Origin of the sequence: Actinokineospora inagensis DSM 44258, assembly GCF_000482865.1 — a bacterium.
GTDB classification, from domain to species: domain Bacteria; phylum Actinomycetota; class Actinomycetes; order Mycobacteriales; family Pseudonocardiaceae; genus Actinokineospora; species Actinokineospora inagensis.
Genome location: NZ_AXWW01000014.1, coordinates 115,344 through 173,014, shown reverse-complemented (window position 1 = coordinate 173,014; position 57,671 = coordinate 115,344). Strand labels below are relative to the sequence as shown.

The 57,671-nt window shown below is 69.0% G+C and carries 45 protein-coding genes, 1 pseudogene and 1 CRISPR repeat array (2 of these 47 cut by a window edge); of the genes and pseudogenes, 28 read left to right on the top strand and 18 right to left on the bottom strand.

From position 1 onward, the window contains the following. Nucleotides 1-1,037 carry the 5' portion of a GMC family oxidoreductase gene (locus H504_RS0105475; RefSeq protein ID WP_026421953.1) on the bottom strand. 412 nt of this gene lie to the left of the window's left edge, so the window shows 1,037 of its 1,449 coding nt (coding positions 1-1,037); its start codon is at nt 1,035-1,037; its stop codon lies beyond the left edge, outside the window. 208 nt (nt 1,038-1,245) lie between these two features. On the opposite strand from H504_RS0105475, the gene H504_RS0105470 reads away from it, so the two are divergent. Further along, a complete protein-coding gene (locus tag H504_RS0105470) occupies nt 1,246-1,599 on the top strand; it encodes a VOC family protein (RefSeq protein WP_026421952.1) in 354 nt (117 codons plus the stop codon). Between the two features lie 43 nt (nt 1,600-1,642). Next, nucleotides 1,643-3,196 carry an ABC-F family ATP-binding cassette domain-containing protein gene (locus tag H504_RS0105465; RefSeq protein ID WP_035303325.1) on the top strand — a complete coding sequence of 518 codons (1,554 nt, stop codon included), beginning with the start codon at nt 1,643-1,645 and terminating at the stop codon, nt 3,194-3,196. A 45-nt stretch (nt 3,197-3,241) separates the two neighbouring features. On the opposite strand, the gene H504_RS0105460 is transcribed toward H504_RS0105465, so the two are convergent. After that, nucleotides 3,242-4,021 carry a molybdenum cofactor biosynthesis F family protein gene (locus H504_RS0105460; RefSeq protein WP_026421950.1) on the bottom strand — a complete coding sequence of 260 codons (780 nt, stop codon included), beginning with the start codon at nt 4,019-4,021 and terminating at the stop codon, nt 3,242-3,244. A gap of 143 nt (nt 4,022-4,164) precedes the next feature. On the opposite strand from H504_RS0105460, the gene H504_RS0105455 reads away from it, so the two are divergent. After that, nucleotides 4,165-4,863, top strand: a complete 699-nt coding sequence (locus H504_RS0105455) for an SDR family NAD(P)-dependent oxidoreductase (RefSeq protein ID WP_026421949.1) — start codon at nt 4,165-4,167, stop codon at nt 4,861-4,863. A 402-nt stretch (nt 4,864-5,265) separates the two neighbouring features. Further along, nucleotides 5,266-5,430, top strand: a complete 165-nt coding sequence (locus H504_RS40860; protein ID WP_157440229.1) for a hypothetical protein — start codon at nt 5,266-5,268, stop codon at nt 5,428-5,430. A gap of 294 nt (nt 5,431-5,724) precedes the next feature. On the opposite strand, the pseudogene H504_RS44165 reads toward H504_RS40860, so the two are convergent. Continuing rightward, nucleotides 5,725-5,898 (bottom strand): annotated as a pseudogene (locus H504_RS44165) (hypothetical protein); the annotation flags it as partial. Between H504_RS44165 and H504_RS40855 the strand changes: the two are divergent. Then, entirely contained in the window at nt 5,897-6,037 is a 141-nt protein-coding gene (locus H504_RS40855; protein WP_157440228.1) for a hypothetical protein, read from the top strand. The pseudogene H504_RS44165 and the gene H504_RS40855 sit on opposite strands and share 2 nt — an antisense overlap. Before the next feature lie 723 nt (nt 6,038-6,760). Here the strand turns inward: H504_RS40855 and H504_RS0105440 are convergent. Then, complete coding sequence (locus H504_RS0105440) at nt 6,761-7,075, bottom strand: hypothetical protein (RefSeq protein WP_026421948.1); 315 nt, start codon at nt 7,073-7,075, stop codon at nt 6,761-6,763. A gap of 944 nt (nt 7,076-8,019) precedes the next feature. On the opposite strand from H504_RS0105440, the gene H504_RS0105435 reads away from it, so the two are divergent. The 10 genes from H504_RS0105435 (at nt 8,020) to H504_RS0105390 (ending at nt 20,008) form a co-directional block, all read left to right on the top strand. Further along, nucleotides 8,020-10,116, top strand: a complete 2,097-nt coding sequence (locus H504_RS0105435; protein ID WP_026421947.1) for a M4 family metallopeptidase — start codon at nt 8,020-8,022, stop codon at nt 10,114-10,116. A 123-nt stretch (nt 10,117-10,239) separates the two neighbouring features. Further along, nucleotides 10,240-10,659, top strand: coding sequence for a DUF4760 domain-containing protein (locus tag H504_RS0105430; RefSeq protein ID WP_026421946.1), 420 nt, complete (start codon nt 10,240-10,242; stop codon nt 10,657-10,659). Beyond that, nucleotides 10,649-12,040 carry a hypothetical protein gene (locus H504_RS0105425; RefSeq protein WP_026421945.1) on the top strand — a complete coding sequence of 464 codons (1,392 nt, stop codon included), beginning with the start codon at nt 10,649-10,651 and terminating at the stop codon, nt 12,038-12,040. The genes H504_RS0105430 and H504_RS0105425 overlap by 11 nt, the downstream gene beginning before the upstream one ends. Continuing rightward, nucleotides 12,033-13,886: a tetratricopeptide repeat protein gene (locus tag H504_RS0105420; RefSeq protein WP_026421944.1), complete on the top strand. Its 1,854-nt coding sequence runs from the start codon at nt 12,033-12,035 to the stop codon at nt 13,884-13,886. The genes H504_RS0105425 and H504_RS0105420 overlap by 8 nt, the downstream gene beginning before the upstream one ends. 85 nt (nt 13,887-13,971) lie before the next feature. Next, nucleotides 13,972-14,739: a MoaF C-terminal domain-containing protein gene (locus H504_RS0105415; protein WP_026421943.1), complete on the top strand. Its 768-nt coding sequence runs from the start codon at nt 13,972-13,974 to the stop codon at nt 14,737-14,739. 25 nt (nt 14,740-14,764) lie between these two features. Next, entirely contained in the window at nt 14,765-15,151 is a 387-nt protein-coding gene (locus H504_RS0105410) for a nuclear transport factor 2 family protein (RefSeq protein WP_026421942.1), read from the top strand. 380 nt (nt 15,152-15,531) lie between these two features. Continuing rightward, nucleotides 15,532-16,722 (top strand): ABC transporter substrate-binding protein, encoded by a 1,191-nt coding sequence (locus H504_RS0105405; RefSeq protein WP_026421941.1) that lies wholly within the window; start codon nt 15,532-15,534, stop codon nt 16,720-16,722. A gap of 28 nt (nt 16,723-16,750) precedes the next feature. Then, nucleotides 16,751-17,611: a branched-chain amino acid ABC transporter permease gene (locus H504_RS0105400; protein ID WP_026421940.1), complete on the top strand. Its 861-nt coding sequence runs from the start codon at nt 16,751-16,753 to the stop codon at nt 17,609-17,611. Further along, nucleotides 17,598-19,319, top strand: coding sequence for a branched-chain amino acid ABC transporter ATP-binding protein/permease (locus H504_RS0105395; protein WP_051385512.1), 1,722 nt, complete (start codon nt 17,598-17,600; stop codon nt 19,317-19,319). Before H504_RS0105400 ends, H504_RS0105395 begins: the two co-directional genes overlap by 14 nt. Next, the gene (locus H504_RS0105390; RefSeq protein WP_026421938.1) at nt 19,316-20,008 is read left to right on the top strand and encodes an ABC transporter ATP-binding protein; all 693 of its coding nucleotides are present in this window, start codon (nt 19,316-19,318) and stop codon (nt 20,006-20,008) included. The genes H504_RS0105395 and H504_RS0105390 overlap by 4 nt, the downstream gene beginning before the upstream one ends. A gap of 47 nt (nt 20,009-20,055) precedes the next feature. Here the strand turns inward: H504_RS0105390 and H504_RS0105385 are convergent, their stop codons facing one another. Next, nucleotides 20,056-20,628: a hypothetical protein gene (locus tag H504_RS0105385; RefSeq protein WP_026421937.1), complete on the bottom strand. Its 573-nt coding sequence runs from the start codon at nt 20,626-20,628 to the stop codon at nt 20,056-20,058. A gap of 141 nt (nt 20,629-20,769) precedes the next feature. On the opposite strand from H504_RS0105385, the gene H504_RS33420 reads away from it, so the two are divergent. The 3 genes from H504_RS33420 to H504_RS0105370 all read left to right on the top strand — a co-directional run bounded on the left by H504_RS33420 (nt 20,770) and on the right by H504_RS0105370 (nt 22,140). After that, nucleotides 20,770-21,606 carry a helix-turn-helix domain-containing protein gene (locus H504_RS33420; protein WP_169735328.1) on the top strand — a complete coding sequence of 279 codons (837 nt, stop codon included), beginning with the start codon at nt 20,770-20,772 and terminating at the stop codon, nt 21,604-21,606. Beyond that, nucleotides 21,603-21,803: a DUF397 domain-containing protein gene (locus H504_RS0105375; RefSeq protein WP_026421936.1), complete on the top strand. Its 201-nt coding sequence runs from the start codon at nt 21,603-21,605 to the stop codon at nt 21,801-21,803. Before H504_RS33420 ends, H504_RS0105375 begins: the two co-directional genes overlap by 4 nt. A 64-nt stretch (nt 21,804-21,867) precedes the next feature. Continuing rightward, nucleotides 21,868-22,140, top strand: a complete 273-nt coding sequence (locus H504_RS0105370) for a DUF397 domain-containing protein (RefSeq protein ID WP_026421935.1) — start codon at nt 21,868-21,870, stop codon at nt 22,138-22,140. 283 nt (nt 22,141-22,423) lie between these two features. Here H504_RS0105370 and H504_RS33415 read toward each other — a convergent pair whose 3' ends face one another. The 4 genes from H504_RS33415 to H504_RS0105345 all read right to left on the bottom strand — a co-directional run bounded on the left by H504_RS33415 (nt 22,424) and on the right by H504_RS0105345 (nt 27,070). Then, on the bottom strand, nt 22,424-22,636 hold the full coding sequence (locus H504_RS33415) for a hypothetical protein (protein ID WP_035303324.1): 213 nt from the start codon (nt 22,634-22,636) through the stop codon (nt 22,424-22,426). 411 nt (nt 22,637-23,047) lie between these two features. Then, nucleotides 23,048-23,565: direct repeats of the CRISPR family, unit length 28 nt; unit sequence GGAACAGCCCCGCGTGTGCGGGGAGGAC. Between the two features lie 315 nt (nt 23,566-23,880). Next, complete coding sequence (locus H504_RS0105355) at nt 23,881-24,663, bottom strand: sulfite exporter TauE/SafE family protein (RefSeq protein WP_084467399.1); 783 nt, start codon at nt 24,661-24,663, stop codon at nt 23,881-23,883. Then, on the bottom strand, nt 24,630-25,937 hold the full coding sequence (locus H504_RS0105350) for an MBL fold metallo-hydrolase (protein WP_026421934.1): 1,308 nt from the start codon (nt 25,935-25,937) through the stop codon (nt 24,630-24,632). Before H504_RS0105350 ends, H504_RS0105355 begins: the two co-directional genes overlap by 34 nt. Further along, nucleotides 25,934-27,070 carry an NAD(P)/FAD-dependent oxidoreductase gene (locus H504_RS0105345; RefSeq protein ID WP_026421933.1) on the bottom strand — a complete coding sequence of 379 codons (1,137 nt, stop codon included), beginning with the start codon at nt 27,068-27,070 and terminating at the stop codon, nt 25,934-25,936. Before H504_RS0105345 ends, H504_RS0105350 begins: the two co-directional genes overlap by 4 nt. A gap of 94 nt (nt 27,071-27,164) precedes the next feature. On the opposite strand from H504_RS0105345, the gene H504_RS33410 reads away from it, so the two are divergent. Together H504_RS33410 and H504_RS0105335 are read left to right on the top strand one after the other, a co-directional pair. Next, on the top strand, nt 27,165-27,848 hold the full coding sequence (locus tag H504_RS33410) for a GntR family transcriptional regulator (protein WP_051385510.1): 684 nt from the start codon (nt 27,165-27,167) through the stop codon (nt 27,846-27,848). Between the two features lie 100 nt (nt 27,849-27,948). Beyond that, the gene (locus H504_RS0105335) at nt 27,949-35,733 is read left to right on the top strand and encodes a PKD domain-containing protein (RefSeq protein ID WP_026421932.1); all 7,785 of its coding nucleotides are present in this window, start codon (nt 27,949-27,951) and stop codon (nt 35,731-35,733) included. A gap of 1,502 nt (nt 35,734-37,235) precedes the next feature. Here the strand turns inward: H504_RS0105335 and H504_RS0105325 are convergent. Then, nucleotides 37,236-38,717, bottom strand: a complete 1,482-nt coding sequence (locus H504_RS0105325) for a benzaldehyde dehydrogenase (RefSeq protein WP_035303322.1) — start codon at nt 38,715-38,717, stop codon at nt 37,236-37,238. A 143-nt stretch (nt 38,718-38,860) separates the two neighbouring features. Between H504_RS0105325 and H504_RS0105320 the strand changes: the two genes are divergently transcribed. Beyond that, nucleotides 38,861-40,120 (top strand): alpha/beta hydrolase family protein, encoded by a 1,260-nt coding sequence (locus H504_RS0105320; protein WP_245614079.1) that lies wholly within the window; start codon nt 38,861-38,863, stop codon nt 40,118-40,120. A gap of 49 nt (nt 40,121-40,169) precedes the next feature. Here the strand turns inward: H504_RS0105320 and H504_RS0105315 are convergent, their stop codons facing one another. Continuing rightward, the gene (locus H504_RS0105315) at nt 40,170-41,372 is read right to left on the bottom strand and encodes a vanadium-dependent haloperoxidase (RefSeq protein WP_026421928.1); all 1,203 of its coding nucleotides are present in this window, start codon (nt 41,370-41,372) and stop codon (nt 40,170-40,172) included. A 194-nt stretch (nt 41,373-41,566) separates the two neighbouring features. Here H504_RS0105315 and H504_RS0105310 point away from each other — a divergent pair, with 194 nt between their 5' ends. Continuing rightward, nucleotides 41,567-42,538, top strand: a complete 972-nt coding sequence (locus H504_RS0105310) for a hypothetical protein (protein WP_026421927.1) — start codon at nt 41,567-41,569, stop codon at nt 42,536-42,538. After that, nucleotides 42,535-44,751 (top strand): hypothetical protein, encoded by a 2,217-nt coding sequence (locus H504_RS0105305; protein WP_026421926.1) that lies wholly within the window; start codon nt 42,535-42,537, stop codon nt 44,749-44,751. Before H504_RS0105310 ends, H504_RS0105305 begins: the two co-directional genes overlap by 4 nt. A 7-nt stretch (nt 44,752-44,758) precedes the next feature. Here the strand turns inward: H504_RS0105305 and H504_RS0105300 are convergent, their stop codons facing one another. From H504_RS0105300 to fxsA, 3 genes are all read right to left on the bottom strand, one after another. Next, nucleotides 44,759-45,703 (bottom strand): hypothetical protein, encoded by a 945-nt coding sequence (locus H504_RS0105300; RefSeq protein ID WP_026421925.1) that lies wholly within the window; start codon nt 45,701-45,703, stop codon nt 44,759-44,761. Further along, nucleotides 45,681-49,307 carry an FxSxx-COOH system tetratricopeptide repeat protein gene (gene fxsT / locus H504_RS0105295; RefSeq protein ID WP_157440227.1) on the bottom strand — a complete coding sequence of 1,209 codons (3,627 nt, stop codon included), beginning with the start codon at nt 49,305-49,307 and terminating at the stop codon, nt 45,681-45,683. The genes H504_RS0105300 and fxsT overlap by 23 nt, the downstream gene beginning before the upstream one ends. A 177-nt stretch (nt 49,308-49,484) precedes the next feature. Continuing rightward, nucleotides 49,485-49,727 (bottom strand): FxSxx-COOH cyclophane-containing RiPP peptide, encoded by a 243-nt coding sequence (gene fxsA / locus H504_RS0105290; RefSeq protein ID WP_026421923.1) that lies wholly within the window; start codon nt 49,725-49,727, stop codon nt 49,485-49,487. A gap of 203 nt (nt 49,728-49,930) precedes the next feature. Between fxsA and H504_RS0105285 the strand changes: the two genes are divergently transcribed. Next, nucleotides 49,931-51,037 (top strand): FxsB family cyclophane-forming radical SAM/SPASM peptide maturase, encoded by a 1,107-nt coding sequence (locus tag H504_RS0105285; protein WP_026421922.1) that lies wholly within the window; start codon nt 49,931-49,933, stop codon nt 51,035-51,037. Further along, nucleotides 51,034-52,209: an aKG-HExxH-type peptide beta-hydroxylase gene (locus H504_RS39455; protein ID WP_084467389.1), complete on the top strand. Its 1,176-nt coding sequence runs from the start codon at nt 51,034-51,036 to the stop codon at nt 52,207-52,209. Before H504_RS0105285 ends, H504_RS39455 begins: the two co-directional genes overlap by 4 nt. Here the strand turns inward: H504_RS39455 and H504_RS33395 are convergent. The 4 genes from H504_RS33395 to H504_RS33390 all read right to left on the bottom strand — a co-directional run bounded on the left by H504_RS33395 (nt 52,206) and on the right by H504_RS33390 (nt 55,865). Beyond that, complete coding sequence (locus H504_RS33395) at nt 52,206-53,345, bottom strand: cation:proton antiporter domain-containing protein (protein WP_051385509.1); 1,140 nt, start codon at nt 53,343-53,345, stop codon at nt 52,206-52,208. The genes H504_RS39455 and H504_RS33395 overlap by 4 nt on opposite strands. 77 nt (nt 53,346-53,422) lie before the next feature. After that, nucleotides 53,423-53,968: a hypothetical protein gene (locus H504_RS0105265; RefSeq protein WP_157440226.1), complete on the bottom strand. Its 546-nt coding sequence runs from the start codon at nt 53,966-53,968 to the stop codon at nt 53,423-53,425. A 713-nt stretch (nt 53,969-54,681) separates the two neighbouring features. Continuing rightward, nucleotides 54,682-55,389 (bottom strand): DsbA family oxidoreductase, encoded by a 708-nt coding sequence (locus H504_RS0105260; RefSeq protein ID WP_026421919.1) that lies wholly within the window; start codon nt 55,387-55,389, stop codon nt 54,682-54,684. Continuing rightward, a complete protein-coding gene (locus H504_RS33390; RefSeq protein WP_035303321.1) occupies nt 55,386-55,865 on the bottom strand; it encodes a MarR family winged helix-turn-helix transcriptional regulator in 480 nt (159 codons plus the stop codon). Before H504_RS33390 ends, H504_RS0105260 begins: the two co-directional genes overlap by 4 nt. Nucleotides 55,866-55,973: 108 nt before the next feature. Between H504_RS33390 and H504_RS0105250 the strand changes: the two genes are divergently transcribed. The 3 genes from H504_RS0105250 to H504_RS0105240 all read left to right on the top strand — a co-directional run. Further along, entirely contained in the window at nt 55,974-56,306 is a 333-nt protein-coding gene (locus H504_RS0105250; protein WP_026421918.1) for a rhodanese-like domain-containing protein, read from the top strand. A gap of 22 nt (nt 56,307-56,328) precedes the next feature. Further along, a complete protein-coding gene (locus H504_RS0105245; RefSeq protein WP_051385508.1) occupies nt 56,329-56,916 on the top strand; it encodes a YceI family protein in 588 nt (195 codons plus the stop codon). A 741-nt stretch (nt 56,917-57,657) separates the two neighbouring features. Continuing rightward, nucleotides 57,658-57,671: the beginning of an aminotransferase class I/II-fold pyridoxal phosphate-dependent enzyme gene (locus H504_RS0105240; RefSeq protein ID WP_245614078.1), read on the top strand. Its footprint extends 1,189 nt past the window's final position; 14 of the gene's 1,203 nt are visible here — the first part of the coding sequence; the start codon lies at nt 57,658-57,660; its stop codon lies beyond the right edge, outside the window.

Sequence of the window (57,671 nt, the reverse complement as noted above, 5' to 3'; positions counted from 1 at the left end):
CGGCTGCGGGGGGTGATCATGCCTGCCATCAGGGTGAATCCCGTTGCGGGGCCGGTCATCCACGGTTCGTACATGGGGATGCTGAAGTGGATGGGCTGGGTGTCCGGGACGGGCAGGTCCGGGCGGCTGCGCCAGAACAGGTGGGTTTGGGTGACCGAACGGCCTGGCCGGGGCGGCTCGACCTCGCGCTTGTCGGTGGCGTAGATGACCGGGGACAGCAGGTGGTCGTGCAGGTTGGCGCCGACTCCGGGGATGTCCGCGACGACGTCGATGCCGAGGGCGCGGAGGTCGTCGGCGGGGCCGATGCCGCTGCGGAGGAGGATCAGCGGGGAGGCGATGGCGCCCGCGCAGAGGATGACCTGGTCGGCGTGGAGGTCGGTGCGGGTGCCGTCGATCTCGACCTGGACGCCGGTGGCGGTGGTTCCGGTGAACAGCAGGCGGTGGACCAGTGCTCCCGTGTGGACGGTGAATGCCGGGTTGTCCAGGATTGGTTCGCCGTAAGCGATCCAGGTGTTGACGCGGCGGCCGTCGCGGGCGGTGATGTGTTCGATCGAGATACCGTCGAGGGTGTCGCCGTTGTAGTTGGGGTTGAAGTCGATGCCGATCTGCGCTGCGGCGTCCAACATGGACTGTTGGATGGGGTGCAGCGGCTCGTTGCTGGTGATCGGCAGCAGGTCCTTCTCGATCCGCTCGTACACCGGTCGCACGTCGGACCAGGACCAGCCGGGCTGGGACCAGCCGTCGTAGTCGGCGGCGTGGCCGCGGACCCAGATCATGGCGTTGAGGGAGTGCGAACCGCCGAGGACCTTGCCGCGCGGGAGGTGCAGGCGGCGGCCCGCGGCGTGCGGCTGGGGAACGGTGTAGTGGTCCCAGTCCTCCGGGCCGTGCCAGAGCTCGCCCGCGCGGGACGGGTCGTGGATGGCGGGGTTCGTGTCGCGCCCGCCCGCCTCCAGCAGCGTGACCCGCGCGCCCGCGTCCACCAAGCGCCGAGCCACGACCGAGCCCGCGGAGCCTGCTCCGACCACGATGACGTCCATCCGCCCGCCCTTCCTGTGTGCGTTGCCACAGCTTGGCAATGACTCCACCCGGACGGCTCGACCCGGCGCGCATTCCTTCGCTGGCCGACAACGACAGTGCCGCCCCGAACAAGGTCGCCGTCACTCAACGTAACCGGTGCCCGTCGACCGGACAAACCGGCGACGGCTACCCGCCCGGCGGCCGCGCCGGTGGTGGCAGGATCACCGCATGGAACGCGTCCTCGGCATCGGCGGCTACTTCGTCCGCGCCGCGAACCCGGCCGCCCTCGCCGCCTGGTACCGCGACACCCTCGGCCTCGACACCGACGAGCACGGCATGTGGCGGCAGGACCCCGGCCCCACCGTCTTCGCCCCCTTCGACGCCGGGACCGACTACTTCCCGCCCGCCCAGCAAACCATGCTCAACTTCCGCGTCCGCGACCTCGACGCCATGCTCGCCCAACTCCGCGACAAGGGCGCCGAGGTGGCGGCCGAGGTCCAGGACATGGCAGGCGTGGGCCGCTTCGGTTGGGTGGTCGACCCCGAGGGCAACCGGATCGAGCTCTGGCAGGAGGCCGAATAACCGGTTGGTGCCTGGCCGGTTCTCTGCTTACCGTGTGTGTCCGATGAATATCACTTGTTCCCACGTCGAGTTCTCCTGGCCGGACGACACGCCCGTGTTCGACGGCGTGTCCTTCACCGTCGGCGCCGGTCGAACGGGGCTGGTGGGGGCCAATGGCGCCGGTAAGAGCACGCTCCTGAAGCTGATCGCGGGGGAGCTCTTACCGCTGTCGGGCAGCATCGCGGTCGACGGTGTCGTCGGCTACCTGCCGCAGACCCTGCCGCTGGGCGACGACCTCAGCGTCGCCGAGGTCTTGGGCGTCGCCGACGTGCTGGCCGCGTTGACCGCCGTCGAGTCCGGCGATGTCCGCGACGAGCACTTCACCACCATCGGCGTCGACTGGGACGTCGAGGAGCGCACCCGCGCCGAACTGAGCCGCCTCGGCCTGGGCGAGCTGGCGCTGGACCGCCGCATCGACACCCTCAGCGGCGGCCAGGTGGTCACGCTGGGTCTGGTCGGCCAACTGCTGCGCCGCCCGGACGTGCTGCTGCTCGACGAGCCGACCAACAACCTGGACGCCCAGGCGCGTGACCGGTTGTACGCCGTCCTCGCCGATTTCTCCGGCTGCCTGCTGGTCGTCAGCCACGACCGCGCCCTGCTCGACCGGGTCGACCGGATCGCCGAGGTCGACCGTGGCGGTATCCGGGTGTTCGGCGGCAACTTCACCGAGTACGACGCCGCAGTCCGTGCCGAGCGGGAGGTCGCGGAGCGCAACGTCCGGGAGGCCGAGCAGGAGGTCAAGCGGGAGAAACGGGAGATGCAGCAGGCCAGGGAGCGCGCGTCCCGCCGAGCCGGGAACGCCGCCAGGAACCTGGACAACGCCGGTCTGGCCCGCATTGTTGCCGGTGGCCTGAAGCGTCGCGCCGAGGTGTCGGCCGGTCGGGCGGACGGTGTGCACGGGGCACGGGTGAGCGACGCCCAGGCCCGTCTCGACGCCGCGGGCCGGGCCCTGCGCGACGACGACACGATCGTCCTCGACCTACCGGACACCACGGTTCCCGCAGGTCGGACCCTGTTCGACCAGACGCTCACGGCGCCGGGGGTGTTCGCCGACCTCCGGCTGGCCATCCGCGGTCCCGAGCGCGTCGCGCTGACCGGCCCCAACGGCGCTGGCAAGTCCACCCTGCTCCGGATGATCACGTCGTCGGTCCCGGCCGCGCACCTCTCCCAGCGCCTGGACAACCTCGACCCGACGTCGACCGTGGCGTCCAGTCTGGAGGCTGCCGCCCCGACCATGCCCCGCCCGGATCGGATGAACCTGCTGGCCCGGTTCCTCTTCCGCGGCGACCGCGCGTTCCTGCCCGTCTCGGCGCTCTCGGGCGGCGAACTGCTCCGAGCGACCTTGGCCTGCGTGTTGTTCGCCGAGCCCGCCCCGCACTTGCTGCTGCTGGACGAGCCCACGAACAACCTGGACCTGGTGAGCGTTGCGCAGTTGGAGTCCGCGTTGACCGCCTACCGGGGCGCTTTCGTCGTGGTCAGCCACGACGAGCACTTCCTGTCGGCCATCGGCATCACCCGGCGGCTGGTGCTGGCCGATGGGCAGTTGCGCGAGGTCTGATGTGGACTGTCCCAGGCGGGAACGCTCCACCTGGGACAGTCGGGATCAGAGTGCCGGGTCGTACTCCTCCGGGTGCACGGTGTTGCTGAGCAGCCGACCGTGCGCGCCGAAAGTGAAGTGGGTCGGGTTCTCGCCGGTCTCGTCCAGTCCGAAGAGGACACCGTGTGAGCGGAGGCGGTGGGTGTCCCGGTGGTCGGCGACGGTCACCGACGCGCACGGGATGACCTTCTCCCGCCAGGTGAACACGTACACGCCGGGGCGGAGTTGGTACACCGAGTTCTCGTCGGTGTCGGCCAGGCCCTTCTCCGGGCCGGACAGGCACTGCCAGGTGTACCAGTGCGGGCTGAGGTACACGTGCTCGTACGCGTGCTGCTCGCTGTACACCCACATCGCGCGGCGGCCGATCAGCGCGGTTGTCGCCGCCGGTGCCTCGCCGCTGACGTCCGCGCCCTGGATGGTGGCGGGGGTGAACACCTGCGTCACCCGGGGCACGCCGTCGTCGTTGATCGTGGTGGTGACCACCAGCGCCCGCCCGGCCCGCAGGTCCAGGAACAGCGACACCGACTCCAGCGGCCGCGCCTTCGGGTGGAACTGGGTGTAGTACAGGTCCTCGTCCACCAGGAACGTCTCACACTGGTCGACGCCGTGGTCCCACTCGACCCGGTTGCCGGTGAAGCTCGCCACCAGCACCGGCCCGTCCGCGCCTTCCAGCACGACCGACCGCCCGTGCAGGTCCCCCACCGTCGGCGCCTTGTTCTCGTCGAACCCGGGGGCCAACCCGTCCAGCGGCAGCCACGTCGAGGTGTCGGACATGGTCTCGGTCATCGGCGTTTCCCTTCTGCGCGTCCCGGCAGTCTTCGGTCTCCCCCCGCTCAGCGGAACCACCCCACCCGCCCCCGTGCCGGGGTGGACAAGGACGGTGCGCCGCAGACCAATCGCCGCCGGTACGAGACCCCCAGGATGACCCCATGGACCTGGCCCTGCACGGCAAGAAAGCCCTGATCACCGGCGCCGCCTCCGGCATCGGCGCCGCCTGCGCCCGCGCCTTGGAAGCCGAGGGCGTCAAGGTCGCCGTGCTCGACCGGGCCCCCACCGCCCGCTTCCAGGTCGACGTCACCGACGCCGACGCCCTCACGACCGCCGTGGGTTCAGCCGTCGACTGGCTCGGCGGCCTCGACATCGTGATCGGCTGCGCGGGCATCTCCGGCCCCGTCGGCACCCTCCTCGTGGACACCGCTCCCGCCGACATCGCCGCCGTGTTGGCGGTCAACGCCCTCGGCCCCCTCCTCCTCGCCCGCGCCGTCCACCCCCACCTGAGCCCGGACGCCGCCATCGTCTTCCTCGCCAGCGACTCCGCTTTCGTCTCCGTCCCCGGCATGACCCCCTACAGCGCCTCCAAGGGCGCCGTGGTGTCGCTGACCCGCGCCCTCGCTGTCGAGTTCGCCCCCATCCGCGTCAACTGCGTCTGCCCCTCCATCGTGGACACCCCCATGTCCCGCACCGACCTCGGCGACACCGCCCTGGACGAGGCCGACTTCCCCGTCCAGTCCGCCGCCGACGTCGCCGACCAGGTCCTCTTCCTGGCCTCCCCCCGCTCCCGCGCCACCTCCGGCCACGCCCTCCTCACCGACTTCGGCTACTCCACCCGCTCCAACTTCCCCGCCTAGGTCAGCCCCCGTCTTCGTGTTCCAGTGCGCCCACCCTATGTAGGTCTGCAATGTCATGGGGTGGGCGTGACCGAGGAGTCGCGACACTTTGCCAATGAGTGTGGCGTAGGTGTGTGCCGCTGCGGTCCGGTTACCTGATTCTCCCTGCCAGTGGGCCAAGTTCAGGCGGGTCGCGAGGGTGAGGGGGTTCTCGGGGCCGAGGAGGTTGAGTTGGTCGTCGAGGAGCTCGGTCAAGGTCTGGATGGCTCCGACTAGGTCTCCTGCCGCGCCTTGCCAGCGGGCGAGGCAGTGGCGGCTGATGAGAGTCAGGGGGTCGTCATGACCGAAGGTGCGGAGCCGCTTGTCGACCAGTTCGGCGCAGACTAGTGCGGCTGCAGTTGACTCTGCTTTCCCTTCCCTCGAGTGGGACAGATCGTTGTGGTCGTAGGGGGCGACGAGGTTGAATACTTCGCAGAGCAATCCGGCCATCCCATGGTCGAGATGTCCGGTCATTTCTCGCCAATGAGCCAGATGGTTGCGGCAGACTTGGCTGTAAGCGTGCTCGGTGCCGATACACTGGCTGGCTGAGGCGAGTAGGGTCTCGAAGTAGCTGAGTGCGGCGTGGGGCTGGCCAGATTCGCCCAGGCTGGACCCCATTCGGATTAACAACAGATAGGAATCGGGACGCCATAGGTGTGATATTGCATGCTCGGTTAGGGCTGCCGTATTGGCGCGCAATGTCCGAACGAAATCGGTATCCTGCTCAATGCTCGGCCAACTGTTCAATAGCGCGACGGAGGCTACGTTCGCTATGACACTCAGCCGTTCCTCGGACAGTTGCTCTCGTGTCGCCTGCTGGACCAAGGCGTGCACTCGCACCGTCGAGTGGTCCGCGTCGATCAGGCTGAACCGCCGCAGGCACCCCAGTGCCTCGGCGATGGTGTCCGCGTCTACCTTCTGACCACTCCCAGCAGACAGGTAGCCCTGCACGGGTTCTGCCTGAAGCACCTCCAGCGGGACCCCATTGGGATCAAGCAACGACAACACTGCCAGCATGGGCCGGGCCAACCCCTCCGGCTCCAGGTCGTCAGCGGCTTCGATCGAGAACAACCAGGTCTTCGACACCGGGTCGGGCGTGGTCGTCCACTTCTCGACATACCGCCGGCAGGTCATCCCCGGCACCATGGCGATGTAAGCCGACGCGTGGTTCAACGCGAGCGGCAGGTGCCCCAGCAGCGCAGCCAGTTCCGCCGCGCTCTCATCTGGCCCCAGGTAGTTGACCGACTGCGTCTCGGTGAATGTCCCTACGGCCACCAGTTGCCGTGTCGCCGCCCGGAGCGCGGGTTCGTAACGCCGGGTAGTGACCACCAGTCGTCCACGACTGCCCGTGTGCGGCCACAGTTCAGACAGATCCGCCGGATCGGCAAGGTCGTCGAACACCACCAACCAGGCCCGGTCTGTGGTGGCGCACCAGTTGAGGAACTGTTCGGCGCCGCGTTCCGCATCCGTCACCGGAGTCCCGGTGATCACGCCGCCCAGTTCGGCCAATCCGGCGATCAGGTTCGACCGGCTGGACGCGGCCACCCACCCCAGCAGATCAACCTTACCGGCCCGCCACAGTCGATCGGCGTACTCGGCGGCTGTCTGGGTTTTGCCTACGCCGCCGAGCCCGGACAACACGACACCGCCTGCGGTCAGTGTTTCCAGCTCGGGCACCGCGCGTGGTTGGAAGCCGTCCACCACGATCGGCACTGTTCGAGAGTGATACCGCATGCCGTACAGGATACCGAGTCGCGCGGACGGGCAGTGCGTCCTTCCTGTCGAGATCGCCGGGATCGGCGCAGGGGCGCTCGCCACCGCCACGGCCAGCGGCGCCACTCCTGTGACTTTCAGCAGCAACGTCTCCCGAGCTGTTCGGCTAGTCCACCTTGGACAGATCAACGGCAGACGCCCGTGCCCGTGCTGGGTGGCGACTCCCGCAGAGCCGAAGCCCCGTCAAGTCCAGGTTCCTCCCTGTCACGACGTCTGTGCTCACCCAATCGGCCACCGACTCACCGGCGGTCGGCGACGGCAGACCGGTGGCGTGGTCGCCGCTCATGACGAAGCGGCCCTCGTTGTCCTCAGCGCGGGCGTACGCGCAACGATCGGCGCTGAGGTGCTCGCCGAGAGGCCGGGTGGTGACGGTTGACCAGCACCCCGCGCAGCCGTCGGAGGCCAGCTCGATGTGCACCATGCCGCGTAGCCAGCGGATCTGCCCGTCGGCGGTGACTACGCGGAGGTTCGGCTCGCTGTCAAGTGACCTCGACCCGGGTCGTCAACGCTTGTTGGTTGTCGGGGTGCGCCGGCCGATCCCTGAAGCCGGGCCGTCGAGTCGGGCGGCTGAGCACCGGCTCGGCCTGCTCGGACGAAGGCGAGCCGCCCGGTGCGCGGGTCGGTGGCACAGATGACCAGCGGGAGACCCGCCGGCAGCCCGGTCCCCCGTTCACTCTCAAACCGTACTGAACCGATTCCCCCCGCCCCCTCCCCAGCTTGGCGGGTCACGGTCAATTGCCCACCAGGGGGCCGGTTGCCGTTATCCAACGCCGCTGAATGGGTGCGGGCCGGCGCCCGTCCCGATGCGGGCGTATTCCTAAATTGGTTGAGACCATTGCGCCTGCATTCCCGAACCGGAATGCTCGTACCGACCGGCGGGTTGGCGCGTTCGGCGACCGGGACTCGACGCCGATCACCGTGGGTAGTTGGCGAAACCACGAACGGCCCAGTTCGCACCGCTTGCGCCGATTGTCCCAGTGGGCGGCAGGTTGAACTCCACGTGATCGTTCCAGGTCCGGTCCGCTGGACGCCACAAAGCGGCTGTGGCACTTTTTCGCCACCACCCTCGCCTGCCCCGATTCCCGGGCCAATGGGAGGAAACGGACTTCCTGCCCGTTCTTTCTGCGGCAAGTTGCCCGAATTGACGTGTTAACACTTGTCTTGTGTGAATATCTAGAAGTACCCCGTTAAGTGCGGCGGAGTTAACGTCTGTTCGCCGCCAACGACAACGGTCGAACTCGGGGAAGCCGCGAGGGACCACCGCAGAACCGAGTCCAACCGGTCGCGGGCGTTGTGGCACACCCTGCGCATTTCCCTGCATTTTCCGCTCGCGGCGACCGCGAGGCGGGAAAGGAGCCATACCCCATGAAGCCCAGTCATCGTCTGCTCGCCGTCGGCGGGGCGATGGTGTCCGGTCTGGTGGTGATCGGCAGCGCCGTCGCGGCGACGTCGACCCCGCAGGCCGCCGCCGCCCAGAACGAGGCGCTCGCCCAGCAGAACGCCGTGCACGCGGTCGCCGCCCTGGTCGACAGCCGCCCCGCGGCCCTGCACGCCTCCGCGGACGACACGTTCGTGCAGCGCCAGGTCTACTCGACCCCGAACACGCAGTACGTGTCCTACGACCGCACCTACAAGGGCCTGCCGGTCATCGGTGGTGACTTCGTCGTCGCCACGAACAACGCGGGCGCGGTGCAGTACACCTCGGTCGCCCAGGAGCAGACCATCTCGGGTGTCGCCACCACCGCCAAGGTGACCAAGGCGCAGGCCGAGGCGACCGCGGGCAAGCAGCTCAAGGCGGTGAAGTCGACCGAGGCCAGCCGCCTCGTCGTCGTCTCGCTGGGCACGCCGCGGCTGGCCTGGGAGTCCACCGTTGACGGGGTCAGCACCGACAACGAGATCAGCAGGCTCAGCGTGTACGTCGACGCGCTCGACGGCAAGGTGCTGCGCACCCAGGAGCACGTGGCGAAGGGCTCGGGCAACTCGGCCTACAGCGGCCCGGTGACCATCGACACCTCGCACTCGGGTTCCACCTACACGATGACCGACCCGAGCATCACCAACCTGTCCTGCCAGGACCTGAGCACCGGCCAGGTGTTCAGCAAGTCCTCGGACTCCTGGGGCAACGGGAACGCCACCAGCAAGGAAACCGGCTGCGTCGACGCCCTGTTCACCGCGCAGACCGAGAAGAAGATGCTGCAGCAGTGGCTGGGCCGCAACGGCATGGACGGCAACGGCGGCGCGTGGCCGATCAAGGTCGGCCTGAACGACGAGAACGCCTTCTACGACGGCACCCAGGTGCAGGTCGGCCACAACACCGCGAACGGCTGGATCGGCTCGCTCGACGTCGTCGGCCACGAGATGGGCCACGGCATCGACGACCACACCCCGGGCGGCATCTCGCAGTCCGGTACCCAGGAGTTCGTCGCGGACACCTTCGGTGCCTCCACCGAGGCCTTCGCGAACGAGTCCTCGCAGTACGACCCGCCGGACTACCTGGTCGGCGAAGAGGTCAACCTGGTCGGCTCCGGCCCGATCCGCAACATGTACAACCCGTCGGCGATCAGCAACAACCCGAACTGCTATTCCAGCAGCGTCCCCAGCGGTGAGGTGCACGCCTCCGCGGGCCCCGGCAACCACTGGTTCTACCTGCTCGCCGAGGGCACCAACCCGACCGACGGCCAGCCGACCAGCACCACCTGCAACAGCAGCAGCGTGACCGGCCTGGGCATCCAGACCGCAATCAAGATCATGTACAACGCGATGCTGCTGAAGACCTCGGCCAGCTCCTACCTCAAGTACCGGGTCTGGACGCTGCAGGCGGCCAAGAACCTGTACCCGAACAGCTGCACCGAGTTCAACACCGTCAAGGCCGCGTGGACCGCGGTGAGCGTCCCGGCGCAGTCGGGTGAGCCCACCTGCACCGGTGGTGGCACCACCACCACGACCACGCCGACCACCACCACCTCGCCGACCGGCCCGACCACGACCACCACGGTTCCCCCGGGTGGCTGCTCCGGCCAGAAGATCACCAACGGCGGTTTCGAGTCCAACGCCACCGGCTGGACCCAGACCTCCGGCGTCATCGGCCAGTACGCCTCCCAGGGCGAGGCCGCGCACGGCGGCACCTACCTGGCGTGGCTCAACGGCTACGGCGCCACCCACACGGACTCGCTGGCCCAGTCGGTCACGATCCCGTCGGGCTGCCGCGCCACGCTGACCTACTACCTGCACATCGACACGGCGGAGACCGGTAGCACCGTCTACGACAAGCTCACCGTCACCGCGGGTTCGGCGACCGTCGCCTCGTACTCCAACGCCAACGCGGCCACGGGCTACACCCAGCGCACGGTCGACCTGTCCAGCTACGCCGGGCAGACCGTCAGCCTGAAGTTCACCGGTGTCGAGGACGCCTCGCTGCAGACGTCCTTCGTGCTCGACGACATCGCGCTCAACCTGAGCTGAGTCGGATGGTTCGACCGGGGCGGGCACTCCTGAACGGGGAGTGCCCGCCCTGTTTCGTGCCCGCTGAAACGCGTGACCGGGCAAAGCCGATCATGTGAACACATCGGCTGCGAAGGGCGGACCGTGACCGGCGCGACTGTGGTGTCCCTGCTCTCGCCACTGATCGCCGTCGTCCTGGCGCTGTGGGGGTTCCGCCGCACCTCCAAGGCCGACCGCCTCAAGGCGTTCTTCGAGCTGCAGGAGCGCTACCTGGCCCCGGAGATCCGCGATGGCCGCAGACTGGTCCACGAGCTCGACGGCGAACCGGACCCGGACACCGCCGCCAAGATCAGCCACATGCTCGCCGTGCTGAACTCGATCGCCATCGCCGTCGAAGGTGGTTACGTGGACGGCAAGCTGGTCGCCCAGTCCATGGCCCGCTCGTACTCCTCGGCCGTCCACGCCGCCAAGCCGTACATCGACCACCTGGAATCGGTCCGCGGCTACCGCCCGTTCCCCTTCGCCGAACGCCTGGCAGGCGAGTTGACCCGCCATGTCGGCTGAGTCGCTGCGCCTGGGCGTCGTGCAGCTCGACGGAATCCCGTGGGCCCGCACCGGCGACTGGCTGTGGCGCCCGGCCGAGCCGCTGCTGACCGGCACGCACCCGGGCGCGCTGCCGAACTCCTCCGCCGGTTACCTCTTCGCCGAGCGGGCCAACGACGTCTACCAGGAGTTGCAGGAGATCTGCGCCCAGGCGGCGGGCAAGCTGGTCGGCGAGGTGCTGGCGTTCCTGACCGAGCACGAGGTCGACCTGGCCGTCTTCCCCGAGTACCTGGTGCCGCTGTCCTACCTTCCCGACTTGATCACCTATGCCCGCGGCCGAGCCGTGGTCGCCGGACTCGGCCTGGTCCGCAACGAGGACGAGGCGGCGGTTGTCGCGAGCTTGACCGGCTGCACCGAAGACCTCGTCGACCGCAACATCGCCGTACTCGTCCACGACGGCGCGGTGACCGTGGTGACCAAAGGGCGCATCGCGGACGACGAACACGCCACCTCTGGTTCCGGACCGGCGCTGGTGGAGCTGACGCTGCGCGGTAGAACCGTCACCGTAGGTGTGGCCGTGTGCAAGGACTTCCTCGGCTCAGAGGACCACTTACGCGACAGTGGCGCAGAGATCGTGTGTGTACCGGCGCTGACAGGCACAACGGCGCCGTTCATCCCTGACGCTCCACGCGACTACGTGCGGCTGCTGGCGAACATCGCCCAGTACGGCGGCAGCCAGGTCATCGCGCCCATGCAGCCGGGCCCCCTCAACGACCGGGACGGCACCTGGCCGCTACCAGCGGGCCGCCAGGGTGTGACTGTTGTCGACTACCGGGACTACCCCACCAGACCGACCCCCATCGCGGCCACCCCGACCAACAAGCTGCTGCTGCGCGCGGAGATCATCGAGCGGACCGACGGCAACGAGCTCACCCTGGCCGCCATCGAGGAACTCGCCAAACCCTTCAGCGGCACCACCCGCGAACACGCCGCGTTCGTCCGCGAACGGCACCAGCGGATGGACCAGACCGGCCCGGCGGCGGAGGCGGTCCGCAGCGGCCGGACCGGCTTGGCGCAGGGCTTCACCATGACCCCGGATCACCGGTCGCTCGCGTTCACCCACCTGCCGGTCGCGGCGGACAGCGGCCCGGCGGGGGTCCGCAAGGCCCAGGTCCGCCGGATCATGGAAGAACTGCCGCCGCTGATCGTGGACGTCCCCGACATCGGCCGCGCGATCGACGTCTACCGCGCGCTGGCGGCCGACTACCAGTTGGTCCTCGCCACCCACACCGCCCGCATCACCGTGAACCAGGGCATCAACCTGCTCAACGCCAACACCGTCGACGGCATCCGCACCGAGCCCACCACCCCACCGTTCCGCCGGGGAGCGCGCCATGACTGAACCCGGCATCGAGCGCCGCTACGACCAGGCGATGTCCGCCGTCGAGCGCTACGAGGACGGCGGCGACCCGGCTGTGTTGGACGAGGCGGCGGCTCTCGCCCACGAGGCCGTCGCCCTCGCCGAGGGCACCGAGTTCCAGTGCGGCCTGTACGCCAGCCTCGCCTACATCCACCTGACCCGGTACTTCGCCCTGAGCGACCCCACCGACCTCGACGCCGCCATGGACGGCTACCGCCGCGCCCTCGACCTCAGCGAAGAGGCGGACCGCGGCCCCATCCTGCTCAACCTCGGCGTCGTCCACCGCGCCCACTACGACCTCACCGGCGACCTCGACAGCCTCGACCTGGCCATCTCCGCCTTCCGCGCGTCCGCTGAGGGCGGGCGGGCGGTGGTCCGCCTCTCCAACCTCGGCGCCGCCCTGTTCACCCGCTTCGAACACCTCGGTGACAACACCGACCTCGCCGAGGCCGAACGCGTCCTCAGCCACGCCGTCGCCGAAACCGAGCCCCGCACCCGCGACGGCGACACCGCCCGGTCCAACCTGGTCGACGTCCTCGCCGCCCTCGCCGTCGCCTTCGACGACGAGTCCAGGCTCGCCGAGGCGTTCGACCTGGCGGACGAGGTCTACCGTTCCCGCCGCGACCAACTCGGCCCCCGCCACCAGGACACCCTCGCCAGTCGCGCGGTCCTGATCGCCCTCTTGGCCCGCTCCGGCAACGCCGCCGCCGCCGAGGGCGCCTACCGCGCACTGGTGGTGGACACCATGGCGGTGTTCGGCCCCGACCACCCCGTGACCCTGGCGTGCAGGCACAACCTGGCTACCGTCATGGTCGGCGCAGACCACCCGGCCGACGCGGTGACGGTGCTGGAGCAGTTGGTCAGCGACCTGACGAGGGTGCTCGGTTCGCACCACCCGGACACCCTGACCACCCGGTTCACCCTGGCCACCACCTATCTCGCCCTTGATCGGTTGGAGCAGACCGAGACCACGGCGTACGAACTGCTCACCGACCAACTCACCGTCCTGGGCGAGGACCACGAGGCGATCGGGTTGACCCGGGAGTTGCTCGCCACGGCGGAGCGCCGCGCCACCTCATCGAATCCCGTCGCCGCCGAACTCGTCGTCGAGGTCCTCCAGCACGCGCGGACCACCGAGCACCGCAGGCTCGAACTACGTGACCTGCTGCGCGACCTGCTGCTCCGCACCCTCAAACAGGCCGGGGTCAACACCGGGGTGCGCAGCGACGGGGACAGACTGGAGTCGAACACCGCCATCGGCGACGTGGCGGTGTTGGTCAACGTCGTGCCACGGCTGTTGGCCAGGGCGCTGTGGGAGCTGAACCTGGACCGGCCCGGGTACGACTGGCTCCGGCTCAGCCTGGCCGTGGACACCAGGCCGATCTCGGCCCCGGTCAGCCGCGGGGTCCGGGAGGAGGCTTCCCTCCTGGGGACCGTGGTGGTGTTGGTGTCGGACACGGCCTACCAGGCCGCCACCGAGCCCGAGTTGTTCAAGCCCGCGGGTTCCTGGTGGATCCGGTCGGTGGGCTACCGGGACGAGCGCACCACCGGCCGCCCGGTCAGCTCGGAGACCCTGGCCAGGCTGGTGGACGCCGTCCTCGGTCTGAACGCCCTGCGTGATCCCGCGACCCGCGAGACCTTGGCGAGCGAGTTCCACGCGGCGGTCGACTCCGGCCGGGTCCGCGACCACGCTGTCGCCCTGGTGGACCGCTGTCTGCGCACCGGTTCCCTGCCCGCCCTGGTCGACCGCCTGCGGGAACTGGAGGGACCCTCCCCCGCCATGCGGGAGCTCGACGGGGTCCTGCTCCGCGAGCTACCCGCGAGTTGACGCCGAGCGACCAGCTTTTGCCCGCCAGTGCTCGGACGGGCGACTCCACTTCTCGTAACCCCGGTCACCCTCGCACGATGAGGTCATGTCGACTCCTGCCGAGGACGAGTGGCGCACCTACGACGAGTTCGCCGACGGTATCGCCACCTACCGCCTGCCCAGCGCGGACCTGACCGGCCGTCAGGTCGTCATCACGCTCGATGACGGCCCCGTCCTCGACCTGCGGTTCGAGGACGCGAAGACGGTCACCTGCAACGGCGTCCAAGATCCGTACGACGCGGTGGCGGTGCGCGAGGACGTCCTCTTCGTGAACCTGCCGCTGACCAGCGTCGAGGGTGAGGCGCTCACCATCGTCTTCTCGACCACCTCGCACCGGGCGCTCGCCGTGCTGTCGGTGATCGGGCAGGAGGACGTCGAGGGGCAGCCGCGGGTGCGGCAGCAGTTCTGGGCGGGGACGACCGACGGCGGCGAGGCGACCGGTGAGGTGCCCGGCCCGTCGCGCGACCTGATCGGCAGGCGGAACCTCTACCGGTACAGCCCGAACCACCTCTACGAGCACGTCTACGTGTCCTCGCAGCGGTACGCGTGGCAGTGCCTGCAGGGCGTGCAGCGCGGGCACGGCGACATGGACCTGTCCACGGTCTGGAAGTTCGCCGACGGCCTGTACCTGTTCTGCTTCCGCGAGTTCCGCATCGCGGTGGCCAGCGCGTGGCTGCACGACCTGGGCACCTCGTTGCGCACGACCGGCATCTTCCTCGGCCTCAACGGCGACGGCGTGTCGGAGCACTCGACCGCGGGCGGGCACGTCTACCCGCTCGGCTCGGTGCAGTACCCAGACGTTCAACCGGTGTAGCACAACCAGCAGAAGGAGACCGATTTTGTCTACTGTGGACGTCGTCGCCGCGCACTACGCGGCCAGCGACCGCGGTGACCTGGACGGCATGCTCGCCCCGATCACCGCGACCACCACCTGGACCGAGGCCGCCGGGTTCCCGTACGCGGGCACCTACACCGGGCCGGACGAGGTGCGCGCCAACGTGTTCGCGGCCATCGGTCGGGACTGGGACGGCTACACGTTCACCCTCGCCGAGCTGGTCGACGGCGGCCAGACCGTCGTCGGCCTCGGCGAGTACGCGGCCACGAACAAGGTGTCCGGCCGGTCGTTCACCGCCCGCGTCGCGCACGTCTGGCGGTTCGACGGCGACACCGTGGCCAGCTTCGAGCAGATCGTCGACTCCGCGCCGGTCGTGGCCGCGATCGACTAGTCCGGAAATCGTTGTCGCCCAACAAAGGGCGACAGGAGGCCGCTCGCCGTGGCACCCCGGGGTGCTTCGGTGGGCGGCCTTTGCCGTTGGCGAGATGCGCGATTTCCGCTGCCCGCCAAGGAAATCCGTGGAACGTGTTCAAAAACCTACCCTCGCTGTTATCCGACCGATATGATCGGATCGCCCGGTGAGCAGCCCACCGCCCTGGTAACGGCCCGTCCCAGTGACGCAGGTCGCACCCTGTGCGGGGCGAGACAACACGCGTGCCCGCAAAGTCAAGGCTGGTCGGCACAGCCGCTCGTAGGGTCCCTTCCACCTCGAAGATCCCGTGCACTGCGAGCGAAAGCGACCGCAGCCGAAGAAACAGGACAGGGACCGCTATGAGAAAGATCATGCGATGCGTGGCGGTGGCCGCCGCGGTCACCCTCGTCGCCGCCGGGTGTGCCAACGGCAGTGACAGCAGCAGCGGCGGCGGGAGCGGCCCGATCGTGGTCGGCTCGGTGAACGCGCTCAGCGGCGCGGCGACCTTCCCGGAGGCCTCGGCCGCCGCCAAGGCGGTCTTCGACGCCGCCAACGCCTCCGGCGGGGTCAACGGTCGGCAGATCCAGTACAAGGCGCTCGACGACAAGGGCGACCCGGCCGCCGCCGCTGCCGCCGCCCGCGAGGTCGTCGGCGCGGACAACGCCGTCGCCCTGGTCGGCTCGTCCAGCCTGATCGAGTGCGAGATCAACTCGAAGTACTACGAGCAGCAGAAGATCCTGTCCATCCAGGGTGTCGGCGTGGACCCGTCCTGCTTCAACAGCCCCAACATCTCGCCCGCCAACGTCGGTCCGTTCCACGACATGACGCTGACCCTGCTCTACGGCTCCGAGGTCCTCAAGCTCGACAAGATCTGCGCGCTGCTGGAGATCGCGGGCAACACGCTGCCCTCGTACCAGGCCGCGATCGACGAGTGGTCCAAGATCACCGGCAAGAAGCTGGCGTACATGGACGCCACGGTTCCCTACGGCGGCTCCGACTACACCTCGTACATCGTCAAGGCCCGTTCCGCCGGTTGTAAGGCCATCACGGTGAACCCGGTCGAGCCGGACTCCATCGGTCAGCTCAAGGCCGCCACCGCGCAGGGCTGGAACGACGTCACCTGGCTGCTGCTGACCAGTGTCTACAGCGAGAACTACGCCAAGGCGATCAGCAACGCGGGCGCCGGTGTCTACGTCCCGGCCGAGTTCTACCCGTTCACCGACGCCGCCTCCGCGCAGACCAAGGAGTGGCGCGACCTGATGACCAAGAACAACATCCCGCTGACCTCGTTCAGCCAGGGCGGTTACCTCGCGGCGAAGTACTTCCTGCAGGTCATCAAGGGCATCAAGGGTGACATCAACCGCGAGTCGGTCACCAAGGCGCTGCACGACATGCAGCCGATCTCCGACCCGATGGTGGGTACCTCGTACACCTTCGGCACCGGCCAGACGCACCACGACAACACCGCCGGTTGGCCGATCAAGCTGATGAGCGGCACCAACAAGTGGGAGCTCGCGGCCACCGACTGGCTGCGCATCCCGAAGAACTAGGTTCCTACGCTCGGCAGGGAGTTTCTCGATGCTGCAAGGAGCATTGGCGGGTCTCGCCGCAGGCGGGCTGTACGCGGTCTTGGCCGTGTGCCTGACCCTGATGTCGCGGTTGGTGCGAGTGGTGAACTTCAGCCAGTCGGCGACCGGGATGTTCGGCTGCTACGTGGCGGTTTGGCTGTCAATCCACATCGGACTTCCGACGTGGGCGGCGGCGGTGGTGGGCATCGTGCTCGGTTCGGCGCTGAGCGCGCTGCTCGGGTGGATCATCTCCACCTGGCTGGCGGAGGCCGACATCGGCACCCGCTCGGCGGTCACCGTCGCCGTGCTCCTGTTGCTGATCTCGCTGTCGTTCATCCTGTTCGGCAACAAGCCGCAACCGTTCCACCCGCTGCTGCCGGGGCCCGCGTTCTCGGTCAACGGCGTGGTGGTCAGCCAGGTCACCGTGGTGACGGTGGTGTTGTCGGTGCTGATCGCCCTCGGCTGCCGGGCGCTGCTCACCAAGACCTCGTTCGGCCTGGAGCTGCGGGCGCTCTCCGAGCGCCCGACCACCGCGGAGCTGATGGGCATCCCGGCCAAGCCGCTCGCGGTCGCGGTCTGGGCGGCGACCGGGCTGCTGTCCACTTTGGTCATCACGATCGTGGCGCCGTCGCAGTCCAACGACGCGACGTCGCTGTCGATGCTGGTGGTGCCCGCCTCGGCGGCCGCGCTGCTCGGCGGGTTCCGCAGGCTGGACCTGGCCGTGGTCGGCGGTCTCGTGCTGGGCATGGCCCAGGGCGCGGTCGCCCAGGTGGACAGCCTCTCGGTGGTCCGCTACTTCCTGCCGTTCCTCGTCATCGTCGGGCTCTTGCTGTGGTCGCAGCGCAAGGAGGTGTGGGATGTCGCGCGCTGAAACCGGTCCGCTGATCCGGTTCGGTGGCCCGCTGGTCGTCGCGGTCGCGGCGATCGCGGTGGGCTACTCGCTCAGCGTCGGGCTCGACGGGTACTTCGTGTACCTCGGGATGAGCGCGATCGTCGCCGGGATCGCGCTGCTCGGCCTCGGGGTGGTGACCGGCTCGGCGGGCATGATCTCGTTGTGCCAGCTCACCTTCGCCGCGGTCGGCGCCTGGGTGGTCTCCGGGTTGAACAAGGCCGGGGCGCCGGGCGGGTTCGTGGTGTGGCTGATCTGCGGCGGTATCGCGGCGGGTCTGGTCGGCATCCTGGTCGGCCTGCCCGCGCTCCGGTTGCGCGGCATCAACTTGGCCGTCGTGACACTGGGTCTGGCCGCTGCCGCGGACCTCACCCTGGTCCAGATCCAGTTCCCGGGCACGGTGGACGGCATCTCGGTCGAGCGCCCGGACGCGTTCTCCGACGACCGCAACTACTTCTGGCTCGGCACCATCGTGCTGACCGTGTGCTGCCTGTTGGTGCACTTCCTGCGCCGCACCCGGTGGGGGAGTGGTTGGCAGGCGGTCGCTTTCTCCGAGCGCGGCACGGCGGCGGCGGGCGCGAGCGTGCGCACGTCGAAGCTCACCGCGTTCGCGGTCAGCGCGGCACTCGGCGGTGTGGCCGGTGGTCTGCTGACCGGTCAGGTCGGGCTGGCGTTCCCGGCCAGCTTCTCGTCGATGCAGTCGCTGGCGCTGTACGTGCTCGCGGTCATGTCCGGCGTGCACATGATCGACATGGCCGTGTTCGGCGCGGTCCTCTGGGTCGCGGTCCCGGAGCTGCTCAAGCGCTGGGGGGTGCCGCAGGACTGGGGTTTCGTGATTTTCGGCCTGCTCGGCACACACGCCCTCACCACCGGCGGCAACCTCGGTACCGCCGTCCGGGAGATCTGGCGCCGCCGGTCCAAGGGCGCGGCCGGTGTCGAACTGGCCGCGCCACCCGCCGATCTGGAGGTCTTGCCCCCGGGCGCGCCGGTGCTGACGGTCAGCGGGTTGAGCGTGAGTTTCGGCGAGGTCAAAGCGTTGTCCAATGTGGACATCGCGGTGCCGTCCAACGGTGTGCTCGGTGTGATCGGCCCGAACGGCGCGGGCAAGTCGACCCTGGTCGACATCATCAGCGGCTTCCTCCCGCAGGCGACCGGCGTGGTCGAGCTGGACGGTCAGTCGCTCAACGGGAAGTCGCCGACCAAGCGGGCCCGCGCAGGCCTGCGTCGGACCTTCCAGCAGGACCGCGTTCCGGCGGGCCTGACCGTGGGCAGCTACGTCCGCTTCGTCGCCCGCCGCCGCCTGGGCGCCGACGAGATCGCCGAGGCGCTGGAGTTCTTCGGCTGTCCCCCGGCGCGTACGCCCTTGCGCCGGGTCGACGTCGGTGCCCGCCGCCTGGTCGAGGTCGTCGGCCACCTGCTGGCCAAGCCCAAGGTGTTGCTGCTCGACGAGCCCGCCGCCGGTCTCCCGCACGAGGAGCACGTCGCCCTGGGGCTGCGCCTGCGCCAGGTCCCGGCCCGCTTCGGCGTGTCGGTGCTGCTCATCGAGCACGACCTGGACCTGGTCCGGTCGGTGTGCGACACGATCACCGTGCTCGACTTCGGCCAGGTGCTGGCCAGCGGCCCGCAGGCCGAGGTACTGGCCAACCCGGAGGTCCTCAAGGCGTACATGGGCGAAACGGAGCTGCTGTGAGCGCGTTGCAGGTCAAGGACGTCACCGTCACCCGTGGCGCGGGCGCCGTCATCCGCGATGTGGCCTTCTCGTTGGAACCGGGTCGCATCACCGCTTTGGTCGGCCCCAACGGCGCGGGCAAGACATCGTTGCTGGAAGCCATCTCCGGCGTGATCCCGGCCGCGTCCGGGTCTGTCCACATCGGAGACACGGAGGTCACCAAGCACTCCAGGGTGGCGCGCGCGAAGCTGGGCCTGGCCCACATCGAGCAGGGGCGCGCGGTGTTCCCCGGCCTGACGGTCATGGAGAACCTGAAGCTGACCGCGCGCACGTGGCCCCGGGTGGAGGAAGTCCTCGCGCTGTTCCCGGAGCTCGACAAGCGCCGCAACTCGCCGACGGCGTTGCTCAGCGGCGGTGAGCAGCAGATGGTGGTGCTGGCGCGGGCTTTCGCCGCCCGCCCCAAGTTCCTGCTGATCGACGAGATGTCCCTGGGCTTGGCGCCGGTCGTGTTCACCCGGTTGCTGCCGATGGTCACCCGCTTCGCCGAAGAGGGCGCCGCGATCCTGCTGGTCGAGCAGTTCACCCACCTGGCCCTGGGGGTATCGCAGGACGCCATCGTCGTGTCGTCGGGCAAGGTGACCTACCAGGGTTCCGCCCAGGACCTGCTGAACTCCCCGGAAACCCTCCACTCGGCTTATCTGGGGGAGTAACCAGTGCCGCCGGCCGACGATGTCACAGGGGACGTCGTCGGCCGGTTCTATTTCCGCGCACGCCAGTTCAGCGCGAGCCCCGACAGCACCCCGATGTGTTCGAGGTCCAGGCTGTCGTACCCGCCAGGTTCCCCGGGGTTGCCGGTCAGATCGCCCAGCCACGCCACCGTGCCCCGGAGCGGCAGGTCCGGCCCGCCAACCGCCCGCACGACCTCGTTCGCCACCGGATTCGGCGGCGCGGCCGAGCATTCCCGGCACCCCTCCAGCACGGACCCGGTCAACGCGCCGAGCTGGTGGGATGTCAGCCGCTCGACGTCATACCCGTGCCGCGCCCGGCAGTTCCCGGACGGGTCCAGCGCCTCGTCGTAGAGCGCCATGACCAACGTCCACTGCACCCACCGGCCGTGGTCGAACCCGTGTCGGCTCAGCGTCTCGTGGCAGGTCATCTCCCCCTCGGGCGTGATCGACACCCACCGCACGTTGTCGTCCGCCTGGTCCATCACCAGATCCGGAATCCCCGGCACCCGGATGACGGTGGTTTCCACCGTCACCGCGTAGGGCCTCGGGTCAATCACCCGGATGGGCGTGATCTCGTAGTTGTAGAGCAACCTGGCGGTCACCGCGTCTCCTGCCTGTCGTACCCTGTTGGCGCGAAATCATCCGACGTAGAGGCTACGGTGGAGTCGCTACACTCCGCCAGTCGGCCAATGGAGTGACCACCCGAAGAGAGGACCGCAGTGCCCCTATCCACCACCCCCACCGTGGTCAAGAGGTACATCGGCTTCGAACTGCAACGCCTCCGCGAACAAGCCGCCAAGTCCCAACCCGACGCGGCCCGCGAGATCGACACCAGCAAGGCCAAAATCAGCCACTTCGAATCCGGCCGAAACCTCCCCAGCCTCCTCGAAGCCGAACGCCTCCTCACCTTCTACGGCACCCCCGAGATGATCGACGGCTTCAAAGACCTCATCGTCCAGGCCCGCGAGGCCCCCTCCACCTTCGACCTGGACCCCTCCCTGGACCTGGCCCCCGGCTTCAGCATGTACGTGGGCCTGGAACAGGGCGCCAGCCGCATCTTCACTTACAACGCTCTGGTTGTAACGGGTCTCCTCCAGTGTCGCGCGTACGCAGCCGCCACCGTTCGCGGCTACCTGGGCGGCGATGACCTCTCGGAGGTGCAGGTAGAAGAACTGGTTGAGCTCCGGATGAAGCGCCAAGTGGCTCTAGACCGCCTTGAGGTCACGGCGGTTATCAACGAGGGTGTGCTCCACCAGCAGGTCGGCAGCCCCCAAGTCACCGCTGAGCAACTTGGCCACCTGCTGGGTCTCGCCGATCGTGGTGGTGTCACGATTCGGGTGTTGCCCTTCGCCAGTGGCGCACATGCCGGGATGCACGGGCCGTTCACTCGCCTGGAGTTCCCCATTCCGAGGGATCCTGGTGTTGTGTATCTCGAGGACATCCCCGGCGGCCGGTATCGGGACGACACTGAAGACATCGACAACTACCGAGCGGTCGGTGACCAGTTGCTGGGGTTGGCGCTGCCTGAACGCGAGTCACTGACGCTGATCGACACCATCCGAAGGGACCTAGCACCATGAGCACCAACTGGACTTGGCGGAAGTCGAGCCGGTCAATCGGCAACGGCGAGTGCGTCGAGGTCGGCACCAACTCCGCCATCGCGGCCATCGCCATCCGCGACAGCAAGGCGGGCACCTCTGGCCCGATCCTGACCTTCACCCCGACTCGGGCCACGGCGTTCTTCACCGCCGCCAAGGCCAACCGCTTCAGCGGCTGACCCACCCTCCGGCTGGTGACACCCTGACTGTCACCAGCCGGATCCCCCGCAAGGAGTCACCCCCATGCCCCCTCCCTGGACTTGGCGCAAATCCACCCACTCCACCGGCAACGGCCAATGCATCGAACTCGGCACCCATCCAGACGCCATCACCTGGCGCAAGTCCAGCCGATCAACCGGCAACGGCGTATGCGTCGAACTCGGCACCAACCCCACCACCCCCGCGATCGCCATCCGCGACAGCAAGGCAGGCGCAACCGCCCCGATCCTGACCTTCGCCCCCGCCCCAGCCGCTGCCTTCCTCACCGCCGCCAAAACCAACCGCTTCAGCCACTAACCCGATCTCCGGCTGGTGCCCCCTGACCGTCACCAGCCGGATTTCATCCCCACCACCCCGCAAAGCCACCCAACACCGCCCAGACACCACTCCGATAGCAGACACAGCCCCGCATGCGCGGCGAAGACCACGCCGCCGGCGGCGGCAAGACCACGATCATGGGAACAGCCCCGCGTGCGCGGGGATGACTAGTGTCTCCGCTGGACCGACCCGTTCAAACCATGGGCAGAAGGGCCGGGTCCAGACCTCCGAGCCCAGCTTTGCGAGGTCTCGGGGATACGTGCTAGACGGGTGGGACGAGGCCAGGCAGGTGGCCCTCCGTGCTGCACAATGGGCAAGGTCGGCCGTTGTCGACCGTGCGGGCCACGCCGCCGATCACCGCCATCTTGGGGTCGGCGATCATGCCACCGCCACCACACATCGGGCAGATGGTCTGCACCAGATCAGGCACGTCAGACGCGTCCGGATCGTCGTCGTCCCGCTCGTCCTCGCTCATTCGCCCCGCCCGATCCAGCCCGCGTCGTCGAACTGCTTGCCTCTCCCGAAGCCGGTCCGCTGGACGGTCACCAAACCGTACCGCCACAGGTCGAACAAGTCGCTCGCATGTCTGATTCCTTTCACCGTCCGCACGCATTGCAGCGGTAAATCATGCCACTCATGAGAGTCAAATCATACGGCGCGTGAGCGGTGGGACTACAGGTGCGGGCTCATCCGATCGAGGGACCGGGAACAGCCCCGCGTGTGCGGGGAGGACTGCGTGCTCTCGCGTGAGCTGCTTCGCAGGCACGGAACAGCCCCGCGTGCGCTGGGAGGACGCGGTCGGCGACCGCCGGGTCCCGGGCCTCACCGGAACACCCCGCGTGCGCGGGGAGGACGGTCTCCCCCTTGGCGGACAGCTCGGGCATCAGGGAACAGCCCCGCGTGTGCGGGGAGGACCGACCTGTCCCAGGTTCCGCCGGAGGACACATCGGAACAGCCCCGCGTGTGCGGGGAGGACGACGGGTCCCACAGGCGTCGCAGCTAGGCCTCGGGAACAGCCCCGCGTGTGCGGGGAGGACCTGCGGCCCTACCTGCGCGGCGCGCTCACCCCGGGAACAGCCCCGCGTGTGCGGGGAGGACCCGCCCTTCGTGGGGTGCAGCCGGTTGCATCTGGGAACAGCCCCGCGTGTGCGGGGAGGACCGGGCGAGGAGCCCGGTGCCACGGAAGGTTTCGGGAACAGCCCCGCGTGCGCGGGGAGGACTGGTAATCGCCCCCGAGGAACACCAGCCACGCGGGAACAGCCCCGCGTGCGCGGGGAGGACGGACGCGGCCGTGGCGGGCGGGTCGGGTGCAGGGGGAACAGCCCCGCGTGCGCGGGGAGGACGTGGCGACGCCGATTTTGATCTGCCTACCACTGGGAACAGCCCCGCGTGCGCGGGGAGGACCCTTCTTGACCTGCGTGTCTAGCCCGGCGAGCACCGATTCTCATTCACTTCTGCCGCCATGCCCGCGCCCAGACCATGCTCCCACAACCCACCGACAACGCTGGGGCTGGTCTGGGTTCACCTGCGTGAACTCGGCGCGTTGGTGGTACGTCACCAGTACAGCCAGCAGCCACTCTCCCGGGAGTACAGCCATGTCCGCGATCCAGTCCCCGCCGCGTCCTGCTAAGCCGGTTAGTGAAGCTGAGTACAACGATTTGTGCGCTTGCCGTTGTGGGCGGTTGCCCGGGACGCACACGGCGGGGCAGTGCGGGCAGCTCAGGTAGTGGCGACGTCCATCAGCATTCCGGCGGAGACCACGGCGAGCAGGACACCGAAACCGCGGCGCAGCGTTGCTGCTGAGAGCAGTGTTGACAGGCGGCGGCCGTCCCAGGCGGCGAGGATGGCGGTGGCTGCGAAGGGGCCGATGACGGACCAGTTGACCGGTGTGGGCTCGGTTGCCAAGCGGGTGCCCAAGGCCGCCAACGAGTTCACGGCGATCACGAGCAGACTGGTGCCGATCGCCTCGCGCATGCGCAGTGACAGGGCCGTTACCAACGTGGGGACGGCGAGGAAGCCGCCGCCGACGCCGAGTAGGCCGGTGACCGCGCCGAGACCTGCGCCTGCGCTCATTGCTCGGGCGGGGGCCGACCTGGTGGGCACCGTGGTCTCGGCGGGCGTGTTGGCCAGCATCACGACGGCCGCGACGCCGGCCAGGACCGCGAACGAGACGGTCAGCAGCGCGGCGGGTAAATGGGGCGACAATATGGCCGCGCCGGCCGAAACCGGCACGCCCGCGGCCGAGAACAGCAACCCGGTGCGCCAACTGATGTCGCCACCGCGGGCGTGCCGGGCGAGGGCCGTCACCGAGGTGAGTGACACGATCACCAGGCTGACGGTGGCCGCGGTCATCGGCGGCATGTCCAGCAGGTAGATCAACACGGGGACGAGGAGCACGCCGCCGCCACCGCCGAGCGTGCCCATCGCGAAACCGACCACCGCGCCCGCGGTCAACGCCACCGCCAACATCAGCTCACCACCGGGAATCCGTTGTCCAGCCATGACGTGATCCCGCCGACGAGGTCGACGACATCCCGAAAACCGTTGGCGCGCAATGTCGACGCCGCCGCGGACGACCGGTAGCCGCCAGCGCAGAACACCGCGGTGGGCGCGTCCGGGTCCAATTCACCCATCCGTGAAACCAACTCCGGCAGTGGGATCAGTGCCGCGCCCGGAATCGTTCCGGTCGTGGTTTCAGCGGGACCGCGCACGTCGACCAGGACTCGGCCGTCGAGTGCGGAAGCGTCCAGTCGCTGAGCCGTTGCTGTTGTCTCCGGTCGGACATAGCCGAGGACCCGGTCGAAACCGATGCGCGCCAACCGATTCCGCGACTCAACCGCGTTCTCCGGCTCGCACACCAGGACGATGTCATCGCTCGCGGTCAGGACCATTCCGGCGATCTCGGCATAACGCCCACCCAGGCCGACGTTCACCGATCCGGGATGGTGTCCCGCCGCGAACTCGTCCGGATCCCGCGTGTCCAACAGGGTCGCGCCGTTCACGGCGAAGAGTTCTGGAACAGGTGCGTGCTCGTCGAAAGTCGAGCGGTCGGCTCGATTTCGGGTCGACGCGTAGGCAAAATACGCCGGGGGAGTGGGTTGACCGGCGCACACCGCCGCGATGAACTCGTCTTCCGGCATCTCGGCCAGCGCGTAGTTGGCCTCGCGCTGGCCGCCGATCGTTCCGGTGGTTTCCGTCGACAGGTTCTTCCCGCACGCGGAACCGGCGCCGTGGCCGGGGAAAACCCTGGTGGAATCGGGCAATTCGAGCAGTCGTCGGGTTGACCGGTAGAGCGCTCGGGCCAGTTCGACGGCGGTCCAGCCGTTCGCGGCCAGCAGGTCCGGCCTGCCGACGTCGCCGAGGAACAGGGTGTCGCCGGTCAGCACCCCATACGGCTCGTCGGTGTGCACCACCAGACAAATCGACTCCGGGGTGTGCCCGGGGGTGTGCAGGACTTCCAGTTCGACCGCGCCGAGCGGGATACGCCGCCCGTCAGCCAACGGTTCGACCGGGAAGCCAACCTCTGCGGCGGACCCGTATCCGATTCGCGCGCCAGTTGCCTGAGCGAGTTCCAGGTGCCCGGACAGGAAATCGGCGTGCACATGGGTCTCCAGGACCCACTCGATCCGCAGGTCCAGGTTCTCGGCGTCTTTCAGGTAGTCCGCGATGTCCCGCCGCGGGTCCACGACCACCGCTCGGCCGGTCGACTTGTCTCCGACAAGATAAGACGCCTGCGACAGGCATTTCGTGTAGTACTGCGTGAGGACGAGGCTCATGCCAGGCCCCGCAGCATCAGGTTCCAGTAGAAGAACGGCAAGCCGTATCGCTTGAGATACCACATGTCCAGCCGCTCTTTGGCCGTGTTGACCGGCAGCGACGGAGTCGGCCGCAGGTCGTAGTCGAACTCGGCCAGCACGACTCGCCGTTTCGCGGTGGTCAGCGGGCAGGACGCGTACCCGTTGTACCGCGCTGTGAGTTGTTCGCCGCGCATCGACGCCAGGAGGTTGGCGACAACCACCGGCGCCTGTTTCCGAATCGCCGCACCGGTTTTGGAGTTCGGCGTTGCCGCGGCGTCGCCGAGCGCGAAGATGTCCGGGTACTTCACATGGCGCAATGTGTGCCGATCCACCTCGACATAACCGCTCGCACCCGCCAGCGTGCTCGCCTTGATCCAGTCCGGCGCGCTTTGCGGCGGTACGAGGTGCGCCATGGTGCAGGGGAGGGTCTGCCCGTTGATCACCACCGCGTCCGCGCGGACCTCGGTGACCTCGCTGGCGAAGTGCGTGGTGATGCCGTACCGCCGCACCACCCCGGCCAGCACGTCCGCGAACTCCTTGACCCCGAACAGGCCCGGCGTCGGCAGCACCAGATGGGTGGCCACCCGCGCGCCTTGTCGCCGCCAGTAATCAGCCGCGAGATAACAGATCTTCTGCGGCGCCCCCGCGCACTTGATCGGCCCGGCGGGCATCGCGAACACCGCCGTCCCCCGGCGGGTGCTCTTGATCAGCTCCCAGGTCTTCGGCGCGAGTTCGGCGGCGTAGTTGCTCGACACCCGGCCGCTGAGCGACTCGGTCAGGCCCGGGATCTTGTGCCAGTCGAGTTGGATGCCGGGGCACACGACGAGCCGGTCGTAGCCGATTGTGGTCCCGTCGTCGAGCCGGACCTCGTGCGCCTCCGGCTCGACCCCGGCCGCCGCCCGCCGCACCCAGTTCACGCCCTTGGGCATCACCGACGCCTGCGGCCGCGCACTCTTGTGCAGGGGAGCCCGGCCGCCGCCAACCAGCGTCCACAGTGGCTGGTAGTGGTGCGTCCCGGCTGGATCGATGACGGTGATGTCCTCGACCCCGGCCTTGCGCAGCCGGGCCGCCACCGTGATCCCGGCCGTGCCCCCGCCGACCACCACAACCACGGGTCACCTCCGTCCAAATGTCGGGACATTTACGTTAGGTGACCCCCGATCGTGGTACAAGCACACCGAGCGAAAGGTAGCTACCTTTAACGGCGTGACCGTGCCGAAGTGGCGCCGAGTGCAGGACGACCTGGTCCGCCGGATGCGCGCGGGCGAGTTCGCCCAGCACTTCCCCAGCGAGGTCGCCCTGGTCGACGAGTACCTGGTCAGCCGCACCACCATCCGCCGCGCGCTGCTCCGGCTCCGCGCCGAAGGGGTGGTCACCGCCGAACGGGGACGCAGGCCGCGGGTCCGGGTGGCCGTCGAGCAGCCGCTCGGCACCCTCTACAGCCTGCACACGTCGATCAGCACCGCGGGCCACGCGCAGCGCAGCGTCGTCCGCAGGCTGGAGATCCAGACCGACGGCGTCATCGCCGACCACCTCGGCCTCGACGGCTCCACCCCGCTCGTGCACGTCGAGCGGCTCCGGTTCGCGGGCGACGACCCACTCGCCATCGACAGGGTGTGGTTACCGGCCGATCACGGTCGCCCGCTGCTGACCGCCGACCTCACCTCGACCGGTGTCTACGCCGTCCTCGACCAATCCGGCCTCCGCCTCGACCGCGCCACCGAGAGCATCCGCGCGATAGAGCTCCCGGCCGCCGACCGGGCCGTGCTCACCTGCCCGGTCGCGCTCTCCATCCACCGTCTCAGCCACGCGCGCGGGGTGCCCATGGAGTGGCGGCACACTCTTGTCCGCGGCGACCGGTTCACCCTCACGGCGGCATTCGGTCCTTAGTGACCGACGTTCGGCTGTCATCCGAAATGCGGTCATTCCCGACGGTCACTACCGGCGCTCTACTTGTCGCGTTGTGTCGCGCGACATGGGGTGGTCGGACATGGACAGCTCGGACAGACGCAGGTACTTCCTCCGCGGCCTGCTGATGGCCCTCTTGTGGCTTGGATTCGCGTTGTGGGGAGCGGCTGACGCGGCGACCTCGTTCACGGTGACCGTCCAACCGTTCGCCACACAGCAGTACTTCACGCCAAACGGTGACGGACAGGACGACGTAGTCACCGTCCCTTACTGCCTTTCCGACTCCGCGCACGTCGATGTAACCGTCGCCGACCAAACCGGCCATGTGGTGCGCACGCTGGAGACAGCCGCGTCACGGCCCGCTGACCCGTCCTGCCAGTACAACACGACCCTGTCCTGGGACGGTAAGTCCGACGCGGGCACCGTTGTGCCCGACGGAACCTACATGGTCACCATCCACGCCGTCAGCGCTACCGGCGACACCGCCGACGCGGCCGCGCAAGCCGCTGTGGAATCACGACTTCCCGGCGCTCTTACCGCGCCAGCCCCCAACGACAGGGTGTCCGGCACGCTCAGTTGGCGCTTCACGGCGACCCCGGGCATCAACGTCACGTACGCGTCGATCGCCTGCGGCACCGTTCAACTCGGCGGCTCCGGCAAGTACCCGGGTGGCATCTTCGAGGCGACCACGGACACCGCCGCGTGCCTCCCAGGTCCAAACACGCTCAAAATAACGGCGTTCTGGACCGACCCGTTTGGCGCCACGCACACCTGGACGTCCCCGCTGACGCCGATCGTCGTGGACAACCCGCCCGCGCTGACCATCGCGTCCTGGGTTCACCGCTATGTGAGCCCCAACGGCGACGCCCAGGAAGACACCGCCGACATCTACTACTGCCTCAACAAGGACGCCAAAGTGTCCGCCACGGTCACCAACGCGGCGGGGGCCACCGTTCGGGCTATCGCCGCAGTGGACGCTGTCGGCTCCCGACCCTGCTACGACTTCAACAACTCCCTCACCTGGGACGGCCTAGGCGACACAGGTAGTGCTGTCCCGAACGGCGTTTACACCGTGCGACTGGTCGCCACCGACTCTTCCGGCCAGACCGCCGCCGCGTCAACGGACATCGGCATCGACACGCGAACCCCTGGCGTTCTCACCAGCCCGGTCGCCGGGGCTACCTTGTCCGGTGACATCACCTGGTCGTTCCGCCCCACCACCAACTTCCCAGTCAGCGGCGGAGACCTGTACTGCGACGGTACCTACATGGGCTCGCTCGACCCGGTTAGCTTCATCGGCACCGGTTCAGTCCGCGCCTGTTACTCCGGTCCGGCCACTGTCGACGCCGTGGTCACCTGGTCCGACCCCTTCGGCGTGCAGCACACCTGGACATCGCCACCTGTGTCAGTAACCATCCTCAACCCGCCGGTCGTGGACATCTCTGCCTACGCGCACCGCTACTTCAGCCCCGATGGTGATGGTCAGAACGACGTCCTTGGCATCGACTACTGCCTGAGCCAAGACAGCTCTGTCGGTGTCACCATCGCCAACGCGAGTGGCATCGTCGTGCGCACCATTCCTGCCGTGAACCAGTCTGGTCACGCCGGCTGCGACGGCGGCAACGCTTCGGTCAACTGGGACGGCAAAGACGACGCGGGCCACGTTCAACCGGACGGTGTCTACACCCTTCGCGTCCGCGCCACTGACCACACTGGCCAGGTCGGCGAAAGCACCGTGCAAGTCGGCATCGACAACCGCCTGCCCGGCGCTCTTACCCAGCCCGCCGCAGGCAGCACCGTCTCGGGCCATGTCGACTGGCGTTTCCAGCCGACCCAGGGCTTCACCGTCAACTCCTTGAGCTTGTTGTGCGGAACCTTCGAACTCGCTTACACCGACCAGCTCTCGGGCAACGTCGACACCACGCCGTGCGACCCCGGCGCAAACGCTTTCACCGCGGGTGTCTCTTGGACTGACGCGTTCGGCACCGACCAGTTCTGGGAGACGCGTGTCCCGTTGACCGTCGACAACACCCCGCACATCAGCCTTCGCACTGGCTCGAACTACTTCAGCCCCAACGGTGACGGCCAGGAAGACACCATCCTGGTCGGTTACTGCGTCGACCTCAAAGCCACCGGTACCGCCACTGTCGTCGACCAGGCCGGGAGCACCGTCCGGACTCTTACCCCGGTCGACGCCACGCAGTGCACGCGCAACCACCCCCTGAACTACGCCACCTGGGACGGCAAGAACGATGCGGGCGTCGTAGCGGCAGACGGCGTGTACACCCTGCACATCAAGGTAACCGGCGCCACCGGCCGCTTCACCGAGGACAGCGTCCAGGTCGGTGTCGACCGCCGGACGCCAGGAGCTCTTATCGCGCCCAAGGCCGGTGACACCCTCGCCGGTAGGGCCACCATCGTCTTCCAACCCACCCAGGACTTCCCGCTTACCCAGGTCGACGCGACCTTCGACACCGGCGGCGGTGCCTCTATCTACGGCCCTTCCCCGGACGGCCAGTGGCGCACCACCGTCAACGCGGGCGCGCTCACCGCGGGTGCGGCCAACCTTCGCACCTCTGTCCTGTCCACCGACCCCTTCGGCAACGTCCACCGATGGTTTGCGCCCGAGATACCCGTGTCCATCGACTCGACAGCGCTACCGCTCACTGTTAGCGCCGATCCACTCACCGGACCCGCACCTCTCGCGACCACACTGCGCGTCGACACCTCGGAGCCGCGTGGCCAGGTTGTGCACTACACGGCCAACTACGGCGATGGCGCTACCGCCTCCGGTGACATCGCGAGCCCGTACTCCACAACGGAACTACGGCACACTTACAACGCTCCCGGCGTATTCCACACGGTCGTCACCGTCACCAACTCGACAGGCGCGACCACCACGAAGTCAGTTGACATCGTCGTGTCCGGTAGGGCCAACACCGCCCCCACGGCCACCTACGCCCTCGACACCACGCGCGGCGTAGCGCCGCTACCAGTCAGTGCGACCGTTACCGCTACCGACGCCCAAGACGACGCGCTGACCTACTCCCTCGACTTCGGTGACGGAACCGCTGCGGCATCCGGCTCTCTCCCGCATGGCCCTATCGGCCACACTTACACCAGAGCGGGCACGTTCCTGACGCGGCTCGTCGTCAGTGACGGTCGCCTCAGCACGACGAAAACCGCGAGCGTCGTCGTCGGGCTCCCTGAGCCACTTCTTGCCAACGCGGGTGACGACCAGGTCGGCATCGAGGGCAAGTCCGTCACCTTCGACGGTTCCGGTTCGCGACCGTCAACCGGTATTGATTCCTATCACTGGGACTTCGGCGACGGCCAAGCCGCTGACGGTGCCGTGGCCAAACACATCTACGACACAAGGGGCGACTACACGGCAACATTGACCGTTACTGCCAACGGCGAAACCAAGCAGGGCAAGGTAACCGTCACCGTTAAGCCGGAACCCACCGCGAGCGGTTTGTTCGTACAGGTGGTCAACCCGGCTGGCACGGTTGTCGGTGGCGCAAGCCTGACTGTCGTGGACAGCAACGGCCACTCGTACCCCACTACGGCCGACCCCTCAGGATTGGGCCACCTGCAAGGTATCCCGGACGGCAGTGTCACGGTTTACGGCACGGCTCCCGAGTACTTGCCCAACGAGGTCAAAGCCACCATCATCGACGGCGCGGGCCAGGCCCGGCTCGTGTTGGCGCCGGGCGAGGTTGTCACGTCCGAGCTGGACACCAAACCGATGACCCGCGACGAGGTCGTCCAGGCGGGCATCGACCCGGACGCCCCGGAGAACCGCGACGCCTACCAGTTCAGCGTCAACATCGCCGTCGACCCCGGGCCCGAGATCACCGTCGTCGGCTACACCGCCGTGGGTGGCCTCCCGGCCTGCCCGCAGGTCAACGGCACCACCGTCGGGTGCGCCCGGGGCGGCGCCACCTTCCGCACCGAGGACCAGGAGGTCACCCTCTCGGTCACCTACGTCAACGAGAAGCCGCAGTTGGTCTGGCTGGTCATGCCGCTCAAGGCGAGCTGGCTCAAGGAGTTCTTCGCGGTTCGGATGACCGTCACCAACATGGCGGGCGAACCGTTCCAGGTCGACCACGGCACCGCCACGCTCACCCTGCCCGCCGGACTCACCCTTGCCCCGATGGCGACCCCGCAGACCCCGTCGATCGCCATGCCGGTCATCGGCGCGGGTAAGAGCGAGACCGCCAGTTGGGTCGTGCGTGGTGATACCGAGGGCTCTTACCAACTGTCGGCCTCTTACGTCGGCAGCCTGGAACCCATCGGTTCCACCGTTTCCGTGCAGGCCACCAACGCGCGGCCCCTGCACGTGTGGGGTGCCAGCGCGCTGACGATGACCATCGACACCGACTCCACCACCAGCGAACGTGTTCCGTTCGACGTGGGCGTCACCTTGCACAACGTGGCCGACGTGCCCGTGTACAACCTCGCCATAGAGGCTCAGCAGGACCAAACGCCCGGATTCATCTACCAGCCACGGGAACGGTTCGAACAGACAACGGACGTGATCCAACCAGGGGAGAGCTTCACCGCCAGGTACGTCCTGATCCCGGCCAAGGACGGCGACCTGGATCTGTCCCGCACGTTCGTCAGCAAGGCCGCAGGCGGTCGGGGCTTCGCGACAAACTTCGTCAAGCACCTCCGGTCCGAACGCGGCGGCCTAGATGTCGACACCGACACCCCGGGAGTTACCAAGCTGAGGTGGTCGCCGCTACCAGGTGCCACCGAGTACCAGGTCTTCGCGACCTCCACGGTCTCGACGCCGTTCTCGGACACGCCGCTGCTGGTCACCCAGGGCACGTCGGCGGTCCTTCCCGGTGGCTCTGGCTACTACGCGATCAGCGCCACCATCGACGGTAAGCCCATCATGCGTCACAGCCTCGAAGGCGATGACGGCTCTGTCGGCCACGCCCCCAAGCTGCGCGTTACCTACGACGACGGCAGCTCCGTGGACAGCGTCGTCGACGTCTCCCGAGGCCCGCGCAAGCTACTGGTGCGCGCCACGGACCAAGACGGTCGAGCACCGGCGCTCGACTGGGCTGCCCAGGCCGGGCAACCCACGAACTCCGTGCACTGCGTGCCGGTAACCGTCGCCGTTGACACCGCCGGGCTCGATTGCGTCCTTGACCAAGGCCACTACAAGGTCGATCTGACCTTCACGACCACGGATGGCACCTTCGCCCCCGTCACCCGCACTGTTCTTGTCGGTGGCGAGTACGTCGCCCTCGGCGACAGCTACTCCTCCGGCGAGGGCGCCGTCCCGGGTGGGGCTGACCTCCTCGACCCACGACCACACCGCCCGTGGTTCACCGACCGGGATGGCACCGACACCGACAACGACCCCGCCAACATGTGCCACCGATCCCAATACGCCTACCCCAACCTGCTCGCCGGTGACGCCACGAACTTCGTCTTCCGCGCGTGCAGTGGGGCTAAGACGGACAACGTCCTCAACGCGCTAAGCGGCCACGGTGCGGAGTCCAAGGCGCAGGTGTCTTACCTCGACAAGCACACCTCGCTCGTGACGCTGTCCATCGGCGGCAACAACGTCAACTTCAGCGAAATCATCAGCTACTGCGTCCAGAACAGCTACCAGCAGATCATCGGCATCGCCAACCCCTGCGAACGGCGCTACAGCGGAAGCCTGGCCAACGACATCCAGGGTCTTAGCGACGACCTGAAGAAGGTCTACACGTCAGTTCTCGCCGCCGCGCCCAACGCGCAGGTGTACGTGATGGGCTACCCGAGGTTCTTCAACCCGGCAGCCACCGCGAAGTGCCCGTTCTACGGTGTCACCCCGGTCGACCAGACCTGGATCAACTCCGCCATCACCCAGTTGAACACCACCGTCCAGCGCGCCGTCACCGCGACTCCCGGCCAGGACCGGGCCCGGATCACCTACGTCCCGGTCTACGACGCCTTCGCCGACCACGAGGCCTGCCGCCCCGGCCCCCGCCTCAACGACGTCGTCCCGACCAACCTGGAGTACAGCTTCCACCCCAACCGCGACGGCCAGTCCGCCCTCGCCGGCCGCATGCGCGCCGCCATCACCGGCGCCGCCCCCCGGTCGATCCTGCCCAACCAGACCCTGAGCAGCACCGTGGACGTCTCCACCGCCAACGCCACGCTGAGCGTCGCCTCGGCCTGGCCGGGCAGCGACATCGTCACCTCGCTGGTGTCTCCGTCCGGCCGCGTCATCGACCGCTCCACCGTGGCTGACGACGTTGTGCACGAGGTAGGCCCGACCGGTGAGAGCTACCTCGTTGCATCCGCTGAACGCGGAATGTGGACCATCAACTCTTACGGCGCTCAGGTCGCTGAGGGCGGTGAACCACTCACCCTCATCCCCACGGTCATTCCCGCGCCGACTACGCCACCGGTCGTTACTGCGTCCAGCAACACTGTTAGCGCTGTCGCGGGCGCGCCCGTCACGTTCACCTCGGCTGTAGGCCCGCAGGTGTGGGACTTCGGTGACGGGGCAACGTCATCGGCCACCAACCCCGTACACGCCTACACGTCAGTCGGCACGTTCACCCCGACCCTCGCCGTTGCCACCAACACCGGCGACCGCGCGGTCGTGACGTTGCCACCGATCACCGTCACTGCCCCGCCCACGCCCATCGCGTCCGACCAGACCGTCACCACCACGGGCGCTCCCGTGCGGATCCACCTGACCGGTGTAATCGCCGCCGGTAGCCTCACCTACCAGATTGTCGGTCAACCTTCCCATGGAACACTGACCGGCGGCGCCGACCTGATGTACCGCCCGGCCCCGGACTACACCGGCGAGGACGCCTTCACCTTCACCGCCACTGCCAACGGTCACACGTCGCCTCTTGGCACGGTCAGGCTTCTTGTCACCCCGTCGACCGGAGCCACACTCCCCACGACAACCACCTTGTCCACGACTGACGCCACTTACGGTCAACCGGTTGTTCTGGCCGCTTCCGTCAACGCCACCGGTGGCACATTCACCTACCGGGTCGATGGTGCTGAGGTGTGCACGGTGCCGGTAGACGGTCCCGCCTGCAAACCTGGGCTTGTTCCCGGAACCCACGCCGTGACCGTGTCCTATAGCGGTGCCAACGGTTTTGCCCCATCAGAGGCCGCCGGTTCGGTTACCGTCACCAAACTCCAGACAACCGTGTCTTATACCGGCCCGTCTACCGCCCCATCAGGCTCGGTAACCCTCACCGCCACAGTGGGCTCTTACCCCGAGAAGTCCACAGTGGAGTTCCTGCTCTACAACAGCGCCAACACCGACATGACCACCCCAGACCTCCGTTGCGTCTCACCGGTCGGTAAGCCCACCTGCGCCCTGACGCTCCCCGCCGACAGTTGGACCGTCATCGCCACCATCCCCGCCAACAACCCGTACCTGACGGCCCCAGCAGCGGCCCCGGCCGTCCTCACCACCTACCCACCCGTCACCGATCGCGCGGCCCTCGGCGCGGGCTGGGTCAACGGCCACGGCGACTTCGCCTTCTTCGCTACCTCTAAGGCCGTACAGTCTCTCTACACCTACCGCGGCGCGGACCGGAACCAGTACATCATCAAGTCCACCGGCCGCCCCGACTCAGTCACCTTCACCACCACCGGCGTCACCTTCACCACCAAGTGCGCCGCAATCGTCTTAGCCCCCAACGGAACCCCGATCCCGCGTCTCACCACCCGCAACCTCGCCTGCCGCGTGAGCGCCACTGACGCGAAGACCGACACCTACGCCATCACCGTCACGACAGCCGCAGGCTCGGTCTACCACCAGGCAGGCACCCCAACCGCCCAACTTCCCTTGCAGGGCGGCGCAATCCTGCTACTCCCAGCCAAGAAGTAGCTGTCTGACCTACGGCCGCTAATCACCGGTTGGTCTCGGAGTTCGGTCAGCCGGTCGCGCACACCCACCAGCGGGTCCGCGTCGAGCAGACCGGACTTGATCACCGCGGTCGGGCCGCGGGCGACGTAGTTGTCCACAACGCAGCGCTTCCTCCACACCCACCACCTCAGCCGTCCGTTGATCTTGCTGGGCCGGTAGACTGGCCTCGGGGACGCCCCCCGGGACAGGGTGGGGGCTGCCTGGACCCGTAGGGGGTTGTCGGTTGAGCGATGGCTTGGTTGTGGGCCGTGGTCACCGGGTGGTGGGTCGGGTCGGGCAGTTTTCCTAGCGGTCCTGCGGTCTATGTGGGTAAGCGGGCCTGAGATCTGCTGGAGGTGGACTCCATCCCGTTCGCCGAGTGCGCTTCGGACGCGAGCGGGCAGCCTGACGGTGTTGAACGGAGACACGTGGGGGCGTCAATGAATCAAGGCACCCGTGTTGAGCTCGTCAGGCGGCTTGTTGGGGTGATCGGGGATGTCACGACCGCGCATCCGTTGCGGGTCGCCATCGACGGGCCGCCTGCTGCGGGCAGGACCATGCTGGGCGACGAACTCGCCGTCGTCCTGCGTGCGGACGTTATCCGCGCGTCTATCGGCGACTTCCTCTTGCCCGTGCACAGCGCTATCGGCGCGGCTAGTGCTCGGCCGAAGGCTGCTATCTCGACACTCATGACCACGCCGCGCTGTGCCGGGTCCTGCTCGATTCGCTAGGCCCGGTTGGAGACCGACGGTTCCACCACGCGGTCTGCGACAGGGACACCGATACCCATCGTCCCCGCAGACGCTGCGCTCCTCTTCGGCGGCGTCTTCCTGTTGCGCCCAGAACTCGTCGACCGGTGCATCTTGGTGTCTGTCCCATTCGCACAGACAGCGAATCGCGCTTTGGATCGAAGCCGAGCGCCAGGTGTTTCCCCCGCCGGTACCGAACGGTCCTGGCGCAACACGTGAGAGATCCGCGCCTGCCATTGACTGCCGTAATGGATCATCTGGGTCGCGTGTACCCGCGAGACCTACACCGAGGTCGCCCACAACCACAACACCGGCAACAACAAGACACACCTACTCGAAATCCCCACCCACCAGCACAAACCCACCCCGGGCGGCCCCCACCCTTCCCGGGGGGCGTCCCCGAGGCCAGTCTACCGGGATAGCAAGATCAACGGCTGGCTGCAGTGGTTGGTGTGGACAGACCGTCGCGTTGTGGATAGCTCTGAAGCCGATCGGCGATCAAGAGCCACGTGGGCGATGCCGAAGCGTGTGGTCGGACTTCCCAGGTCGGCCGGTGGAGCCGATCGTTGTACACGGTGATGTCGGCTGGGCGGGCTGTGGCGAAGTAGAGCTGTTGGGCGCGGATACAGCGGTTCAACCAGAAGCCGTGGGGTTGTCGGCAAGGCAGGGATGACTGGTGGTCGCCGCGAGGGGGGTGGCAACGCGCCCTCGGGTGGAGGGCGCGTTGCGGAGGGGCTAGAACGGGTAGATCGGGAGGTCGCCGCGGAGGGTGAGCCATTGGGTTTCGGTGAAGGCCTCGATGTTCGCCTGGGCGCCGCCGTGGCGGGAGCCGGTGCCGGAGGAGGCGACGCCGCCGAAGGGGGCGGTGGCTTCGTCGTTGACGGTTTGGTCGTTGATGTGGACCAAGCCCGAAGGGATGCGTTCGGCGAGGTCGAGGCCTGCTTGGATGTTGCCGGTCAGGATGCCCAGGGACAGGCCGTAGTCCGAGTCGGCTGCCAGGGCCGCGACCTCGTCCAGGGAGTTGAACGGGACGACGGGTGCTACTGGGCCGAAGATCTCTTCCCGGTACGCCGGGGCGTCGAGCGGGACGTCACCCAGCACGGTGGGGCGGTAGAACAAGCCTTCGAAGGTGCCGCCGGTGCGCACGGTGGCGCCGCTGGAAACGCTGGAGGTCACCAGACCGTGCACACGGTCGCGTTGGCCTGCGTCGATAAGAGGGCCGAGGGCCACCTGTGACCGGTACGGGTCTCCAACCGGTAGGCCAGACACCTTCTCTGCCAACGTTGCCGTGTACTCCTCCGCGATAGAGGCGTGCACGAGGTGCCTACTTGTGGCCATGCAAATCTGACCCGAGTGCGTGAACGTCCCCCAAGCTCCGACCGACGCCGCCTTGGTGACATCCACGTCCGGTAGCACGATCAGCGCTGAGTTCCCGCCCAACTCCAAGTGAGCCCGCTTCAGGTGTTGACCTGCCAAGGCGCCCACCGCACGTCCCGCGCGCGTAGAGCCGGTGAACGCGATGACCCGTACGGCAGGCTCCACAACGAGGGCTTCACCGACATCGGCGCCGCCGGGCAGGACCTGGAACAGACCCTCGGGCAGTCCGGCCTCCGCGAAGATACGGGCGAACATCGCGCCGCCGGAGATCGCTGTGCGTGGGTCTGGCTTGAGGATGACCGCGTTGCCCAAGGCCAACGCGGGGGCGACCGCGCGGATAGCGAGGATGGTGGGGACGTTGAACGGTGCGATCACGCCGACCACGCCCGCGGGCAGTCGCCGGGCGAACGACAGGCGCGGTGCGCCGGTCCGCAGGAGTTCGCCGTAGGGGTGCGACGGCAGCGCGGCGGCCTCGTAGCACTCTTGGGCGCTGGTGTGGACCTGGAAGTCGCCGAACGGGCGGATCGCGCCGGACTCGCGGGCCAGCCAGTCCTTGATCTCCTCCGCGTGCAGGGTGAGCAGGTCGCCCGCGCCGCGCAGCACCGCCGCCCGCAGTTCGTACGGGGCCGCCGCCCAGGCCCGTTGCGCGACGGCGGCGCGCTCGGCCGCCTCGTGCACGTCCTGCGGGGTCGCTTTGCCGACCGCGCCCAGGGACTCGCCGGTCGCGGGCTCGACCGCGGGGTACGTGCCCCCGCCGCCGTCGGTCCACGATCCGGTCCAGACCTTGCCTTGCCACGCGCCGTCGGCGAGCAGTGCCGTGGGCGTTGTTGGGTCCGCCATCCGTCTTCCTCCATCATCCGACCGAGCACACCGGTCAGGGTGGAGCCTGCTGCATTGTTGAAGCTGAGACAACTTGATGGCCGATGCCCATCCCCCATCCGGAGGACGACCGGGGTCCGCCCGCGGAGTGATGCCGTCTCCACGTGGAGATCTGGACCATGGCGCAGGCAGACCAGAACGAACAAGGGGATCTCTTGTCCACATTGACCAGAAGGGTGTTCGGCGCGGCCACGGCCGCGGCGATCGCCGCCACCGTGCTCGCGGGCGCGCCTGCCGCCGCCACTCCGACGACGCCGGTCACCATCACCATGCCGCGGCTCAGCGGTCACCTCCCGGTCGGCACCCGCGACGTCGACCTGGTCGACGCGCACCGGGTCGACCCGTGGCACCCGGACCGGCAGCGCGAGCTGATGGTGACCGTCAGCTACCCGGCCGCCCGCTCCGGCGGCACCCGCGCGCCGTGGGTGTCTTCGGGCGTCGCGGCCGTGCTGAACCAGCTCGCCGCGAGCCCGGACGTGCTCGGCTTACCGTCCGGCTCCATCAACTGGACCGCGACCCGCCGCAACGCCGTGCTCGACGCGCCCGCCGCGCCGGGTAAGTGGCCCGTGGTGCTGTACTCGCCCGGGTTCGGCTCCGCGCGGGAGTTCAACGCGAGCGTGGTCGACGACCTGGCCAGCCACGGTTACCTCGTCGTGTCCATGTCACACACCTACGAGTCCGCCGCGGTGCAGTTCCCGGACGGCCGCGTCGTGTACGGGAACATCACCCAGTCCGACCCGGCGACCATGAAGACCGCGATCGACGTCCGCGTCGCCGACAGCCGCTTCGTCCTCGACTGGGTCGCCCGCACCCTTCCGATGGCCGACATGTCCCGCGTGGGCATGGCCGGGCACTCTTACGGCGGCTACACCGCGGGGGAGACCATGGTCCAGGACCGCCGGGTCGACGCGGGTGTCGACATCGATGGCGCCCTCCGCTACAGCAGCGATCCGTACCTGCCCGGCCAGGTGGTCACCCAGGGCCTCGACCGCCCGTTCATGCTGTTCGGCGCCGATTTCACCGACGAGTCGGGCACGACCATCCCGCATTCGCACCGGACTCCCGAGTTCGACCGCTCCTGGGCCGACTTCTGGGCCACCCAGCGCGGCTGGAAGCGGGACCTGCACCTCGACCACACCACCCACTACAGCTTTACCGACCTCCAGTTCGTCGTCCCCGCCGTCCGCGCCCTGATCACCCCCGAGGCCGCGGCCCGGACGGTCGGCACCATCAACCCCACCGAGTCGCTGGCCGCCCAGCACGAGTACCTGTCGGCCTTCTTCGACCTCCACCTCAACGGCCGCGACCGGGGCCTGTTCACCCGGTCGTCGCCCTGCTTCCCGGACGCCCACTTCATCAAGTAGCCCGGGTTGATGGCGGTCCCCACCCCGGCCGGGGTGGGGACCGCTCGTCTTATCGCAGCAGTGAGTCGAACTTGGTGAGGTCGTAACCGGCGACGTTGCGGCCAACCTGTACGCCCACCTCGTCCGCCACTCGCGTGTGGATGCCCGACCACACCCGCGCGTTGACGGTGTCCCTCGTGATCTCGCTCCACGCCCGGTAGTGGAAGACCACGCCCGGCGCCGTAGTACTGGTCAGGTCGAACGGTTCACTCAGTGCTGGACCCGTTAGCGCTGTCAGTACCTCTTGCGCGAATCCCGCATAGGTCGCGTGGCCGCTCGGGTAGTCCGGGTGCGACGGCGTCACGTGCAGCGGCGTCCAGTCCGGTAGACCTGTCGCGCGCAGCGCGGTCACCGGGCGCCAGAGTTGGTAGGCGTATTTCGCGTCCGAGGTGGCGATCTGGGTATCGACCGCGATGACGTTGAACTCCGCCACCAACCGGGCCGACGGCGACTTTGCCAGCGCCACCCGCAACACGTCCACGAACGCAGGCTGCGATCCCTGATACCAGAATGACGCCACCTCGGTCTGGGCAGGCGTGCGCACGGTACTCGTGGCAGACCCGTAGTCCCTTACCTCGGCGAGGTCCTTGCGATACCGCTCCGAATCCAGCGCAGGCGGCGGCCCAGGCCGGAACTGGTTGGGGCGCCGTAGTAGGTAGGGCCGGGCAACCCGGTTGCCGTACTGGATCGCGGGGCCGTAGGCGGGTGGAGTCGGCTGCCACACACCGGGCGCCGGAGTCGGTACCGGGAATGGCGCGTTCACCGAAGCCGGATCCAGCCCATCCCCTTCGCGTTCCGCCAACGCCCGCCGCGCCTGCGCGGCCCCTTCGGCCTTTCCACGGTCCTTAGCCGAGCCACGCGGTACCCGATCCAGGGTCGTTGTCAACGCCTGGTCGAGCGCTCCTACCTGAGTCGGTGCCAACTGCACCAACGAGTCGTGCACCGCCGTAGCCACCGCCGCGTCAGTGAAATCCCGCCCGAAATCCCGCCCACTGAAATCCCGCCCGCCGTGGTCGACCCGCGCGGCCGCCAGCCAAGCGATCGCCCACGAACGGTTGTTCGTGATCTGCGTCGGCGCGGGCTCGGCCGCCAAAACCTGCTTCGTGACGTCGTACCACTCCAGCACCACGTTGCCCCGCTGCTGCGCCTGGGCCTGCGGGACCACCAGCACCCCGGCCACCAGTCCGACCAACCCCACCAGCCGTAACCGCATGAGACCTCCGTTCCCACCGAAACCGGTCACCAGGTGTTCAACCACGCCCCGCCCCGGTCCGTCCAGCGGGTCCACGCACTGGATGCCGGTTGCCCGCGGTCGGGTGCGTCTGCCCGGTTATCGGGACGGCGTACCGACGCGCTCGGTAGCATCGGCATCCCTCGGGGTGATCGACGGGCGGGAAGGGGCTTGGGGTGGTGCGCGGCGGCGACGGGAGCGCGAGCGACGCGTTCAACCCGTTCGTGCCACCGCAGCGGCGGGTGAGCAAGGCCATGCTCACCCTGCGTCCGATCGACGACGCCGCGCACGATCACCACTACGTGGACGTGTGCGGCACCGCTCGGGCCTACCAGCGCTTCGCCGGCCCGACCGAGGACGAGACGACCGAGCCCCCGGAGGTCGTCGAGGACATCGTGTCCACCGGCGGTTACGTGCTGGTGGTCGGCGAGTCCGGCTGCGGCAAGAGCGCCCTGGTCAACCGCTGCGCCTGGTGGGCGCGCAACGCGCTCGTCGGCGGCCTGGCCGACCGGGTCGTGCTGGCCGACCTGCGCCGCCACGCGCTCGCCCTCGAATCCGCCAGCATCAACACCCGGGTCGGCTGGGCGTGTGGCCGATTGGTGCGCACCCTGCGCGAGGAGCGGGCGCTGGTCGACCCGGCCGCCGCCGAGCTGGACTCCGGTGACCCCGACCAGATCCTCCCCGAGCTCGACGGCCTGCTCGACCCGGGTGTCGCGCTCGTCGTGCTGCTGCCCGACCACCTCGACCTGCACCGCGAGGTGCACGTCTACGCCAGCGGCATGCTCAGCCCCCGGGTGCTCTACCTGGCCGAGTCCGCGCTGCTGACCGACGCCGAGGTGCGCCGGATCGAGGTCGAGCTGGAGGACAGCACCCCGCCGATCGTGCTCCGGCTGCGCACCCTGACCAGGGCGGACGTGGTCCGGTTCGTCGACGACCGGCTGCACCGGCACCGCGCGGCAGGCCGGTACCCGCGGGTCGTGGCCGACCAGGCGCTCACCGAGCTGGTGCACACGAAGTCGATCAAGACCTTGCAGCGCACCCTGCTCGGCACGTTCGAGATGTTGCGCGCCGAGCGGGTGAACTACATTGAGTCGTATGCGGTGACCGTCGACGACCTGAATCGATACACCAAGGGAAACAAGTCATGAGCGGCGTCCAGGGTCCCTCCCGGCGGGAGCGCAAGCGCAACCCGTACAACGTGATGGCGGTCGCCAGCACCTCGGTCGTCGAGGGTGACCAGGCCACCGCGGACGTCACCGTGGTCACCGACGCCATGCGCCGCGCCTACCGGATGCTCGACGACTACCTCGGCGCCGAACCCGAGTCCGGCTCGGCGGGCGTGGTCGTCGCCCTGCTCGGCGACTACGGCCTCGGCAAGACCCATCTCGCCGTCCGGCTGGTCCGCCGCGCCCGCGCCGCGCTCGGCGGGCCGACCAAGGCGATCTACCTCGACGCCAACGCCGAGGACTTCCGGTCGCTCTACCTGCGGTTCCTCCGCGAGGTCGGCCGGGACGCGCTGATCGCCCAGGTCCGCGACTACTACGCCGACGTGGTCGCCGCCGCGCTGCAGGAGACCGGCCTGTCCGGCGACGCGCTGCAGGCGCTGACCGCGGGCCAGGTCACCCCGCAGAAGGTCATCCGCGAGCTGGGCATGCTGGAGAGCGCCCTGCTCCGCCGGGTCCAGCAGACCCTGGTCGGCGTCACCGGTGAACACGACTTCAGCACTGTGCTGACCCTGTTGCTGCGCAACGGTTTCGACGACGCCGTGTGGCAATGGCTCACCGGCGCCGAACCCGACGAGATCCTGGTCGACCGGGGCATCACCCGGCGGATCGACAACGAGCTCGCCGCGCTGGAGGCGCTGCGCGTCATCGCCCTGCTGTTCTCCGGGCTGCGCAACCGGTTCGTGCTGGTCATCGACGAGCTGGACAAGATCTTCTCGGCCCGCCACCGGCCGAACGACACGCTGATGGCCCGGTTCCAGGACCTGCTCGCGGTCAGCGCCCGCACCGGCGCCTGCTTGGTCCTGTGTGGACTCCCGGACGTCTGGGAGGTGCTCACCCCGGCCGTGCGCGCCCGCATCCCGGTCCGGGTCGACCTGGCCGGGCTCACCGACGAGGAGATCACCGACTTCGTCCTGCGGTCGCACGAGGAGGTCCTTGGCGAGAACGGCATCGAACCGTTCACCCCGGTGTCCATCCGCATGATCCGCAGACTCACCCGCGGCTACGCGCGTGACGTGATCAGGTTGTGCCGCAAGGCTTTCCGACTGGCCGACAACGCCGCCGTCGCCGCGAACACCGAGGTGCTCGTCGACGAGGCCGTGCTCGCCGCTGCCTCCGCCGACGAGTTCGGCGCCCCCGACTACGACGAGGTCGTCAACCAGATCTGGCGGCTGGCCGAGCGGTCCGGTTGGAACCCGCGCCGCGACCACATGCTCGGCCCCTCCCCGCAGGCCCGCGCCGACTTCTGGATCACCTTCCCCGACTTCGACAGCGGTTGCGCGCTGATCGTCACACCGTCCCTTGCGGACTCGGCGGAGATCGGCCGGGCGTTGGCGCGCATCGCCGCGCTGCGCGCCGCCCAGCCCGGCGCGGAGATCGTCCTCGTCGTCGTCGGCGTGCCAACGGACACGGCTGTTGTGCAGGTGCGCGACCTGCTCGGTCGGGACCTGCTGGTGGTCCGCCCGCACAGCTTCGGCGAGGACATCACCGCCGTCCTCGAAGCCGCCCGCACCCGGCTGCCCCGGCACAGCGAGCCGGACTCGCTGGTCGGCCTGCGCAGGCAACTGGAGACCTGGCTCGCCGGGCTCGCCGCGGGCCAGCGCGAACTCGCCGACGCCCTCACCCGCCGGGTCGACGACCTCGCCGCCACCGTCCACACCGCACCGGTCGTCACCCAGCAGGAAAGCCTGCTCCCCCCGGTGCTGGCCGAACTCTTCGACGAGGCGACGTCCGCTTTGGACGACCTGGCCAACATCCACATCGCGCCGAACGCCTTCGCCCACGACATCGTCGCCGAGGCCGACCCGCTGGTCGTGCAGCTCCGCGAGGAGTCCGTCGTCGCCGCCACCGGCTCCGCCGTCCTCCTCCGCCAGGTGATCACCACCTTCCGCACCGTGCTCGCCGACTGGTACCGCACCAACACCACCCGCGTCGACTCGGCCGCCCGCGACCTCCTCGACCGCATGTGCGACACCTACGACAACATCACCGACGCCCTCCCGGCCCGTGGCGCCCTCGTCGACCTGGTTCGCGCGGGCCTGCTCTCCGGCGCCGTCCGCCAACGCGCCGAACGCGCCCTCGCCGACTTCAGCTTCCGCGTCCGCGAAGCCGTCCTCGAGTCCGTCGCCAACCGCTGAGACGGCGCTACGCCACCGCGCTCAGGTGGTCCGCCAGATCCGTCATCTGGTGGTCCGCCCGGCCGACCCGGGTCTGGTCCAGCGTCACCCCCACCAGGTACCGCTGCCGGGGCAACCGCCGGTAGTACACTGCTCCGGACTGCACATCCAGCACGATCCGCCGCAACCGGCCCCCCAGCGCGCCCGAGGTGGCCTGGTTCAACTGGCTCGCCAACCCCGCGAGTTCCTGTCCCAGTCCCGAGTACAGTGGCCGCCGTTCGGCTGGGGTGGCGAGTTCGTGGAACGAGGCCAGTCCGGGGGAGTCGAAGCAGTCCACATCGGCCAGTTTCTCGCCGCGGGCGAAGAAGGCCAAGGCGTGCAAGCCATCCAGTCGGATCGAGGTGCTGAGGCTGTCCACAAGGGACGAGTCACCGGATGCTCGCAGCACTTCGCCGGAGCCTGCCTCGGCGACAGGCGGGCCGGAATCGGCGAACGAGCCGTGGTTTTGGGAGGGGAGTTTTTCCGCTGAGCGCAGGTGTTCGACCACGGACGCGATGGCGGCGTCGGCGGCTTCGCGGTCGTCGACCGAGACCGCCGACACCGCGCCGATGACGTGCATGCCGGGCCGAACGGTCTCGCAGAAGACCGCCCCGCCCTCGGCGTCCACCACTGTCCTGATGAGACGGCCGGTGCGCATGGGCTGCAGGCCGCGGTCCAGGTCGCGCCAGGCCACCGCCAACTGGACGCCGAGCCGGCGCAGGGAGTCCCAGCGGTCGGTGCCGGGGGCGGCGGTCGGGTCGGCCACCAAGCGGTTGAGGCCGTAGACGAAGTCGTCGTGCTCGAAGAAGCCGACGCAGTCCAGGCTGGGGGCGGCGGTGACCGCGGCGTGCAGGTGGGTGGCCAGGTCCGGGGGCAGCTCGACCTGGTCGTCGGCGGTCTCGGGGCGCCAGTCAGATCTGGGGGATGTCGACATCGATCACCTTCCAGGTCTCGGTGCCCGCGTTCGACGCGGCTACCAGGGTGTACGGGTGGTCCAGGTCGAGGTATTCCTCGCAGGCGGCCAGCGCGTCGGCGGCCAGGGAATGCGCCGGGTCGATGGCGGCCAGGTCGACGGTGGCGGCCAGGGTCCAGGGGTGCACCTCGCCGAGGCGGGCCAACAGGATCGCGTGCGCGGCGCGGACCTCGGTCAACCCCTCGTCGACCGATCCGCGCGCGGCGAGCGTGAGCCCAAGGCCGAGCCGGGCGAGTCCGATGAACGGGTGCTCGCGGTGCAGGCAGATGGCGTCCAGCAGACCGGTCAGCGCCCCACGCGCCAGCTTCTCGGTCTCGGCGGGCTCCCACCCGTAAACCCGCTGGGTGGCGGCCAACGAGAGCATGCACGCGAACCGGTCGGGGTGGGAGTCGCGGCGTGACGTCGTCAGGTGCCGCAGCCCGTTGGTGATGTCGGCGCGGGCGGACCTCGGGTCGCGGCCGCGCTTGACGATCCCCAGGTGCCACTCCATCCCGCCGACCAACTGCAGGTCGCCGCGGTGGGCGTGCCGCGCCTGCCGCGCGGCCTCCTCCAGGTACCCCTCGGCGGACGCCAACCCGAGCTGACCGGCGTAGATCCCCGCCTTGCCCAACGCCCACACCGTGTCACGGTGGTAGTCGCCGTACAGCCGCGCCAGCCGCTCCAGGTGGGACCGCTGGGTCCGCAACGCGGAGCGCGCGTCGCCGGAGAGGTACTGCGAGACCGCGAGGTTGTTGGTGGCCCACTGGGTTTCCGGGTGGTCCGGGCCGAGGACGTCGTTGTGGTGCTGCCAGGTCAGCGTGTCCTGCACCAGCGCCTCGGCGAACCGACCAAGGCCGCGCAGGTTGCCGCCCCGGTCGCGCGCGGTCGCCAGGGTCCGCGGGTCGGCGACCCCGTGCACGCGTTTCTGGACCCGCAGCACGTCCTCGTCCATGGCCAGCGCGCCCTCGCGGTCGCCGAGCTCACGGCGCAGGTTGGCCAGTTGTGTGCCCAGCCGCAGCCGCAGTTCGTCGGCCGGGCCGAACCGGTCGGTCCACGAGTCGAACACGTCCTGACCGGAGGCCAGGGCCGCGCGCCGGACCCCGACCCCGCCGCTGGTGAAGTAGAACCTGGCCTGCGCCACCAGCCAGCGCCGCACCCCGGGGTCGTCGCTGCCCATCGCGCCGGACGCGGCGATGTGCGTGCCCAGTTCCAGGAACCGCTCGCGACCCGATGGGGTGACCTCGTACGGGGCATACGCGGCGAGCGCGCGCAGCACCGCCGCCTGCCGGGCCAACCGGCTCGCCGGGTCGATCAGCTCCCCGATGGTGGACCGCAGCACGTCGCCGACCCGGACCCGGGACCGACCCCAGTCGACCTCGAACAGCCCGTACCGCTCACCCAGCCACAGCGCCTGGTCGACCAGCGGCGGGTACACCAGCAGCTCGTCGCCGCCCTCACCGACCAGCTCGGCGCGCCACCCCGGCGACCGCACCAGCTCCAGCGCGGCACCCAGCGGCGAGAGGAACGCGCCGAACTCGGCGATCAACGCCGCCACCGCGCCCAGCCGCCGCTCGTCCGCGCCCGCCCGCACGGTGGCCAGGGTCAGCCGGGCCATCCGGTGGATGCCGCTCTGCCCGGTCGGGTCCGCGCGCAGCCGGGCCAGCAGGTCCCGGGCGGCGACCTCGGCGGCCTCGTAGATGTCCGGGTATGTGCCGTCAACGCCGCTGGTCAGCACCCGCACCCGCTCGGTCAACCAGCAGGCGGCCAGGTTCAGCGCCAGCGGCCAGCGACCCAGCTCGGCGGCGATCTCCTCGGCGGTGGACCGGCTCAGACCCGCCACCCCGGCGCACACCAACTCGGCGCTGTGCTTGACACCCAGGCCCGCGACCGCCAGGACGGTGCCCCCGAAGTCCGGTCCGACCGTGTCGGTCGTGACGATGACGTCACCGCGCCCGCCCTTGGGCAGCAGGTCGGCGACCGCCGCGATGTCCGGGGCGCCGTCGTAGACCAGCAGGAACCGCAGCTCGGGCGTGGTGGCGAGCTTGTCGAGCGCGGCCTTGCTGCCGTACTGCTCGGGTTCCGCGCGCAGCTTCCCGGCCAACTCCGCGAGCTGCACCAAGATGGCCTGGTCTTCATGCGAGGGCAGCCAGTACACGACGTCGTACGCGAACGCGTACTTGTGCGCGTAGGCCAACGCCAACTCGGACTTGCCCGCTCCATGCTGACCCGTCAACGCCACCGTGTTCACCCCCGCGGTCGGGGTAAACGCGTCGCGGAGCTTGTCGAGCTCGGATTCACGGTGGCGGAAACGGGTGCTCAGAGCCGGTAGCCCGAACACCGGCGATGGCAGTCCCGGCACCCTCGGCGCGAACTCCGTGGGCAGCGGGGGCGTCGGGTAGCCCAAACGGGAGAACAAGCGCTCCCGGGTGTCCTCCACCCGTTCCCGCACGGTCTTGAGCATCGAGTCGCTGATACGGCCACCGGGCACCGTGATCGGGTGCAGCGTGACGTCCGCGCGGCCGTCCGGCTCCGCGTCCCGCTCGGCGATCCGCACCAGCGGCAGCCCATCGGTGTTGTCGCCCGGCGCCCTTACCGCCACGTTCACCTCGGCCAACTGCGCCGCCACCCAGTCCGCCCACGGCCGCAGCGGGCGCTCGGCGGCCACCACGACCCGCTGCTCGTCCACGTCGATCCCGGCCACCCGCCGGTACCGCCCGCGCGCCCGCTCGTCCACCCGCCGCGGCTGCACCCCCCGGTCCGCGTCGACCAGCGTCGCCAGCCGCACGTACTGCGTCCACAACCGGTCCGAACCCGCCTCCTCGGCGACCACGGACAGCAGCGGCGCCGCGGTCAGGTAACTGGGCTCGGGCAGCTCGACGAACGGGTCGGCCAGCCGGGCCCGCTGCGGCAGCACCGGCCCGATCGCCTGCCGGATGGCGGTGCGCAGCGCGTTGACCCGGTGCTCCGCGTCGTCCAACCGGAACCGGGTCGCCGCCACCACGACGTCCACCCGCAGCGGCGCGCTCCGGCGCACCCCCTCCACGGTGTCCACGGCCGCGCCCAGCGTCGGGATCACCGGCTCGAAGCACACCACCACCGTGTCGCCCAGCACGCTCGCGGCCCGCAGCACCCCGCTGTCCCGCCGCGACGGCAACGACACGAGCACGTCGTCGTACCCGGAGTCGATCAACGCGGCCCGCAGGTCGCCCAGGGCGTGCTCGTCCAGCGCGGCGTACCGCAGGTGCGGCAGGCCGTCGGCGACCGAGAGCACGTCGACCGACCCGGGCAGGCTGGGGACCACGTGCCCGGCCAGCTCCCGGTGGTCGCGCAGCCGCCCACCCGCGCCGCCGGTCAGCCCCTGCGCGGCCGCCCACACCCGGTCCGGGCAGGCCCGCGTGCCGGTGTGGAAGACGCGCAGGTAGTCGCGCACCGACGTCAGCTCGGCCGACCAGTCCAGCACCAGCACCCGGCGGCCCGCCCCGGCCAGCACACCGCACAGGTTCGCCGCCGCGTCGACCCGGCCCGCGTTGTCCACAACGGACACGAAAACGGTCACGACGGCCTGTCCGCTCGTCGGCCGACTCATCGCGCTCCTATCCGCACCCCTGCGTGGTCTTTACCGACCCGCGACAGCCCTACCTGGTCATCCGAGTTGCCCGACCGTACCGCTCGCGTGCGCGGCACCGCACTGGAACCAGCACCAGCGGCGGTACCACCGAGGATCACCGCGCCCGGCACCCGTCGGCCGCCACCGGGGTGAACTTCACTCGAACGGCCGCACCGGTCTGGCCTGCACCGGCTCCGACTGCCCGGACAGCGAGCTCTGGTGCGCCTGGTAGCGGTCCGGCACGGCGGCGAGCTGGCCGAGCACCCTGGCCAGCGAGTCGCGCAGCACGCAGTCCGGCAGCGCGGCCAGCCGGTCGAAATCGATATCGGAAACGTCCAGCAGCCGCGAACGCACCAGCCCCGATTCGGTGATCGGCGGCGCCGACCCGGTGCCCTCCATCGCGCCCCCTTCGAACCCGCTCGCCCGCCCGGCCGGCCGCTTCCCGGAACGACTTACCGGACCCTATCGGTCCCGCGACCGGCGGAGCCCCTTCTTCGGCGGACGCGTAAGGCGAAGATACACCGATCAGCGGACACACCACATCGCCATACCCGTGTTACATGGAACGCGAAACGACAAACGGTCCAGCGCGGGGGAGGGACATGCGGTCAGCGCCGCCGTTCCGCCAGTTCGTGGTGAAGGTGCACGGTCGCTGCGACCTGGCCTGCGACTACTGCTACGTCTACGAGATGGCCGACCGGCGGTGGCGCTCGCGGCCTGCGCTGATGTCCGAGCGGACCGCGGCGGACCTGGTCGCGCGCATCGCCGAACACGTGGTGGCGCACGGGATCGAGCGGGTCGAGGTGGTGCTGCACGGCGGTGAGCCGCTGCTGGCCGGACCGGCCAGGATCGAGGCGCTGGTGCGCGCCGCCCGCGCCGTGGTGCCCGCCGCGGTCGGATTCACCGTGCAGACCAATGGCGTGCGGTTGGACGAACGATTCCTTCGCTTGTTCGCCGAGCTGAATGTCCGGGTGGGCGTGAGCCTCGACGGGACAAAAGCTGGACACGATAGACATCGGAAACGGCACAACGGCGCCGGTAGTCACGACGCGGTCGCGGCGGCGGTGCGAAAACTGGCCGGGCCGGATTTCCGGCACATCTTCGCCGGGCTGCTCTGCGTGGTCGACCTGGCCGCCGACCCGCTGGCCACGTATCGCGAATTGCTCCGGTTCGGGCCGCCGGAGGTCGACTTCCTGCTGCCGCACGGCACCTGGTCGCAGCCCCCGCCGGGCCGCCGCCCGGATTCGTCCACGCCCTACGCGGATTGGTTGATACCGGTGTTCGACGAGTGGTACGGCTCCGGCGCGCCGACCACGTCGGTCCGCCAGTTCAGCGAGATGGTCACGCTGTGGCTCGGTGGGGCCTCTGGGGTTGAGGGGCTGGGGCCGCTCACGTCGCCGCCGGTGGTGGTGGGCACGGACGGCGCCATCGAGTTGTCGGACATCGTGGCGGCTGTTGATCCTTCGGCCGTGGACACCGGGCTCAACGTCGCTACTGACCCGTTTGACGCGGTAGTGCTACCGGAGCAGGTGCTGTCGCCGTTGTGTGTGGCTTGCCCGGTGCTAGAGGCTTGTGGAGGTGGGCATCCCGCGCACCGCTACCGTGCGGGGCAAGGGTTTGCGCACCCCTCGGTGTACTGCGCCGATCTGTACCGGTTGACCAGTCATGTACGGGCGCGGCTCGCCCACGACCTCGCGGCACTGCGATGACCGTCGCGCAGCACACCATGTCGCTCGACCTGTTCGACGCTCTCGCCACCGGCGGCGGTGGGGCCGAAGCCGCGCGGTTACTCGTGTCAGCACGGAGAAGCCGAACGGTCGCCTTCATCCGGTTGCTCGCTGCGGCTGACCCGGACGCGTCAGAGCCCTACTCGGTTTTGGGTGAGCTGCGGCAGCACCACCCTGTCGCGGTCAACCGTGTGTTGGACGATCCGATGGTGGGCCTGTGGGTGACTGCGGCCCTCTTACGCCATGAACGCGGAGAACCTGTTGGTGGGGCGGGGCTCGCGCACGTGGCGGCCGCCGCGGCTGTTCGTGCTGATGTCGCTGTCGACCTGAAGTTCCCGGGGCTCGTCTCATCGGTCTTACCGACGTTGGGCACCTTGGTCGGGCCGGTCCGAGGGCGGGTGCGTACGGATCACCTTTTCTGGCAGCCGTTCCCGATGCTCGCCCCAGCCCCAGGACTGCGCTGGACGTTCGGTGGTTGGCCTGCCGGACTGCTGCCCGACGGACTCGGCCTGGCGCGTTTCGTGGACACAGCAGCGTGGGCCGAACGAGTAGCCCAGGCGTGGGAGCTGCTGACGACAGATCACCCTGTCCTGGCTGAAGAACTCGCCGTGATGGTCAGCGCTCTTACCCCGCTGGCGCCGTCTGACGTGGGGGAGACAAGCGCGACCGTTGGAGACGCGCTCGGGTGCGTGTTCCTGTCTCTTGGCACCGACGCCGAATCTATGGCCGTCACGCTCGCGCACGAACTGCACCACGCCAAGCTGACCGTCCTGATGGACCTCTTCCCCTTGTTCGACACCGACGACGACACGCGCTACTACGCGCCCTGGCGCACCGACCCCCGCCCCATCGCAGGACTCCTGCACGGCGCTTACGCGCATCTGGCCATCGCCTCGTTCTGGCGTGACCGCCGTCGAGTCGCCGTCAGCCCCCGCGCGCACCGCGAGTTCGCCCGTTGGCGCGCGGCGACCTGGCTCGCCACCCAAACCCTCCTCGACAGCGACGCTCTTACCCCACTCGGCAGCCGTTTCGTCGACGCCATCGGCGACCGCGTGCTGGGCTGGCTCGCCGAACCCGTCCCGGCCGACGAACAACGCGTCGCCCGGCGGTTGTTGGCCGAGCACCACCGCACCTGGCTGAGCCGCTGGACCTAAGCGGCTCGGTCGATCGCCTGGTCGGTCAGGGTGATGACGATGGTGGGAGGCGGGGCGCTCATCCGGTCCAGGATGGGCCTGCTCAGGGTGAACAGCAGGTTCGTCATGACGATCGCGGGGGCGACGACGGCCACGGTGCCGGGGAAGCTGGTTTCCAGCAGCAGGGCCAGCACGATCGCGGTCAGCCCGTTCTGCTGGCTCAACGCCAGGCACCAGCGGTCGTAGCGGGGCATTCGGGCGGCGATCAACGAGCCGACGAGCATCTGCGCCGCGTACGCTGCGACACCGAGGACAACGCCTTTGAGCAGCAATCCCACCGTTTCGGGGCCGACCGATCCGGCCAACACGACACCGAGCGCGACACCGGCGAGCAGCAGCGCCCCGGTGACCGCCTTGTCCACCGTCCAGTCCGCCTTCGGGTGACCCGCGAACGGCCGCACGAACAAGCCCGCGATCGCGACCCCCAGCATCAGGCCCCGCGCGACGGCGACGACGACGAAGGCCGCGACGACGAGCGCCGAGAGCACTGTCACCACCCGGTTGAGCCGGGGGCGGGCGTAGCGCACGTACAGCAACCACAGCACTGCGGCCGCCACCACGAAGACCGCGTTGCCGAGCAGGCTCGCGCCGAAGCCCGCCAGACCGGCCGACAGCAAGCCCGGTGTGCCAAGGGTGAACGCGGACAGGTACACGGTCAACAAGACCGTGACCGGGTCGTCGAACGCCGCCCACGCGGACAGGATCGTTTTCGCCCGGTCCGACATCCGCCGGTTCATCGTCGCCGTCACCGACAGCGGATCGATCTGGGCGACCGCGACCCCGAGCACCAGGCTCACCGGCCGCTGGTCAACCGCGTACATCACCCCGGCGATCAGCGCGGTCTTGGCCAACACGCCCACCGTCACCGCGGTCACGACGACGCCGATGTTGCCGCGCAGTTCGGACAGCGCTATCCCGCGCGTGCTCCCGTAGAGCCCGACGGCGAGCAACGCCAAGACGAAAACGTGATACCCGGGAGCGCTGTGCACACCCGGTACCCGAGCCACCTCGGCGAGGAACCAACACGTGACCGCGATCGCGAGAACCGCCAGCGGCAGTCGACTACCACCCGTGCTCGGCACCGTCGCCTGAGACATCGCGTCCCCCTGAAGTGGGTACCCAGACCGCCAGGGTACCGCGTACCGGCCGGTCCGGACCCCCTGTCCACTGTGGACTATGGTTCGAGCAGCCGTTTGCGCTGGACAGCCGCGATCTCGTCCAACCCGATCGCGGTGCCGTCCCGGTCCCGCCGCGCCCACACCTCGTGCAACAACCGCCGCAGCACCCCCACCGTTAACCCGATCGGGGCATACACCCGCTCGATCCCGGCCACCGCCGCGTCCGCCACCCGCACCCCGCGGCTCGCCACGTACCGCCCCACCTCGCCCGGCTCCAACGCCCGCACCCGCAACGTCACCGCCGCCCCGCCGTCCAGGTGCGCGGACTCGGCGAACACCACCACCCGCTCCCGCACCGCCCCCACGTACCACGCCAACTCCGCGGGCAACTCGATCGGCGGCAACAGCACCACCAACAGCCGGTCCTCCGGCCACCCCACCTCGATCTCGTCGAACACCCCCCGCGGCTCGGCTGGCCGCACCCCCGTCAGCTCGGCCAACCGCACACAAACCGCGTCAATCCGCTCCCGCACCGCCAACGGGAGCGCCAACCCGCTGAGATCGACCACCACCGTGTCGTGACCGCCCCGCAACCACTCCACACACCACCCCACCACCGCCGACTTCCCACCCCCCGCGGGCCCCACCACCAACACGACCCGCCCCACCGGGTCAACCCCCCGAAACCGCGCGACCGCCGCCCCGAATCCCCCCACGTCAACCAGCGGCCCACCCCCCGCAAACGGGCTGTCCGCCATCGCGCCACCCAATATCCACTCGTCGACCGCCCGATCCAATACCAGGACCCGCACTCGATCAAGGCTCCGCCCGGCCCACCCCTTGCTCCCCCGATGGCTTCCCCGCTGCCCCCGCCACCCCACCTCGCCTCGTGCCCCAGTTCGTCCCGCCTGGCCAACGCGGTGACCGGCGGTCACACCCCTTGACACGCAAGCCGTCTCGGCCCAAGCAGGAGCTCGCCCACCCGGGTTCATTTCTGAGCCTGTCGAGTTCGACGGCTTGTCAAGAGCCTCACGGTTCTGCTGTGAACAACCACGAACGCGACCTGCTGAGACATGCCTGCGAACCGGCTGCCGGGCGTGCGGCCCACTGAGATGGGTTTGAGAAGGCGGCGGCCTGCCGAGGCGCACCGCTGAACACCAGCAGCGGAGACATGCCACTGAACGCACGTTGCTTGAGTCCTGCTCGCGAAACGCGGTCGGGCAACCCGACACGAATGCGGGCGCACCATCAACCTCGGCGGCCTGTCACGGGGTGCGCGGAAATCCCGTGGACGGACGAGTCCACTGTGGATGACTCAACCAGGCAGCAACCCCGCCGCGTGCTTCAGGAGGCGTTCGTAGATCCCGGGATCGTCAGAGTCGATCACCGGGAAGCCAGATCCGAACTCCCCGTTCGCCCAGTGCGCCGTAACGCCCGGATTCGCCTCATTCGTCCCGTCGTACAGGAACACGTGGGGGCTGCAGTTGACCCGTCCCTCCGACGCCACCGCGAACTGGGTCATCACGTGTCGGCGGGCGCGGCCGTCGTCGAGGGCTGTGGCGAGGGCGGGGACGTCGACCACACCCGTCTCGGCGGCGACGTCCAGGATGACGTGGCGCATGGAGATTGTGCGGCCCGCGGACCAGAAGGCGACGCGGAGGGCGAGGTCGAGGGCTTCGCTCGCGGCCCAGCTCTGGGCTTTGGCGGCTTGGACGGCTTCCAGGGCGGGCAGCGTGGTCACGGGGTACGTCCAGTCCGGGCCCTGCCACATCCGCCAGCCCGCCTCGGGCTCGATGCCGCCGAGGACGGCGATCTCCGAGTCGACGCCGGTGCGGGCGTTGACCGACCGGTTGAACAGTTCCAGCGGGAACGCCCGGTGGTCGAACCACAGCCTGCCGTCCAGGCCGAGTTCGCGGCGGGCCTTGTGCAGGCGGTACACGCCCAGGTGGGCGAACGAGCAGTTGAGGTCGCTGAACACGACGACCGTGTCCGGGGTCGTGGGGAGCCTGGGGTCGGTGGTCATGGCTTCTCCTTGGCCGGGTCGCAGGCCGCGTGGGCGGTGGCGACTTTGAGCAGGGCGGTGGCGCAGACCTGTTTCTCTTCCTCGGTGAGCCAGTGCGCGAAGTGCTTCTCGATGCCGCCGAGGTACACGGGGACAGTCTTGCGGAACGCGGTCCTGCCCTCGTCGGTGAGCACCGCCCACACGACGCGGCGGTCGGCGGTGTCGGTCTCCTTGCGCACGAGGCCCGCGGCGGCCATCTCGTCGACCAGGCGGCTGACCCGGGTGCGGCTGAGCACGACCCGGTCGGCCAGGTCGCGCATGCGCAGGCCGGGTGCCTCGGCGGCCTGCAGTTCGAGCAGCACGTCGTACCAGGTGAGCGGGACGGTGCCCGCCCGGTCGAGTTCGGTCTCGATGGCGCGCAGGGCCGCGTTGTAGGCCAGCAGCACCGAGCGCCACGCCTCGATGCCGAGTTGGTCGGTGCGCAGGGGGAGTCGCATGCCGCCCAGTGTAGGCGATTGCGTGCGTCCGCACATATCTGTTAAAGTGCGTGCGGACGCACATTCAAGACCGCCGAGAGACGGACACGAGAGACAGGGGGCCGGGCCATGGCTCGCGTCATCAGCACGGACGAGGTCAAGCAGAAGATCGACGCCGGTTCCGCGGTCGTCCTGGAGGCGTTGCCGCCGTCGTACTACGACGAGGCGCACCTGCCCGGCGCGCTCAACCTGCCGCTGGACGAGGTCGACGACCGCGCGGGCGGCCTCATCCCGAGCAAGGACGCCGAGGTGATCGTCTACTGCTCGAACGAGGCCTGCTCCAACTCCGGCATCGCCGCCGACCGGCTCATCGAGCTGGGCTACACCAACGTCTTCAAGTACGCCGCGGGCAAGCAGGACTGGGTCGGCGCGGGCCTGCCCACCGAGTCCGCGGCCAAGTGACCACCGATCGGGGAGAACTGCGATGACCAACACCGAGTCCAAGAACAGCTCCGCCCGGGTCCTCGGCGGCGTCGAACTGCCGGTCGCGGGGACCTGGAAGGTCGACCCGGGCCACGCCGAGGTCGGCTTCGTCGGCAGGCACTTCATGATCACCAAGGTGCGCGGCCGGTTCACCGGGGTGGACGGCGTGGTCACCGTCGCCGAGCAGCCGGAGGAGAGCAGTGTCGAGGTGACCATCGACATGACCACCGTCAGCAGCGGCGACAAGACCCGCGACGACCACCTGCGCTCGGACGACTTCTTCGACGTCGCCAACCACCCCACCGCCACCTTCACGTCGACGTCGGTCTCCTGGATCGGCGCGGGCGGTGTGCTGGAGGGTGACCTCACCATCAAGGGCGTGTCCCGGTCGGTGTCGCTCAAGGTCGAGCACCTCGGCGTGGTGGCCGACCCGTGGGGCAACAACCGCGCGGTGTTCTCCGCCAAGGGCCGGATCAACCGCGAGGACTGGGGCCTGACCTGGAACATGGCGCTGGAGGCAGGCGGCATCCTGGTGTCCAAGGAGATCGACTTGGAGCTGGAGGTCGAGCTCGTCCACGAGACCGCCTGACCCGTCCCGATCGGACGTGGTCGGGCCTGCCCGGTCGCTTGGGCAGTCCGGGGCGCCCCGCCCACCGGTGGGGCGCCCTGCCCGTGCGGTCACCGGCCGACCCGCGGTCGTGGGGGTCGCGGGTCGTTGTCGGTGGCCGGACCGGGAACGTGACGGGCGGCGCCCTGATCGGTACGGCAATTCGCCGGTTTGGGTTGTTCGGTATCGGGAGGAGGTGCGCGTCGGATCATTTCCGGAAAGCGATGGGTGATCGACGATGCGTGATTACCGCACCGTTGCGGCCTTACCCAGAGTCAGTTGGTGGCCTCCTTATCGAGTGAATTCCGGACAGTCGGGTTGCCCGTTCCGGTCGCTTGTGGCAGGGTCGGGTCCGTCGGTTTCGATTCGATTAATTGGGGGTCTCCGGTTCGATATCCCGCGAACGGGTCACGGCCACCGGTGGGGTGGGCGCGCTCGCGGGTGCCGGTCGGGGGCGGGTAACGCAGTCAGTTCCAACATCGCGGGACGCCGCAGGCCGGGCGCAGGGTCCGGTCGCGGGTGGACGAGGCGTGGTGCGGTGGGGGCCGAGGGGGTTTTGCGACACCGCTGGTGCGGGTGCGGTCGCGGGGGAATCGCGCCGCGCGGCCGATGAACGCGGTCGCGTGGTTTCACGCGAGCCCGTCGACCGTGGTTTTCCGCGCACCGGTGAATCGTCGTCGCGCCTTCGCGGTCAGCACCGGCCACCGGGGGAGGAATAATCGCGTGAACACCGTGCA

Bases quoted from the DNA above. Each gene is read 5' to 3' on its own strand.
- fxsA (WP_026421923.1), bottom strand. From the start codon at position 49,727: ATGGAGGGCACCGGGTCGGCGCCGCCGATCACCGAATCGGGGCTGGTG.
- H504_RS0105350 (WP_026421934.1), bottom strand. From the start codon at position 25,937: ATGAGCCTCGTCCTCACGCAGTACTACACGAAATGCCTGTCGCAGGCG.
- H504_RS0105405 (WP_026421941.1), top strand. From the start codon at position 15,532: ATGAGAAAGATCATGCGATGCGTGGCGGTGGCCGCCGCGGTCACCCTC.
- H504_RS0105245 (WP_051385508.1), top strand. From the start codon at position 56,329: ATGACCAACACCGAGTCCAAGAACAGCTCCGCCCGGGTCCTCGGCGGC.
- fxsT (WP_157440227.1), bottom strand. From the start codon at position 49,307: ATGAGTCGGCCGACGAGCGGACAGGCCGTCGTGACCGTTTTCGTGTCC.
- H504_RS0105300 (WP_026421925.1), bottom strand. From the start codon at position 45,703: ATGTCGACATCCCCCAGATCTGACTGGCGCCCCGAGACCGCCGACGAC.
- H504_RS0105355 (WP_084467399.1), bottom strand. From the start codon at position 24,663: ATGGCTGGACAACGGATTCCCGGTGGTGAGCTGATGTTGGCGGTGGCG.
- H504_RS0105395 (WP_051385512.1), top strand. From the start codon at position 17,598: ATGTCGCGCGCTGAAACCGGTCCGCTGATCCGGTTCGGTGGCCCGCTG.
- H504_RS0105425 (WP_026421945.1), top strand. From the start codon at position 10,649: ATGTCGGCTGAGTCGCTGCGCCTGGGCGTCGTGCAGCTCGACGGAATC.
- H504_RS0105250 (WP_026421918.1), top strand. From the start codon at position 55,974: ATGGCTCGCGTCATCAGCACGGACGAGGTCAAGCAGAAGATCGACGCC.
- H504_RS0105285 (WP_026421922.1), top strand. From the start codon at position 49,931: ATGCGGTCAGCGCCGCCGTTCCGCCAGTTCGTGGTGAAGGTGCACGGT.
- H504_RS33390 (WP_035303321.1), bottom strand. From the start codon at position 55,865: ATGCGACTCCCCCTGCGCACCGACCAACTCGGCATCGAGGCGTGGCGC.
- H504_RS0105325 (WP_035303322.1), bottom strand. From the start codon at position 38,717: ATGGCGGACCCAACAACGCCCACGGCACTGCTCGCCGACGGCGCGTGG.
- H504_RS0105420 (WP_026421944.1), top strand. From the start codon at position 12,033: ATGACTGAACCCGGCATCGAGCGCCGCTACGACCAGGCGATGTCCGCC.
- H504_RS0105440 (WP_026421948.1), bottom strand. From the start codon at position 7,075: ATGGTGCACATCGAGCTGGCCTCCGACGGCTGCGCGGGGTGCTGGTCA.
- H504_RS39455 (WP_084467389.1), top strand. From the start codon at position 51,034: ATGACCGTCGCGCAGCACACCATGTCGCTCGACCTGTTCGACGCTCTC.
- H504_RS0105315 (WP_026421928.1), bottom strand. From the start codon at position 41,372: ATGCGGTTACGGCTGGTGGGGTTGGTCGGACTGGTGGCCGGGGTGCTG.
- H504_RS0105435 (WP_026421947.1), top strand. From the start codon at position 8,020: ATGAAGCCCAGTCATCGTCTGCTCGCCGTCGGCGGGGCGATGGTGTCC.
- H504_RS0105260 (WP_026421919.1), bottom strand. From the start codon at position 55,389: ATGACCACCGACCCCAGGCTCCCCACGACCCCGGACACGGTCGTCGTG.
- H504_RS0105375 (WP_026421936.1), top strand. From the start codon at position 21,603: ATGAGCACCAACTGGACTTGGCGGAAGTCGAGCCGGTCAATCGGCAAC.
- H504_RS40855 (WP_157440228.1), top strand. From the start codon at position 5,897: ATGGGCCGGGCCAACCCCTCCGGCTCCAGGTCGTCAGCGGCTTCGATC.
- H504_RS0105305 (WP_026421926.1), top strand. From the start codon at position 42,535: ATGAGCGGCGTCCAGGGTCCCTCCCGGCGGGAGCGCAAGCGCAACCCG.
- H504_RS33395 (WP_051385509.1), bottom strand. From the start codon at position 53,345: ATGTCTCAGGCGACGGTGCCGAGCACGGGTGGTAGTCGACTGCCGCTG.
- H504_RS0105465 (WP_035303325.1), top strand. From the start codon at position 1,643: ATGAATATCACTTGTTCCCACGTCGAGTTCTCCTGGCCGGACGACACG.
- H504_RS0105415 (WP_026421943.1), top strand. From the start codon at position 13,972: ATGTCGACTCCTGCCGAGGACGAGTGGCGCACCTACGACGAGTTCGCC.
- H504_RS0105370 (WP_026421935.1), top strand. From the start codon at position 21,868: ATGCCCCCTCCCTGGACTTGGCGCAAATCCACCCACTCCACCGGCAAC.
- H504_RS0105400 (WP_026421940.1), top strand. From the start codon at position 16,751: ATGCTGCAAGGAGCATTGGCGGGTCTCGCCGCAGGCGGGCTGTACGCG.
- H504_RS0105335 (WP_026421932.1), top strand. From the start codon at position 27,949: ATGGACAGCTCGGACAGACGCAGGTACTTCCTCCGCGGCCTGCTGATG.
- H504_RS0105460 (WP_026421950.1), bottom strand. From the start codon at position 4,021: ATGACCGAGACCATGTCCGACACCTCGACGTGGCTGCCGCTGGACGGG.
- H504_RS0105470 (WP_026421952.1), top strand. From the start codon at position 1,246: ATGGAACGCGTCCTCGGCATCGGCGGCTACTTCGTCCGCGCCGCGAAC.
- H504_RS0105455 (WP_026421949.1), top strand. From the start codon at position 4,165: ATGGACCTGGCCCTGCACGGCAAGAAAGCCCTGATCACCGGCGCCGCC.
- H504_RS33415 (WP_035303324.1), bottom strand. From the start codon at position 22,636: ATGAGCGAGGACGAGCGGGACGACGACGATCCGGACGCGTCTGACGTG.